The sequence below is a fragment of the Propioniciclava sinopodophylli genome, from assembly GCF_004324755.1.
GTDB lineage: Bacteria > Actinomycetota > Actinomycetes > Propionibacteriales > Propionibacteriaceae > Propioniciclava > Propioniciclava sinopodophylli.
On sequence record NZ_SDMQ01000009.1, the window covers coordinates 56625 to 113714 of the forward strand.

51 protein-coding genes, 1 tRNA gene and 1 riboswitch (2 of these 53 running past the window's edge) are annotated in these 57090 nt (G+C 71.4%); of the genes, 36 read left to right on the forward strand and 16 right to left on the reverse strand.

Features of this window, described 5'->3' with window-relative positions:
* Positions 1 to 706 carry the 3' portion of an SLC5/6 family protein gene (locus tag ET989_RS09835; RefSeq protein ID WP_241656300.1) on the forward strand. The gene continues 569 nt to the left of window position 1, outside the view, so the window shows 706 of its 1275 coding nt (coding positions 570-1275); the start codon falls outside the window, past its left edge; the stop codon is at positions 704 to 706.
* A gap of 122 nt (positions 707 to 828) precedes the next feature.
* On the opposite strand, the gene ET989_RS09840 is transcribed toward ET989_RS09835, so the two are convergent.
* Together ET989_RS09840 and ET989_RS09845 are read right to left on the reverse strand one after the other, a co-directional pair.
* The gene (locus ET989_RS09840; protein ID WP_165490114.1) at positions 829 to 2136 is read right to left on the reverse strand and encodes an SH3 domain-containing protein; all 1308 of its coding nucleotides are present in this window, start codon (positions 2134 to 2136) and stop codon (positions 829 to 831) included.
* A 366-nt stretch (positions 2137 to 2502) separates the two neighbouring features.
* Positions 2503 to 2575 (reverse strand) — tRNA-Lys (locus ET989_RS09845).
* A 157-nt stretch (positions 2576 to 2732) separates the two neighbouring features.
* On the opposite strand from ET989_RS09845, the gene ET989_RS15800 reads away from it, so the two are divergent.
* The gene (locus ET989_RS15800) at positions 2733 to 2867 is read left to right on the forward strand and encodes a hypothetical protein (protein WP_277751362.1); all 135 of its coding nucleotides are present in this window, start codon (positions 2733 to 2735) and stop codon (positions 2865 to 2867) included.
* 31 nt (positions 2868 to 2898) lie between these two features.
* Here ET989_RS15800 and ET989_RS09850 read toward each other — a convergent pair whose 3' ends face one another.
* Positions 2899 to 3858 carry an L-lactate dehydrogenase gene (locus tag ET989_RS09850; protein WP_131168428.1) on the reverse strand — a complete coding sequence of 320 codons (960 nt, stop codon included), beginning with the start codon at positions 3856 to 3858 and terminating at the stop codon, positions 2899 to 2901.
* A 326-nt stretch (positions 3859 to 4184) separates the two neighbouring features.
* Here ET989_RS09850 and ET989_RS09855 point away from each other — a divergent pair, with 326 nt between their 5' ends.
* Positions 4185 to 4658, forward strand: a complete 474-nt coding sequence (locus ET989_RS09855; protein ID WP_131168431.1) for a heme-binding beta-barrel domain-containing protein — start codon at positions 4185 to 4187, stop codon at positions 4656 to 4658.
* Here ET989_RS09855 and ET989_RS09860 read toward each other — a convergent pair whose 3' ends face one another.
* From ET989_RS09860 to ET989_RS09890, 7 genes are read right to left on the reverse strand one after another with little or no spacing between them, the layout of a single operon-like run.
* Positions 4659 to 7484: an FAD/NAD(P)-binding protein gene (locus ET989_RS09860; RefSeq protein WP_131168433.1), complete on the reverse strand. Its 2826-nt coding sequence runs from the start codon at positions 7482 to 7484 to the stop codon at positions 4659 to 4661.
* Positions 7481 to 8497: a pyridoxal-phosphate dependent enzyme gene (locus tag ET989_RS09865; RefSeq protein WP_131168435.1), complete on the reverse strand. Its 1017-nt coding sequence runs from the start codon at positions 8495 to 8497 to the stop codon at positions 7481 to 7483. The genes ET989_RS09860 and ET989_RS09865 overlap by 4 nt, the downstream gene beginning before the upstream one ends.
* A gap of 43 nt (positions 8498 to 8540) precedes the next feature.
* A complete protein-coding gene (locus ET989_RS15805; RefSeq protein WP_277751363.1) occupies positions 8541 to 8744 on the reverse strand; it encodes an SDR family NAD(P)-dependent oxidoreductase in 204 nt (67 codons plus the stop codon).
* A gap of 50 nt (positions 8745 to 8794) precedes the next feature.
* Positions 8795 to 10786 (reverse strand): efflux RND transporter periplasmic adaptor subunit, encoded by a 1992-nt coding sequence (locus ET989_RS09875; RefSeq protein ID WP_131168440.1) that lies wholly within the window; start codon positions 10784 to 10786, stop codon positions 8795 to 8797.
* 13 nt (positions 10787 to 10799) lie between these two features.
* Complete coding sequence (locus ET989_RS09880) at positions 10800 to 12026, reverse strand: ABC transporter permease (RefSeq protein WP_206662301.1); 1227 nt, start codon at positions 12024 to 12026, stop codon at positions 10800 to 10802.
* Positions 12023 to 12766 (reverse strand): ABC transporter ATP-binding protein, encoded by a 744-nt coding sequence (locus ET989_RS09885; RefSeq protein ID WP_131168442.1) that lies wholly within the window; start codon positions 12764 to 12766, stop codon positions 12023 to 12025. Before ET989_RS09885 ends, ET989_RS09880 begins: the two co-directional genes overlap by 4 nt.
* The gene (locus ET989_RS09890; protein ID WP_131168444.1) at positions 12763 to 13968 is read right to left on the reverse strand and encodes an efflux RND transporter periplasmic adaptor subunit; all 1206 of its coding nucleotides are present in this window, start codon (positions 13966 to 13968) and stop codon (positions 12763 to 12765) included. The genes ET989_RS09885 and ET989_RS09890 overlap by 4 nt, the downstream gene beginning before the upstream one ends.
* A 232-nt stretch (positions 13969 to 14200) precedes the next feature.
* On the opposite strand from ET989_RS09890, the gene glpX reads away from it, so the two are divergent.
* The 8 genes from glpX (at position 14201) to ET989_RS09930 (ending at position 22924) form a co-directional block, all read left to right on the forward strand.
* Entirely contained in the window at positions 14201 to 15196 is a 996-nt protein-coding gene (gene glpX / locus ET989_RS09895) for a class II fructose-bisphosphatase (protein ID WP_206662302.1), read from the forward strand.
* A 92-nt stretch (positions 15197 to 15288) separates the two neighbouring features.
* The gene (gene lat, locus ET989_RS09900; protein WP_131168449.1) at positions 15289 to 16617 is read left to right on the forward strand and encodes an L-lysine 6-transaminase; all 1329 of its coding nucleotides are present in this window, start codon (positions 15289 to 15291) and stop codon (positions 16615 to 16617) included.
* Between the two features lies 1 nt (position 16618).
* Complete coding sequence (hglS, locus tag ET989_RS09905; RefSeq protein ID WP_131168451.1) at positions 16619 to 17920, forward strand: 2-oxoadipate dioxygenase/decarboxylase; 1302 nt, start codon at positions 16619 to 16621, stop codon at positions 17918 to 17920.
* The gene (gene amaB, locus ET989_RS09910; RefSeq protein WP_131168453.1) at positions 17917 to 19437 is read left to right on the forward strand and encodes an L-piperidine-6-carboxylate dehydrogenase; all 1521 of its coding nucleotides are present in this window, start codon (positions 17917 to 17919) and stop codon (positions 19435 to 19437) included. The genes hglS and amaB overlap by 4 nt, the downstream gene beginning before the upstream one ends.
* Positions 19438 to 19478: 41 nt before the next feature.
* Positions 19479 to 20384 (forward strand): GH25 family lysozyme, encoded by a 906-nt coding sequence (locus ET989_RS09915; RefSeq protein WP_131168455.1) that lies wholly within the window; start codon positions 19479 to 19481, stop codon positions 20382 to 20384.
* Positions 20385 to 20402: 18 nt separating this feature from the next.
* A riboswitch (FMN riboswitch) is annotated at positions 20403 to 20530 on the forward strand.
* A gap of 95 nt (positions 20531 to 20625) precedes the next feature.
* Complete coding sequence (locus ET989_RS09920) at positions 20626 to 21420, forward strand: ABC transporter permease (protein WP_131168457.1); 795 nt, start codon at positions 20626 to 20628, stop codon at positions 21418 to 21420.
* A gap of 22 nt (positions 21421 to 21442) precedes the next feature.
* On the forward strand, positions 21443 to 22462 hold the full coding sequence (locus tag ET989_RS09925) for an ABC transporter substrate-binding protein (protein WP_131168459.1): 1020 nt from the start codon (positions 21443 to 21445) through the stop codon (positions 22460 to 22462).
* Between the two features lie 12 nt (positions 22463 to 22474).
* A complete protein-coding gene (locus ET989_RS09930) occupies positions 22475 to 22924 on the forward strand; it encodes a deoxycytidylate deaminase (RefSeq protein ID WP_421958222.1) in 450 nt (149 codons plus the stop codon).
* A gap of 4 nt (positions 22925 to 22928) precedes the next feature.
* Here ET989_RS09930 and ET989_RS09935 read toward each other — a convergent pair whose 3' ends face one another.
* On the reverse strand, positions 22929 to 23168 hold the full coding sequence (locus ET989_RS09935; protein WP_131168463.1) for a PLDc N-terminal domain-containing protein: 240 nt from the start codon (positions 23166 to 23168) through the stop codon (positions 22929 to 22931).
* A gap of 98 nt (positions 23169 to 23266) precedes the next feature.
* On the opposite strand from ET989_RS09935, the gene ET989_RS09940 reads away from it, so the two are divergent.
* Both ET989_RS09940 and ET989_RS09945 read left to right on the forward strand, forming a co-directional pair.
* Positions 23267 to 24151 carry a 1,4-dihydroxy-2-naphthoate polyprenyltransferase gene (locus tag ET989_RS09940; protein WP_131168465.1) on the forward strand — a complete coding sequence of 295 codons (885 nt, stop codon included), beginning with the start codon at positions 23267 to 23269 and terminating at the stop codon, positions 24149 to 24151.
* Positions 24151 to 24615 (forward strand): hypothetical protein, encoded by a 465-nt coding sequence (locus ET989_RS09945; protein ID WP_131168467.1) that lies wholly within the window; start codon positions 24151 to 24153, stop codon positions 24613 to 24615. Before ET989_RS09940 ends, ET989_RS09945 begins: the two co-directional genes overlap by 1 nt.
* On the opposite strand, the gene ET989_RS09950 is transcribed toward ET989_RS09945, so the two are convergent.
* Entirely contained in the window at positions 24616 to 26307 is a 1692-nt protein-coding gene (locus tag ET989_RS09950; RefSeq protein WP_165490115.1) for a TM0106 family RecB-like putative nuclease, read from the reverse strand.
* Between the two features lie 10 nt (positions 26308 to 26317).
* Complete coding sequence (locus ET989_RS09955) at positions 26318 to 27019, reverse strand: demethylmenaquinone methyltransferase (protein ID WP_277751364.1); 702 nt, start codon at positions 27017 to 27019, stop codon at positions 26318 to 26320.
* Between the two features lie 26 nt (positions 27020 to 27045).
* On the opposite strand from ET989_RS09955, the gene ET989_RS09960 reads away from it, so the two are divergent.
* From ET989_RS09960 to ET989_RS10050, 19 genes are all read left to right on the forward strand, one after another.
* On the forward strand, positions 27046 to 27732 hold the full coding sequence (locus ET989_RS09960; RefSeq protein ID WP_131168470.1) for an ABC transporter ATP-binding protein: 687 nt from the start codon (positions 27046 to 27048) through the stop codon (positions 27730 to 27732).
* Entirely contained in the window at positions 27732 to 29435 is a 1704-nt protein-coding gene (locus ET989_RS09965; RefSeq protein ID WP_131168472.1) for a DUF6297 family protein, read from the forward strand. Before ET989_RS09960 ends, ET989_RS09965 begins: the two co-directional genes overlap by 1 nt.
* A 195-nt stretch (positions 29436 to 29630) precedes the next feature.
* Positions 29631 to 30917: a geranylgeranyl reductase family protein gene (locus ET989_RS09970; RefSeq protein ID WP_131168474.1), complete on the forward strand. Its 1287-nt coding sequence runs from the start codon at positions 29631 to 29633 to the stop codon at positions 30915 to 30917.
* A 25-nt stretch (positions 30918 to 30942) separates the two neighbouring features.
* A complete protein-coding gene (locus ET989_RS09975; protein WP_131168477.1) occupies positions 30943 to 31302 on the forward strand; it encodes an NADH-quinone oxidoreductase subunit A in 360 nt (119 codons plus the stop codon).
* Positions 31303 to 31325: 23 nt separating this feature from the next.
* Positions 31326 to 31883 (forward strand): NADH-quinone oxidoreductase subunit B, encoded by a 558-nt coding sequence (locus ET989_RS09980; protein WP_131168479.1) that lies wholly within the window; start codon positions 31326 to 31328, stop codon positions 31881 to 31883.
* A complete protein-coding gene (locus tag ET989_RS09985) occupies positions 31880 to 32620 on the forward strand; it encodes an NADH-quinone oxidoreductase subunit C (protein ID WP_131168481.1) in 741 nt (246 codons plus the stop codon). The genes ET989_RS09980 and ET989_RS09985 overlap by 4 nt, the downstream gene beginning before the upstream one ends.
* Positions 32621 to 32676: 56 nt before the next feature.
* Positions 32677 to 33957, forward strand: coding sequence for an NADH-quinone oxidoreductase subunit D (locus ET989_RS09990; RefSeq protein ID WP_131168613.1), 1281 nt, complete (start codon positions 32677 to 32679; stop codon positions 33955 to 33957).
* A 47-nt stretch (positions 33958 to 34004) separates the two neighbouring features.
* Complete coding sequence (gene nuoE / locus ET989_RS09995) at positions 34005 to 34694, forward strand: NADH-quinone oxidoreductase subunit NuoE (RefSeq protein ID WP_131168615.1); 690 nt, start codon at positions 34005 to 34007, stop codon at positions 34692 to 34694.
* On the forward strand, positions 34691 to 36010 hold the full coding sequence (gene nuoF, locus ET989_RS10000) for an NADH-quinone oxidoreductase subunit NuoF (RefSeq protein ID WP_131168483.1): 1320 nt from the start codon (positions 34691 to 34693) through the stop codon (positions 36008 to 36010). Before nuoE ends, nuoF begins: the two co-directional genes overlap by 4 nt.
* Positions 36007 to 38403, forward strand: a complete 2397-nt coding sequence (locus ET989_RS10005) for an NADH-quinone oxidoreductase subunit G (RefSeq protein WP_131168485.1) — start codon at positions 36007 to 36009, stop codon at positions 38401 to 38403. Before nuoF ends, ET989_RS10005 begins: the two co-directional genes overlap by 4 nt.
* Positions 38400 to 39731 carry an NADH-quinone oxidoreductase subunit NuoH gene (nuoH, locus tag ET989_RS10010; RefSeq protein ID WP_241656301.1) on the forward strand — a complete coding sequence of 444 codons (1332 nt, stop codon included), beginning with the start codon at positions 38400 to 38402 and terminating at the stop codon, positions 39729 to 39731. Before ET989_RS10005 ends, nuoH begins: the two co-directional genes overlap by 4 nt.
* A gap of 11 nt (positions 39732 to 39742) precedes the next feature.
* Positions 39743 to 40294, forward strand: coding sequence for an NADH-quinone oxidoreductase subunit NuoI (nuoI, locus tag ET989_RS10015; protein ID WP_131168619.1), 552 nt, complete (start codon positions 39743 to 39745; stop codon positions 40292 to 40294).
* Positions 40291 to 41103, forward strand: a complete 813-nt coding sequence (locus ET989_RS10020; RefSeq protein ID WP_206662303.1) for an NADH-quinone oxidoreductase subunit J — start codon at positions 40291 to 40293, stop codon at positions 41101 to 41103. The genes nuoI and ET989_RS10020 overlap by 4 nt, the downstream gene beginning before the upstream one ends.
* An 8-nt stretch (positions 41104 to 41111) precedes the next feature.
* Complete coding sequence (gene nuoK / locus ET989_RS10025) at positions 41112 to 41411, forward strand: NADH-quinone oxidoreductase subunit NuoK (protein WP_131168623.1); 300 nt, start codon at positions 41112 to 41114, stop codon at positions 41409 to 41411.
* A gap of 55 nt (positions 41412 to 41466) precedes the next feature.
* Complete coding sequence (gene nuoL / locus ET989_RS10030) at positions 41467 to 43332, forward strand: NADH-quinone oxidoreductase subunit L (RefSeq protein ID WP_131168625.1); 1866 nt, start codon at positions 41467 to 41469, stop codon at positions 43330 to 43332.
* A 13-nt stretch (positions 43333 to 43345) separates the two neighbouring features.
* The gene (locus ET989_RS10035; RefSeq protein WP_131168487.1) at positions 43346 to 44854 is read left to right on the forward strand and encodes an NADH-quinone oxidoreductase subunit M; all 1509 of its coding nucleotides are present in this window, start codon (positions 43346 to 43348) and stop codon (positions 44852 to 44854) included.
* Positions 44854 to 46440, forward strand: a complete 1587-nt coding sequence (gene nuoN, locus ET989_RS10040; RefSeq protein WP_131168489.1) for an NADH-quinone oxidoreductase subunit NuoN — start codon at positions 44854 to 44856, stop codon at positions 46438 to 46440. Before ET989_RS10035 ends, nuoN begins: the two co-directional genes overlap by 1 nt.
* Positions 46437 to 47423: a polyprenyl synthetase family protein gene (locus tag ET989_RS10045; RefSeq protein WP_241656302.1), complete on the forward strand. Its 987-nt coding sequence runs from the start codon at positions 46437 to 46439 to the stop codon at positions 47421 to 47423. Before nuoN ends, ET989_RS10045 begins: the two co-directional genes overlap by 4 nt.
* A gap of 26 nt (positions 47424 to 47449) precedes the next feature.
* On the forward strand, positions 47450 to 48856 hold the full coding sequence (locus tag ET989_RS10050; RefSeq protein WP_131168494.1) for an amidase: 1407 nt from the start codon (positions 47450 to 47452) through the stop codon (positions 48854 to 48856).
* Here the strand turns inward: ET989_RS10050 and aceB are convergent.
* Both aceB and aceA read right to left on the reverse strand, forming a co-directional pair.
* The gene (gene aceB / locus ET989_RS10055) at positions 48844 to 50442 is read right to left on the reverse strand and encodes a malate synthase A (RefSeq protein WP_131168496.1); all 1599 of its coding nucleotides are present in this window, start codon (positions 50440 to 50442) and stop codon (positions 48844 to 48846) included. The genes ET989_RS10050 and aceB overlap by 13 nt on opposite strands.
* 28 nt (positions 50443 to 50470) lie before the next feature.
* Positions 50471 to 51751: an isocitrate lyase gene (aceA, locus tag ET989_RS10060; protein ID WP_131168499.1), complete on the reverse strand. Its 1281-nt coding sequence runs from the start codon at positions 51749 to 51751 to the stop codon at positions 50471 to 50473.
* A gap of 134 nt (positions 51752 to 51885) precedes the next feature.
* On the opposite strand from aceA, the gene ET989_RS10065 reads away from it, so the two are divergent.
* The 3 genes from ET989_RS10065 (at position 51886) to ET989_RS10075 (ending at position 55930) form a co-directional block, all read left to right on the forward strand.
* The gene (locus tag ET989_RS10065) at positions 51886 to 53367 is read left to right on the forward strand and encodes a helix-turn-helix transcriptional regulator (protein WP_241656303.1); all 1482 of its coding nucleotides are present in this window, start codon (positions 51886 to 51888) and stop codon (positions 53365 to 53367) included.
* Positions 53368 to 53440: 73 nt separating this feature from the next.
* The gene (thrC, locus tag ET989_RS10070) at positions 53441 to 54874 is read left to right on the forward strand and encodes a threonine synthase (protein WP_131168503.1); all 1434 of its coding nucleotides are present in this window, start codon (positions 53441 to 53443) and stop codon (positions 54872 to 54874) included.
* 111 nt (positions 54875 to 54985) lie between these two features.
* Positions 54986 to 55930 (forward strand): GNAT family N-acetyltransferase, encoded by a 945-nt coding sequence (locus ET989_RS10075; RefSeq protein ID WP_165490117.1) that lies wholly within the window; start codon positions 54986 to 54988, stop codon positions 55928 to 55930.
* Between the two features lie 3 nt (positions 55931 to 55933).
* On the opposite strand, the gene ET989_RS10080 is transcribed toward ET989_RS10075, so the two are convergent.
* A complete protein-coding gene (locus tag ET989_RS10080; RefSeq protein ID WP_206662304.1) occupies positions 55934 to 56419 on the reverse strand; it encodes a VOC family protein in 486 nt (161 codons plus the stop codon).
* Positions 56420 to 56515: 96 nt separating this feature from the next.
* On the opposite strand from ET989_RS10080, the gene ET989_RS15810 reads away from it, so the two are divergent.
* On the forward strand, positions 56516 to 57090 hold the 5' portion of the coding sequence (locus ET989_RS15810; protein ID WP_131168507.1) for a glycoside hydrolase family 15 protein. The gene runs 1396 nt beyond the window's last position; 575 of the gene's 1971 nt are visible here — the first part of the coding sequence; its start codon is at positions 56516 to 56518; the stop codon falls past the right edge of the window.

The window sequence follows — 57090 nt, forward strand, 5'->3', positions numbered from 1 at the left end:
CGACGCCGCCCTGCTCGCCGTGCCCGCCGCACCCGAGCTGGCCATGTCGGTGTGGATGGTCATCCCCGTGCTGGTGTTCGCGTTCAACCACTCCCCGGCCATCTCGCAGTTCTCGCTGGCGATGAAGCGCGAGTACGGTGCCATCGCGCCGGACAAGGCGTCCCAGATCCTCAAGCGCACCACGATGCTGCTGGTGATCTTCGCGATGGGCTTCGTCTGGTCCAGCGTCCTGAGCCTCGGCCCCGCCGGCCTGGACGCCGCCCGCGAGGCGAACCTGCCCGTGCTGTCGTACGTGGCCAACGTGATGGACAACCCGTTCATCAGCTACCTGGGCCCGGCCGTGGCCATCACCGCCATCGCGTCGTCGTTCTTCGGCCACTACCTGGGGGCCGCCGAGGGCCTGGCCGGCATCGTGCGCGGCTTCTTCGACCGCGAGGGACGCATCGGCAACCGCACGCTGACCATCGCGATCGCCGGGTTCATGTTCCTCACCACGTGGGCGGCCGCCATCGCCAACCCCAGCATCCTGTCGCTCATCGAGTCGCTGGCCGGCCCGGTCATCGCCGCGGTGCTTTACCTGATGCCGATGTACGCGATCCGCAAGGTGCCCGCCCTGGAGCAGTACCGCGGCCGGATCTCCAACGTGTTCGTCACCATCGCCGGCATCGTGGCGGTGGGCGGCATCCTGATCAGCTTCTTCCGCTGATCCCCGGTATCGGGACCCACCTCCGGCTCGACACCCAGTCGCTGCCCGGAGGGCCCAGACGCTGACCGTCGCCGGTCAGTGCCTGGGCCCTCCGGGCAGCGTCGAGTTTGCGGGACGGTGCCTCAGTCGCGCACCGAGATGTGGACGTGGTCGTAGTGGTTCGCGGTCGCGGACCCACGGTCCTCCATCCAGCGCCAACCGCGCTCGGGGTAGGAGGCGTTCCAGATCTGCTGGCGCCAGATGATGTACGTGATCTCGTACTTGGCGGCGTTGGCCTGGAAGTCGCGGGCGATCGTCCAGCCATAGTCGATGCTCGACTGCTGCGACCAGTTCGACACCATGACGTCGATGGCGCGCCCGTTGGGGTGGTCGGAGGAGTAGCTGCTCGAGGCCCGGTAGCCGCCGATGGTGCGGATCAGCGGGTAGGTGTCCAGGACGTGCCCGACGGCGCGCTTGGCGTTGGCGTTCAGGCGGTCGTAGCCGGGCAGTGACACCGAGGTGCTGGGCGCCGGGGTGCTGCTGGGGGGCGTGGTGCTCGTGTAGGGCTTGTAGACCCAGCGGGCCACGCCGTTGTGGATGATCTGGATGCGCGAGTTCTGCTCGACGCCGGTGGTCTGCAGCGCGTTGCCGCGGTGGACCGTGCCCACGATCACGCCGTCGGACGCCGACGTGGCGCGCACGTTGAGGGTGCTCACGGTCACGTACGCCGTCCCCGTGGCCCCGGGGGCCGGGGCGGGCGCGGGGGCGGTGCTCGTGAGGGCCGAGGTGTAGCGCGTGGCGATCCAACGGTTCTGGCCCGCGTGGAGGATCTCGGTGTACTCCGACGTGGTCCGGCCCGTGGTGTCGACCACCGAGTTGGCCGGCAGGACGCCGGTGTACGAGTAGGCGGTGCTGCCGCCGGTGCGCAGGTACAGGTTCGCCGTGGTGCGCACCTGGCCGGCCGGCCGGCTGGTCGATGGCGTCCCGGTGGTCAGGTAGTTGGTGGAGATCCAGCGGGCCTGCCCGGAGAAGACCACCTCGGTCCACCCGCCCGACGTCTTCCCCGTCGTCGGGAGGGTGGACCCCTTGGCGGCCACGCCGACCACGGCGTAGCTCGTCCCGGGACCCGACCGCACGTTCACGGCGGCCGTGGTGGTGGCCTGGCTGGTCGTCACCGGCGCGGATTCGGTGGGGGCCGACGGCGCGGGGGCGGACTCGGAGGCCTTGAGGTAGTTCTGGTAGACCCAGCCGGTGAGGCCCTTGGCGGTGGTGACCTGGTACCAGCCGCCGCTCACCGTGCCGGAAGCGGTCACGGACTCCGACGGCGACAGCACGGCCACGACCCCGTTGGACGTGCTGGGGCCCGAACGCATGTTCACCCACGTCGTGGCCGTCATGGTGGTCGTGGCGTTGGCGACGCCTGCGACGACCAGCCCTGTGGTGCCCAGCATCGCCAAGGCGATGCAACCGCCCACGACTGCGTTCGTCAACCTGCCTGCACGCTTCACGGTGTCCCCCATGTCTTCGGTGTGCTGCACGGCGCCAACGCGTCCGGTGCCGGGGACAGTAGACGCCTGCGAACCGGCTTGTCGCAAGCGGTTTCTGTGGTTTTACTCAGGGATGTCCAGCCGACACGCCGGTGAGCTGTTGGACATTGCAGCGGTGTGATTCAGGCCGCCCTCGCGGGTGAATGCCCTTGTCGGCGCCGATTGCGCGCGGCGGGGGTGGCCGACCGGGGGAGGTCTGCACCCGGTCAAGGCAGCCCCTGAGCCATCCCTGAGAAACCTGAAGGAAAGGTTGAGACTCCTGACGAAGGGTGGGCCCACAGGGGATCGAACCCTGAACCCGCGGATTAAAAGTCCGCTGCTCTGCCAGTTGAGCTATAGGCCCGCGACGGACCACTCTACCGCCGCCTGGGGTGAGGACATGAACCCTCCGTCGTGGGGCATCCCCGTGCTGCTCGTGGCCCGCGTGCTCGTCATGACGGCCCTGCTCGGGGCGCGCGGCCCGGAGCCCACGATCCCCGGCGGGGTCGATCCCGACGGTGGTGGCGCCGTCGTCGCTCGTCGAGACGGTGCGGGCGCTCGCCCCGAAGGGCGCGAGGGTGATCTCGGACAACCAGGAGCCCCAGTGGACCGACCACGAGGGACAACGGCTCGACGCGCTGGCCACCCTGCACTGAACCGGCCCGTGGACCCCGCAGGGGGTAGGCGCTAGAAGCCGAGGCCCTCGGACATGGCCCGGATGTGCTCCGCGCTGGCGCGCAGCTGCGCCAGCTCGTCGTCCGAGACCGGCAGCTCGAGCTGCGTGCCCGCCCCGTCGCGGCCCACCACGGTCGGCACCGCCATGCACACGCCGGAGATGCCGTGCCAGCCCGCCAGCATCCGCGACACCGGCAGCACCCGCCGCTCGTCCCGCAGCACCGACTCGATGATCCGGGTGGCCGCCAACCCGATGGCGTAGTTGGTGGCTCCCTTGCCCTCGATCACCTCGTAGGCGGCGTTCACCACCCGGTGCGCGATGGCGTCGCGCTCCGCCTGGCCCAGCCGCCCCGTCGTGCGCTCCCACTCCGTCAGCGGCACGCCGCCGATGGTGGCGGTGCTCCACAGCGGGGTCTCCGTGTCACCGTGCTCCCCGCACACGTAGGCGTGCACGTTCCCCACGGCCACGTCGCAGGTGGTGGCGATCAGCTGCCGCAGCCGCGACGAGTCAAGCACCGTGCCGGAGCCGAACAGTCGGTTCGACGGCAGCCCGCTGATCTTCAGGGCGGCCTGCGTGGTGACGTCGACGGGGTTGGTCACCATGATGAACGTGGCGTCCGGCGAGTGCTCCACCAGCGGAGGGATCACCTTCTGCATGAGCGCCACCGTCGAGCCGGCGAGGTCCATCCGCGTCTGCCCCGGCTTCTGCTTTGCGCCGGCGGTGACGACGACGACGTCGGAGCCGCGCGTGATGGCCACGTCGTCGGAGCCCTCGATCACCGCCTCGGGGAGGAATTGGCCGCCGTGGGCGAGGTCGAGCGCCTCGGCGCGCACCTTGGGGCCGTTGACGTCGTACAGGACGACGCGGCGTGCGACTCCGCGGATGAGGGCCGCGTAGGCCAGCGAGGATCCGACGGCGCCGGCGCCGACGATGGCCAGCTTGGCGCCTTCGCGGTATTGGGTTGTTGACATGGGGCCAGTCTCTCAGTCTCGGACGATCCTGGCGAGGCCGCGGAGGCAGGCAACTCGACGGTGAACCCGCCCAGGTCGTCCCCCCCACCTTGCACCTCCGCAGCGACGCCCAGGATGTAATAGGCGCCGCGCTCGATCCAGCGGGTGTCGCCGCTGCTGATCAGGCCCGTGACCGCGTCGCGCTCGAGTGGCAGGGCGCCGACGAGGTCCCAGCCGGACAGTGCCAACACCCCCTGGCTGCCGGACTCCGCGCGCGGCTCCGCCCGATCGTGGGTGAGTGACCTGGACGACTCGTGGATCGACGCCCCGGGCGCGACAATGGGCGCATGAGCCTGCACCCGAACCTCGAGCCCCTGGCGCCCCTGGTCGGTACGTGGCGAGGATCGGCGCGGGGCGAGTACCCGACGATCACGTCGTTCACCTACACCGACGCGTGGCAGTTCATCGACGTCGGCAAGCCGTTCCTGTTGTTCGTCGAGCGCACCTGGAACGCCGAGGGCGCGCCGATGCACACCGAGACCGGCTACGTTCGCTCCCCGGGCGGCGGGGTGGTGGAGATCGTCGCGGCAATCCCGACCGGACAGTCCGAGCTTGGCGTCGGCACCGTCGCCACCGAGGGCGCGGTCACCACGGTCGCCACGGACGCCGAGGTGCGCTGCACCCCGAGCGCCAAGCAGGTCGACCGCATCGTCCGCCGCTTCGTGGTCGAGGGCGACGCGCTGGCCTACACCATGGAGATGGCGGCCGTCGGGCAGGGCGTCACCCTGCACCTCACCTCCGCCCTCACGCGGCAGGGCTAGTCAGCCGTCGATCCGGTCGGCGACCCAGCCGGACGGCGTCCGCACCACGTTGCGCGCCAGCGGGATCTGGTGCGACGCGCTCTCCAGGATGTGCATGAGGTAGCCGGCGGTGTTCGGCAGCGCGATGACGTCGCCGGCCCGCACCCCGCGCGGAAACCGCATGCGCCTGAGCAGGATGAGCTCGTCCTCGATGCAGTAGGCGCCCACGAGGAACGCCTCGACCGGACGCCCCGGCTCGCCCCGGCGCACCAGCAGCGGGTCGACGAGGAAGTCGTCGGAGGTCGAGCGGCACTGCGTCCGGTTCATCTCCAGCCCGACCAGGTCGACGCCGTCGCTGCGCTGCTTGGTGAACGCCACCCGCGCCAGCGTGGCGCCGCAGCCGTCCAGCAGCGAGCGCCCGGGCTCCAGGTGCAGCCGCAGCCCGCGGCGGCTCAGCCCGTCCGCGGCCGTCCCGCCGTCGGGGAGTTCGCCCCCCAGCACGTCGGCCAGCCAGCCGCCCCGCACCGGCGCCTGGTGGTACGGGTAGGTATTCGCCAGCGGGTGCGCCTTCCACGTGAACGGGTCGCTGTCGCCCCGCACCATCGCCTCGCGCGCCGACTGGAACGCGGCCCACTGCTCGCCGTCGTCCAGGTAGCTCATCGGGACGCCGCCGCCCAGGTCCACGAAGGCGGGCGCGTGGCCGGCCCCGACCAGGGCGTCGACCAGCTCCAGCGCCTCGCCCAACGCCGTGCGCCGGTCGGCCGCGGCGTACCCGTGCAGGTGCACGTGGACGCCCGCGTACTCCACCCGGGGACGCGTCGTGCGCAGCGCCGCCCGCCACGTCGCGAGCCGCTCGCCGAAGCGGGTCGGCGGCAGGGTCGCGGGGTCGGGCGCCAGCCGCGGCGCCACCCGGACGCCGTCGGTGCCGGCCAGCGCGGCCAGCCGGTCGAGCTCGGCCACCGAGTCCACCGAGACGGTCACGCCGGCCTCGACGGCGAGGCGCAGGAGGGCGTCCGGCTTCACCGCGGCGCTCAGGATGACCCGCTCGCCCGGGACGCCGGCGTCCAGCACCTGGCGCAGCTCGCGCTCGCTGGCGACGTCGACCCCGTGGCCTGCCGCGGCGAGGGCGTCCACGAACGCGAGGGCCTTGTTGGCCTTGCGGGCGAAGAACACCCGGACGTCCACGCCCGCAGCGCGGCCGGCGTCGACCAGCTCGGCGGCGTTGCGCAGGGCAGGCGTCGGGTCGAGAACGTTGACCGGCGACCCGTGCTCGACCAGGAGGCGGTCGCAGGCGTCCGGGTCGGCGAGCAGCCCGGTGAGCCACGGCTCGAGGCGGGCGGTGAGCGGGGGCGTCCCGTGCACGTCGGGCTCGTCGTCGGCCGGGCGGGCACGGGCGATGACCCGCTGCGCCCAGCGTTCCACCACGTCGTGCAGGGTGCGCGAGAGAGTGTCGTTGCCGAGGGTGACGTCCTCGGTGTCGCGCCCGACCACGGCCAGGTGGGGCGCGCCCACGGCCGACCCGTCGCGGGCGATGCGGACGCCGCGCCCCGCCGTGCCGGTCTGCAGGACGCCGTCGGCGACCAGGTCGCCGACGAGGGTGCCCGGCACGACGCCCGGCGGCGCGATGACGGCGTCCACGACCACGTCGGCCTCGGCGAGTTCCGATCCCGCGCGCGGGGCGTCCACGACGCCGGCGTCCAGCAGCGCGAGCAGCTTGGCGGCGTTCACGGGCGGCGGGCCGAACGCGACGCGTTCGAGCGTGTGCGCGAGGTCGCCGAAGCCGGGCAGCGTGGCGCGCCCCTCGAAGGAGGCCCGCGCCACGATGGCGGGGTACAGCTTCCGCCACGCCTCGCCGACCGCCCACGCGGCCGACGGGGGCCGGACGCCGACCGCGACCTCCCACGACTCCCGCAGCTCGGCCACCGGGTCGCCCGTGGCGTCCGCGCCGCTGAGCACTCCGCGGATCGCCGCGTCCTCGAGTTCCCGTCCGGCCGCGCGCCCGAAGGCGGACGCGGTGTCGGCGAGGGCCTCGGTGAGGGCCGCGAGGTCGGACGCCGCCGCCACCTGGGCGGAGCCATCGGCAATCGCGTCCGCCAGGTCGACCGAGGCCAGGGCCCCGCCCGGCTCGGGCTTGACCGCCATGAAGCGCCCCGACCGGCTGGTGGGCCGGATCACGGTGGGTTCCTGACCGGACCGCACGTAGCGGACGCCGGCGCCGTCAGGTTCGAACCGCCCGTCGCGCCCCTCGGTGAGGGCGAGCGCGACGTCGATGAAGGTGAGGGCCGCCCCGCGGCAGGCCACGGTGGCGCCCGGGGGCACGGCCTCGGCCGAGAGCCCCTCCGGGGTGGTGGGGGTGAGTCGGCCCGGGCCGGACCAGTCGCTGGCGAGGGCACCGGGCCAGGCGGCTGCGTGGCCGGTGGCCAGCAGCACCTCGTCGTAGGGGGCGCCGTCCACGAGCCAGGCGCCGCCCTCGCGGTGCACATCGCCGGCGCGCCGGGGCACGTGCACCAGGCAGCCGCCCGCGGGCACGCGGGCCACGAGCCCCGCCCACGACTCGGCCAGGAAGGTACCCACGAGCGCCCGGGGCGGGAAGGCGTCCAGCGGCTCGGACTCGCCGCGGGCGCGGCGCCAGTCGTCCAGCGACCCGAGGGCTGAGCCGACGATCGCGGAGGTGACGTTCAGACGCCAGGACTGTGGCTGGTCGCGCCGGTAGCCGGACCCCTCGCCGAGGGGCCGGTCGTCCCACACGTCGACGTCGACCCGGGCGCCGGTGGCGGCCGCCAGATCCAGCAGCCGCTCGGCCGCCCACAGCCCCCGCGGGCCACCCCCGATGATCGCGACCCTCATGGCGTCCCTTCCCCCAGATCGAGTGCGGCGTCGGCGTCCTCGCCGAGCGTTTCGCGCACCCAGTCGTCGTCGTAGACCGTGTCCAGGTAGGCCTGGCCGGTGTCGTGCAGCACCAGCACCACGTCCGAGCCCGGCGGCAGCGCGTCGGCGCGCTCCAGCAGGGCGGCCACCACCGCTCCGCCGGACGCCCCGGCGAGAATGCCCTCGCGGCGGGCCATCAGCCGGCAGCCGCGGATGGAGGCGGCGTCCCGCACGCGGGCGACCTCGGTGGGGGAGGCGCCCAGCGCCAGGTCGGGGACGATGCCCGCACCGAACCCCGTCAGCGTGCGCGGGCCGACCTCGCCGCCGAACAGGACCGAGCCGAGGGCGTCCACCGCGACGGTGTGGGTGGGGGCACCGAGCCGGTCGAGGTGGCGCAGGCAGCCGCCGATCGTCCCGGTGGTGCTGACCGCGACGAACAGCCAGTCGGGCGGCGCGCCGAGTTCCTCGACGATCTCGGCCATCGTGCCGTGGTCGTGGGCGTCGAGGGCCGCCGGGTTGCCGTACTGGTCCAGCGAGATCGCGCCGGGCAGCTCGGCCAGCAGCTCGCCCACGCGTGCGATGCGGGCAGGCAGCCACTCGCCGGTGTCGGCGTCCGGATCGGTGACGGGGTGGATGATGCCGCCCAGCGCCTTGATGGCAGCGACGGTGAGTCGGTTGGCTCGTGGGTCGGTGACGCAGTGGAAGGTCCAGCCGTGCCAGGCGGCGAGGCGGGCCAGCCCGATGCCGAGGTTGCCCGAGCTCGACTCCACCAGCGTGCCGTGCCCGGGGCGCAGGAGACCGCCGCGGAGCGCGGCGTCGACCAGGGCGGACGCCGTGCGGTCCTTGGCGCTGCCGCCCGGGTTGGCCCCCTCGAGCTTGGCCCACACCGACACGTTGGCGCGGCCGAGGAGCCGCTCGAGTCGCACCAGCGGGGTGTGGCCCACCGTTCCGAGCAGCCCGGAGATCCGCGCGCGCGGTGACCCAGGTGGCATGAAGCCGACTTTACTCCTCGCTGACAAGGGGTGGAGCCGTTCGTCAGCTCTGCATGGAGGAGGCGTTCACCAGCGCGGCGACGGGCCGCTTGAGCAGGTGCGGCAGGAACGCCTGGTAGGTGTCCATCACACCCCAGAAGTTCACGTCCATCACGCGCTCGGCGTCGGCCACGTTCACCTCGTGCGTGCGCCGGTGACGACGAACGTCCTGTTGCTGGTGTCCATCACGCGCCCCCGATCTGTCCACTTCAGACCACTGCAATCGCGGCGGGGGCGCCCCGGTGGGGGAATGGTGGGTCAGCCCGGCCCCTGCATCTCGAACGGGTTCGGCAGCGGCTTGGTGGCGTCCGCGACGATCAGCCGGTCTCCCACCCCGACGCCGTCCAGCACCTCGGCGGCGGCGTCCCCGACGCTGCCGAGCTTGACCGGCGTCTCGACGACGTCGTTGCCGGCCAGCACCCGCACCGTGCCGTCGGTGCCGACCCGGGTCACCGCCGACAGCGGCACCACCACGACGTCGGTCGCGCTGCTGACCTCGATCTCGACGGTGGCCTTGGTGCCTGCCGCGAACTGCTCGGCGTTGGAGCCGCTGGCCACCAGCGTCACCGGGTAGGAGCCGCTGTCCCCGGGCACGAGCGCCTTGGTCAGCACCTCCGCGGACGCCTCGATGCCGCCCGACCCGCGCAGGGTCGCCACCTGGCCGGGGCGGACCGACAGGAACGAGGAGGCCGGGATGCTCATGGTCACCCGCACCGCGCCGGTGGGGGAGACCACGACGGCGCTCTCCGACGCGGTGGTCGCCTCGCCGGCCTTGAACGGCAGCGCGGAGAGGACGCCGTCCATCGGCGCGGTCAGGGTGGCGGCGTCGAGGTCGTCCTCGGCGGACGCCAGGGCGCGGCGGGCCTTGGCGAGGGCCACCTCGGCCGACACGATGCCGGACCGGTTCGCGTCCATACCGGGCTGACCGCCGGGCATGTCCGGCATGTCGCCGGGGTCGGGCATCCCGGGCATCCCGCCTGGCGGCATGGTGGGCGGTTGCGCAGGCGGGGCCTGCAGCAGCGACTGCACGAATGCCATCACGTCCTGCGCCCAGGCCTTCAGCTGCGCAACCGACTGCTCGAGGCCCGCCCTGCCCTGCCGCAGCAGGGACAGCCCCGCGTGGTTGGCCGCGGACAGCTCAGCCTGCACATCGGCCAGCGCCCTCTGGGCGTCGACCACGGCCCGGAGCGCGTCGGTACAGGCCTTCGGGTCGACCGGCTCGGGCTTCACCGTCGGCTCGGGATCCGCCGAGGGCTTGGGTTCGGGCGTGGCGGACGCCGTGGGCTCCGGCTCCGGGGTCGGGTCCGGTGTGGCGGACGCCGAGGGCTCCGGCTCGGGGGTCGGTTCCGGTGTGGCGGACGCCGAGGGCTCCGGGGTCGCGGAAGCGGTCGGCTCCGGCGTGGCCGGCGGCGTCGGGTCCGCCGAGGGCTCGGGTTCGGGGGTCGGGGTGGGCGTCGGGTCCGCCGAGGGCTTGGGCTCGGGCTTCGAGGGCGCCGGGCAGGCCTGCCCGATACGGGCCATGGCCGCATCGAGGGACGCTTGGAGCTCGGCCACCCGGGCGGCCGCGGCGTCCGCCTCGGCGAGGGCCGCGTCGATTGGCTCGAGATCGATCGCGACGGGCGGCATCGCGGGCAGTTCGGTCGCGAGGGAGGGCGCCGGGGGAGCCGTGTGCGTGGCGCCCTGGACGGCACCGCCGCCGGACGCGGCGCCCGCCGTCGCGGATGCACCAGAACCAGTCGCGCCCAGCGACGAGGCCGAGCCCATCCCGGATGCGGCCGACCCCGACCTCGCCTGCACCAACGCCAGGTTGGCGGCGTCCGCCTCGGCGCGGGCCTGCAGCACCTTGGCCCGCAGGCCGGTGTCGTCGAGGACCGCCAGCACGTCGCCGCGCTTGACGGTGTCGCCGACGGCCGCGTGCACCTCGGTCACGGTGCCGGCGGCCGGGAAGCGCACCGCCATCTGGTCGACCTTCGTGACGTTGCCGCTGCCGGTGAGCCGCTGGGTGACGTCGCCCCGGCTGGCCTGGACGGTCGTGTAGCGATTCGCACCGGCAGCCGGGTTCTGGGACATCGCGACGGCCCAGCCGCTCGCGCCGATGAGGGCGAGGACGAGGCCGGCGACGACGACGTTGCGGCGGCGGTGGTCGCGCTTCTGGCGCGCGCCCTCGGGGGCGCGCGGCGCCAGCCGGGCGGGCGGCAGCGGCGGCATCGCGGGCTGGGCGGGCGGGACGGGGGGAACGGGATCGGTCATGGCTGACTCCTCCTCACTCGCGCCGGAGCGCGTCGATGGGGGCGAGACGGGAGGCCCGGGAGGCGGGGTAGCTGCCCGCGACCAGGCCGATGGCGGCTGAGACGCCGAGGGCGAGCAGGACGGTCGGCAGCGACACCGGCACCGGGAACTCCGCCAGCGTGGTCACGAGCCAGGCCACACCGGCGCTGAGCGCCAGCCCGAGCGCGCCGCCGACGAGGGCGAGCATCGCAGCCTCGGTGAGGAACTGGGCCAGGATCGTCCGGCGCCGGGCCCCCAGGGCCTTGCGCAGCCCGATCTCGCGGACGCGCTCCTGCACCGACACGAGCATGATGTTCATGACGCCGATGCCGCCGACGACCAGCGAGATGGCGGCGATGCCGCCCAGCAGCAGGGTGAGCACGTTGGTGACCTGCTCCATCGCCTGCACCAGCGACTGCTGCGACACGATCATGATGCCGGCCTCCTCGGAGGTCGCGGCGCCACGGCGTCCGGCCAGCAGAGCCGCGGCCTCCTGGTGGGCCTGGGTGAGCCGGTCGGCGGAGGTGGCCTGCAGGTAGATCGCGCCGATGGGCTCCTCGCCCCACGACAGGCGGTCGCGGTAGGTGGTCAGCGGGATCACGGCCAGGTCGTCGGTCGACATCATGCCGCCGGACTGCTCGAGCACCCCGATCACCAGCAGGCTGGTGCTGTTCGCGGTGACGGTCTGGCCGACAGCCGCGCCGGGGTCACCGAAGAGCTGGCTGGCGGAGTTGCTGCCCAGGACGACGACCGCCGCGCCGTCGTCGTACTGCTCGGGGGTGAAGAACTCGCCCACCGCCAGGGTCCGCGACTGGACGGCCAGCCACGCCGGCGTGGTCGCCTCCGCCTGCGTGCCGATCGAGGTGTCGCGGGCGGCCAGCTCGAAGCCGGACTGGATGGCTGGCGCCGCAGCCGCGATGTCGGGGGCGATGGTGGGGTCGGAGAGCGCCTCGGCGTCCTCCATCGACAGCGTCGGCATCGTGGACGGGTCCATCGGCTGGCCGCCGTCGTGGGAGAAGTACCCCGCCTGGACGGTCAGCAGGTTCGAGCCCAGGCTGCCGATCTCGGAGCTGATACTCGCGGTGGCGCCCTGGGCCATGCCCACGGACAGGGTGACCGCGGCGATGCCGATCGTGATGCCCAGCGTCGTCAGGATCGACCGGACGCGGTGCGCCACGATCGCGTCCAGCGCCAGCCGGAGGGTCTCCCACCACGTCATCATGGCGTCGCCGCCTTCTCGTCGATGCCGGCGATGCCGCCGTCGAACACGTGCACGACGCGCTGGGCGCGGGCCGCCACCTCCGCCTCGTGGGTGATCAGGACGATGGTGCGCCCGGCGGCGTGCAGCTCGTCCAGCAGGCCGAGCACGTCGGCGGTCGAGATCGAGTCGAGGTTGCCGGTGGGCTCGTCGGCGAGGATGAGTGCCGGGTCGGTCACCAGCGCGCGGGCGATCGCGACGCGCTGCTGCTGGCCGCCGGACAGCTCGCCCGGCTTGTGGTGGGCCCGCTCGGCGAGGCCGACGCGGGCGAGGGCGTCCAGTGCCCGCTGCTTGCGCTCGGACGCCTTCACCCGGGCGTACCACAGGGGCAGCTCGACGTTGCGCCACGCCGACTGGGTCGGCAGCAGGTTGAACTGCTGGAAGACGAAGCCGATCCGCTGGTTGCGGATGTCGGCCAGGGCGTTGTCGGAGAGGTGGGCGACGTCCTCGCCGTCCAGCACGTACTGGCCGGCGGTCGGCACGTCGAGGCAGCCGATGACGTTCATCAGGGTCGACTTGCCCGAGCCGGAGGGGCCCATGATCGCCACGTACTCGCCGGCGTGCACGTCGAGGTCGACGCCGCGCAGGGCGTGCACGTGGACGGTGCCGGTGGAGTAGGTCTTCCAGATGCCGCGCAGCTGCAGCACGGGCAGGGCCTCGGACGCCCCGGGCCCGGCAGCCAGGTCGGGGGTGGTCGCGGTCATCGCTTCGGCTCCTCGGACGGCTGGGCGGCCACGACTCCCGGCCCGACCGCGCCACCGGGCCCGCCGGTCATCGGGAAGAAGACCACGACGTCGCCCTCGTTCAGGCCGGCGGTGACCTCGATCATGCCGTTGGACTCCGACCCGAGCGTGACGTCGGTGGGGGTCGGTTCGGTGCCCCGGCGCACCAGCACCATGCCCTTGGTCTCGGAGTCGCGCATCATCAACGCCTCGACGGGGATCGCGAGGGCCGGCTCGGCACCGGCGTCGGCGAGCACCTCGATGGTGGCCGGGGAGCCGGCGAACACGTCGGTCGGCTGGCCCTCGAGGGTGACGACGAGCGGGAAGGACGCCGCGCTCGGCTTGCCCTCCTCGGCGGTCGCCTCGGCGACGACGCCCAGGGCGGTCACGGTGCCGCGCAGCGGCTCCTTGGCCGAGGACGAGGTCACGACGGCCTCCATGCCCTTGGCCAGCCGCGTCCGTTCGGCCCCACCGACGGACGCCTTCACCTGGAACGCGCGGGAGATCACCACGACGTCGGCCGCGCCCGGGTCCTGGCCCGGCGACGCGCCCGGCTCGCCGGCGAGCTGGCCGCGCTGGACGTTCACGGCGGCCACGACGCCGTCGATGGTGGAGGTCAGCTTCGCCTTCTCGAGCGCCTGCTCGGCGTCCTTCAGGGCTTGAGCCTTGACGGCGTGGGCCGAGCGCATGGCGCTGATGGCGGCCGACTGGCCGGAGCGGCGGGCGTCCTGGTAGTCCTTCCACGCCGCGTCGGTCTCGGCGCGGGCGTCCGTCACGGCCGCACGCAGGTCGGTGTCGTCGATGGTCGCCAGCACGGTGCCGGGGGTGACGTTGTCGCCGACGTTGACGGCGACGAGGGTGACCTCGCCGGGGCTGGCGAACGACAGGTCGAGCCGCTGGGTCGGCTCGATGGTGCCGGGCAGCGTGACGCCCTGGGCGAGGGTGACCCGCTCGACGCGGTACTCGGCCTCGCCGGGCCCGCTGCCCGGGCCGCCGCCCATGAGCGCGTTCATCACCAAGGGCAGGATGAGCACCAGCGCCAGCAGGAGGATGACGGGGATCGCGGCGCCCAGCAGCATCCACTGCCAGGGCCTGATGGGCCGGCGCTGCTTCTTCGGCCGGGGCGGCACCGCCACGGGGTCGCTGGGCGGGGGGTCGTGCGGGGGTGGGACGGACGCGGTCACGTGGCTCTCCTGGGGAATCTCCGGCTTGCACCCTACTCTGCCGGTCGGAGCCGCCCCATGCCTGTGACTCGGGTCGATCCCCGATCATCCTCAGGTATGACCCTGAGCCCTGAGGGCATCCGCGCGGGTCGCCCCCACGTGCGTGAACGGGCCCCGTGCGGGACGATGGGCCCGAACACGGCCCTCGACGCGGCCGACCACGACGGGGAGGTCTTGGGGAGAGATGGAACGGATGGAACGGTTCATGCTGGCCGGGCACAACCTCGGCCTTGACCTGATGCGCGCGACCGAGGCGGCCGCGCTCGCGGCCGGCCGGTGGGCCGGACGCGGCGAGAAGGAACTGGGCGACAAGGCGGCCGTGGACGCCATGCGTGCGATCCTCAACCAGGTGCGGATGGACGGCACGATCGTCATCGGCGAGGGCGAGAAGGACGAGGCCCCGATGCTCGCCAACGGCGAGAAGGTCGGCACCGGCGAGGGCGACAAGATCGACATCGCGGTGGACCCGGTGGACGGCACCCGACTGCTGGCCTGGGGCATGCGCAACTCGATCGCGGTGCTCGCCGCGGCCGAGGGCGGCACGATGTACGACCCGCACATGTGCTTCTACATGGAAAAGCTCGTGGTCAGCCACAACGCCGCCGACGTCATCGACCTCGACGCCCCGATCGCCGACAACATCCGCAAGGCCGCCAAGGCTGAGGGCAAGGACGTCTCCGAGTTCGTGGTCGGCGTCCTGAATCGCGAGCGCCACAACGACTTGGTCAAGGAGATCCGCGCCGCCGGCGCCGCGACCCGCATGTTCACCGACGGCGACGTCGCCGCGGCCGTGGCCGCCGCGACCCCCGGCGTCAAGATCGACATGCTCGCCGGCATCGGCGGCAGCCCCGAGGGTGTCGTCACCGCGTGCGCGATGAAGTGTCTCGGCGGCCGCATCCTGGCCCGCCTGCACCCGACCACCGACGAGGAGCGCCGTCGCACGGCCGAGGCAGGCTTCGACGTGGACCGCGTGCTCGACACCAACGACCTGGTGGGCTCGGACAAGACGCTGTTCGTCGCGACGGGCATCACCGACGGCGACCTGGTCGACGGCGTCCGCTACCTGCCCGGCGGCGACGCTCGCACCCACTCGGTCGTCATGCGGTCCGAGTCCGGCACCGTCCGCTGGGTCGAGGCGCAGCACCACCTCGACAAGGTCAACGCCTGGCGTGAGTCGCACGGCAGCTGATCCCACCCGTACCAGCCGCGAAGTGAAGGATCGAACGGGAATGTGAGGTTCGGGCGTAGATTTTCGCGTGGATTGCTCTGTATCGTCACGGAATGGTTGAAACACTCTCGCCCGCCACGATCGCGCCCGACCAAGTCTTCGCGAGCCTCGGTCGCCACATCCTCGTCGACGGCATGCCCCTGGTCCTGGACCTGCGGAACTCCCGGGGCACCACGTTGGTGGACGAGGCGACCGGGGACGAGTTCCTCGACATGTTCACCTTCTTCGCCTCCAACGCGCTCGGCATGAACCACCCCGGACTCACCGAGGACGACGAGTTCCGCGCCGAGCTGGTCGAGGCGGCGCTCAACAAGCCGTCCAACTCCGACATCTACACCGTCGCCATGGCGCGCTTCGTCGACACCTTCGCCCGCGTCATGGGCGACGACGCGATGCCCCACTACTTCTTCATCGAGGGCGGCAGCCTCGCCGTCGAGAACGCCCTCAAGACCGCGTTCGACTGGAAGTCGCGCCACAACGAGGCGCACGGCCGCAGCCCCGAGCTGGGCACGAAGATCATGCACCTCAAGGAGGCCTTCCACGGCCGCTCGGGCTACACCTTGAGCCTCACCAACACCGACCCCAACAAGGTTGCCCGCTTCCCGAAGTTCGACTGGCCGCGCCTGTCCACCCCGTACTGGGCCGCCGAGCGCGACATGGACGCCGTCGAGGCGGCCACCCTCGCCGAGGCGGAGGCGGCCTTCGCCGCGAACCCGCACGACATCGCGGCGTTCATCATGGAGCCGATCCAGGGCGAGGGCGGCGACCACCGCTTCCGGCAGGGCTTCCTGGAGCAGATGAAGACCCTGTGCCACGAGCACGACGCCCTGTTCATCTTCGACGAGGTGCAGACCGGCGGCGGCATGACCGGGACGCCGTGGGCCTGGCAGCACTACGGCGTGGCCCCCGACGTGATGAGCTTCGGCAAGAAGCTCCAGGTCTGCGGCATCACCGCCGGCGGACGCCTCGGCGAGGTCGAGCAGAACGTGTTCAAGGTGTCCAGCCGCATCAACTCCACGTGGGGCGGCAACCTGGCCGACATGGTCCGCTCGCGCCGCATCCTCGAGGTCATCGAGTCCGACAACCTCATGGAGCGCGCCCGCACCGAGGGCGCCCACCTCCTGGAGCGTCTCGAGGACGTCCAGTCCCGCCACGGCATCGTCACCAACGCCCGCGGCCTCGGCCTCATGTGCGCCATCTCCCTGCCGGACACCGCGACCCGCAACGAGGCCATCCGCCGCCTGCAGGACGACGAGAAGGTGCTCATGCTGGGCTGCGGCCAGCGCTCGCTGCGCGTCCGCCCGCCCCTGACCGTCGAGCGCGCCGCGATCGACAAGGCCGTGGACGCCATCGACCGCGTGCTCACCGCGATGGAGGGCTGACATGCAGGACACCCACGCCCTGCGCGCGGCGTTCGCGCGCTCGTTGTCGGCGATGTACGGCAGCGAGGTGCCGGCCTACAACACGCTCGTGGACGTCTCCACGGCCGTGAACGCCGACCACCTGGCCGCCCACCCCGACACGGCCGAACGCCTCGGCCGCATCGACCGCGTGACGGCCGAGCGGCACGGCGCCATCCGCGTCGGCACCGCCCGCGAGCTCGCCCGCGTCGCGCAGGTCTTCGCCGCGCTCGGCATGGAGCCCGTCGGCTTCTACGACCTGCGGGGGGACGCCGCCACGTCGCTCCCGATCGTGTCGACGGCCTTCCGACCGACGACCAAGGAGGCGCTGGCGATCAACCCGTTCCGGGTGTTCTGCTCGGTGCTGGTCACCGACGACCGCCGCTACTTCGACGAGGCCCTGCAGGCCGAGCTGGACGCCTTCCTCGCCGACCGCGAGCTGTTCGGCGACGACGTCGTGGCCCTGGCCGAGAAGGCCGAGCGCGAGGGTGGGCTGGAGGACGCCGAAGCCACGGAGTTTCTCGCCCTCGCCACCGCCTGCTTCGAGCTCTCCGACGAGCCCGTCGACCGGGCGTGGTACGAGCGCCTCTCCACGATCTCCGGCGTCGCGGCCGACATCGGCGGCGTCCGGGCCACGCACATCAACCACCTGACCCCGCGCGTGCTCGACATCGACGACCTCTACCGCCGGATGACGGATCGGGGCATCGCCATGATCGACGAGATCCAGGGCCCGCCAGCGTGGGAGGGCCCGGACGTCCTGCTCCGCCAGACGTCGTTCAAGGCGCTGGCCGAGCGTCGCCGGTTCCGCGAGGTGGACGGCTCGGTCGTCGACGGCACCCTGTCGGTGCGCTTCGGCGAGGTGGAGCAGCGTGGCATCGCGCTGACCCCGAAGGGACGCGACCTGTACGACCGCCTCATCGTCGAGATCGACGAGCGCTCGGCCGGGATGACGGCCGACGAGCGCAACCAGGTCAAGCTCGACGTCTGGCGCGCGAACTGGCCCGTCGACGAGGATGGCCTGGCCGAGGCCGGCCTGGCGTTCTTCGAGTGGGTCGACGGCGTCCGGACGCCCATCGTCTACGAGGACTTCCTGCCGCGCTCGGCGGCGGGCATCTTCGCCTCGAACCTCGCTCATGCGGGCAGCCGCGATGTCACGCTGGAGGGGTCGCACCGCGACGAGGCGTGGCTGGCCGAGGCGATGGGCCGCACGGTCCACGACCCGATGGAGTTGTACGCGGCACAGGAGAAGGCGTCGCGCGACGCCATGGAGGAGACCCGATGAAGACCACCGCCGAATTCCGCGCGCGCGCCGAGGCCGCCCTCGCCGCACTCGGCGTCGACCATGACGCCTGGTGCGTCGACGATGGCGCCGTCCGCGCCCGCTCGCCGCTGACCGGCGAGGAGCTGTGCGGCGTCCGCACGCACACCGCGGCCGAGGTGGCGGACGCCGTGGCGGCGGCGTCCGAGGCCTTCCTCACCTGGCGGGAGGTGCCCGCCCCCGTGCGCGGCGCGCTGGTGAAGCGCCTCGGCGAGCTGATCGGCGAGCACAAGGAGGACCTCGCCGCCCTCGTCACCATCGAGGCCGGCAAGATCCACACCGAGGCCTTGGGCGAGGTCCAGGAGATGATCGACATCTGCGACTTCGCCGTCGGCCTCTCCCGCCAGCTGTACGGGCGGACCATGCCCAGCGAGCGCGTCGGGCACCGCCTGCAGGAGACCTGGCAGCCGCTCGGCGTCGTCGGGGTCATCTCGGCGTTCAACTTCCCGGTCGCCGTCTGGTCGTGGAACACCGCGATCGCGCTGGTGTGCGGCGACCCCGTGGTGTGGAAGCCGTCCGAGCTCACCCCGCTGTGCGCGCTGGGCTGCGACGCCCTGCTGCGCCGAGCGATGGCAGAGGTCGGCGCCCCCGAGGGCCTGCACGCGGTCGTCATCGGCGACCGGGCCATCGGAGAGGCGCTCGTCGACGACCCGCGCGTGGCGCTGGTGTCGGCGACCGGTTCCACCCGGATGGGCCGCGAGGTCGGGCCGCGCGTGGCTGCCCGCTTCGGCCGCTCGCTGCTCGAGCTCGGCGGCAACAACGCCGTGATCGTCACCCCGAGCGCGAACCTCGACCAGGCCGTCAGCTCGATCGTGTTCGGCGCGGCCGGCACGGCGGGGCAGCGGTGCACCTCGACCCGGCGACTGCTGGTGCACGAGTCCGTCGCCGACGAGGTCGTCGGGCGCGTCGCCCGGGCCTTCGAGTCGCTGCAGGCCGGTGACCCGTTCGCCGACGGCGTCCTGCTCGGCCCGCTGGTGAACGAGGCTGCGTTCGACGCGATGCAGGCCTCGCTGGAGAAGGCGCGGGCCCAAGGCGGCGAGGTCGTCTCCGGCGGCGAGCGAGCCGACGTGGATGCCGACGGCTTCTGGGTGCGCCCCGCCCTGGTGCGGATGCCCGCCCAGGAGGGCGTGGTGCTCACCGAGACCTTCGCGCCGATCCTGTACGTGCTCACCTGGTCGGACTTCGACGAGGCGATCGCCCTGCACAACGCGGTCCCGCAGGGCCTGTCCAGCGGTCTGTTCAGCAACGACGTGCTGGAGGCCGAGCGCTACCTCGGGGCGTCCGGCGCCGACACCGGCATCGCCAACGTCAACGCCGGCACCTCCGGTGCCGAGATCGGCGGGGCGTTCGGCGGCGAGAAGGAGACCGGCGGCGGCCGCGAGTCCGGCTCGGACGCCTGGCGCGCCTACATGCGGCGGGCGACCAACACGATCAACTACTCGGGGTCGGTCCAACTCGCCCAGGGCGTGGACTTCGGCTGACCGGGGCTGTGTGACATCGGACGTCCGGCTAGGCTGGCCGGATGGGGGAGTGGGGACGCCTGCGCGGCCGTTGGGCCGTCCTGGCCGTGGCTGCGGCCATGGCCGGCTGCGTCGCCCCCTCCGCCTTCCAGAAGGGATCGGCCCCCGCGCCCTCCGACGTGGCGCCCATGGCGTCCGCCGCCGTCGAGTCGACGGCGGTCGAGGTGGCGGGTGCGCCCAGCCCGGCCGCGACCCCGACCCCCGCCGCGCCCGCGCCGCAGGGCGCGACGCTGCCCACGCCGTCCGCCTCGCCGGTCGAGCTGGCCGAGTGGCGCGACGGGGAGGGTCTGCCCGGGTTCGACGTGTCCCGCTACCAGCAGACCGTCGACTGGGCCGGACTGGCCTCCGCCGGCCACGCCTTCGTCTACGTGAAGGCCACCGAGGGCACCGCCCACCGCAGCCCCACCCACGACGAGCAGAGCAAGGCGGCCCGCGACGCCGGGCTCATCCAGGGCGCCTACCACTACGCGCGCCCCAACCAGTCCTCGGGCACGCTGCAGGCACGCTTCTTCAACAGCAGCGGCGGGTCGTGGACGGCCGACGGCCACACGCTGCCGGGCGCCCTCGACCTCGAGTTCGCCGAGGACGGACCCGAGTGTCACGGCCTCAGCCAGGCCGAGATGCGCACCTGGGTGCGCGAGTTCTCCGACGAGTACCGTCGGTTGTCCGGGCGCATCCCGGTGATCTACACCAAGACCGAGGTGTGGGACCAGTGCACTGGCGGCGACACCTCCTTCGCGGACCACCCGCTCTGGCTGTACGACCACGCGGACGCCCCGGGCCGGCTCCCAGCGGGTTGGGACAGGCCCACGCTGTGGCAGCGCGCGATCGTGAACGACCTCGACCGGAGCGTCTTCTTCGGCTCACGCGACCAGCTCGTGGCGTGGGCGTCCGCGCCGCTGCGCTAGGATTCGCACAGAACACACACGTGCTCCGGGGTCGGTGAAACTCCGAACCGGCGGTTACAGTCCGCGACCCAGCGGCCCTCGGGCCCCTGGCTGACCCGGTGGAAGTCCGGGACCGACGGTCAAAGTCCGGATGGGAGGAAGCACGGGCGGTCTTCGGCGTACGCGCGCATCCCGTCGCGCGGCAGGGAGGTCGCCGCCGTCCTCCCGACCCATGCCCCGGCGCCCAGGCGAGGGGAGGACGATGACCAGCAGCGAACCGCGCGAGCGCCGCGTGCGGCCCACCGGGCTGCTCGCCGCCGCGCCGTGGCTGTTCGCCGTCCTCCTGCTGGCCGGCTGGGCGTTCACCGTGCTGCTGGCTGCACCGCCGCCGTACATGCTGCCCTCCCCGCTGGCCGTGCTCGACCGGCTGGTCACGGCGTTTTTCAGCCCCCGCTTCTGGTCGGCCGTGCAGGAGACCTTCACCGAGGCGGTCGGCGGCAGCGCCCTCGGCGCCGCCGTGGCGCTGCCCCTGTCGATCGGCATCCACCGCAGCCGGCTGCTGAACGCCGCAGTGGCCCCCTTCCTCGGGGCGACCCAGGCGATCCCCGCCATCGCCGTGGCGCCCCTGCTGGCGATCTGGGTCGGCTACGGGCTGGGCCCCATCGTCCTGCTTTGCGCGCTGATGGTGTTCTTTCCGATCCTGATCTCCTCAGTCGTCGGCCTGCGCCACATCGATCACCATGTCGTGGACGCCGCCCGGATGGACGGCGCCGACAGCTTCGCCCTGCTGCGGCACATCGAGCTGCCGCTGGCGCTGCCGAACATCCTGGCCGGGCTCCGCAACGGCTTCGCCCTGTCCGTCACCGGCGCCGTCGTCGGCGAGATGGTCATGGGCGGCTCGGGGCTCGGCCAGCTGCTCACCGCCCAGCGCGACTCGGTCGACACCGCCGGCATGTTCGCCACGATCCTCGTCCTGTGCGCCATGGCGTCCGGGCTCTACGGACTCATCCACCTCGTCGAGCGGCGCTCACACACCGTTGCGTCGCTGCTCCCCTGATCCCCGCGAAAGGAACCACACCATGGCACGCCTGACCCGCGTCGCGCTGGCTCTGCTGGCCGCGCTCGCCCTCGTGCTGACCGGCTGCGCCCGGACGCCCACGCCCACGCCCACCGCCCCGTCGGCCCCCTCCGGCCCGGCGAAGGTCACCATCGGGCTGACCTACATCCCCGACATCCAGTTCGCGCCCTTCTACGTTGCGGCCGAGGACGGCATCTTCACCGAGAACGGGCTGGACGCCACCCTGCGCCACCACGGCGCCCAGGAAGGGCTGTTCACCGCGCTCGTGGCCGGCCAGGAGCAGTACGTGATCGCGGGCGGCGACGAGCTCGTCCAGGCGCGCGCCGAGGGCATGGACCTGGTGGCGATCGGCCAGTACTACCACGCCTATCCGGTCGTCCTGATCGTCCCGGATGCCTCGGCCGTGCAGTCGGCGGCCGACCTGGCCGGGCTGCGCGTCGGCATCCCCGGCCGCTTCGGCGAGAGCTGGTTCGGCCTCAAGGCCGCGCTCCACGAGGCGGGGCTCACCGAGTCCGACGTCGAGGTCGTCGAGATCGGCTACACCGCCCAGGCCGCGCTGACCACGTCCCAGGTGGACGCCGTCGTCGGCTTTGCCAACAACGACCTGGTGCAGTTCGGCCTGGCCGGCATCCCGACGCGTGCCGTGCCGCTGGCCGCCGGTGACGTGCCGCTGGTTTCCATCGTGCTGGCCACCACGAAGGCCAACCTGGATGCCAACCCCGAGACCGCCCGCAAGGTCGCCCGCTCGATGGTCGCCGGCATCGAGAAGGTCGTCGCCGAGCCGGCGAGCGCCATCGAGGCGGGCCGCGACCACATCCCGACCCTCGACGAGGCCGGGGCGGCGGCGTCCGCGAAGGCCACCCTGGAGGCCACCTTGCCGCTGTGGCGGGCGTCCGGCCGGCCCACCGGAGAGATGGACGAGCAGGCTTGGGCGGACATGGTCGCGTTCATGCGCTCGGCCGGGCTGATCACCGCCGACGTCGCCGCCGGCGATGCGATGACCAACGACGCCGTGGGGTGAGGGATGCGTGACGTGAGCGAAGGCGTCCCCGCCGTGCCCGGCTGGGACGACTACTTCCTGGGGATAGCCGAAGCGGTCGCGCGCCGGGCCAAGTGCACGCGGCGCAGGGTCGGTGCGGTGCTCGTCCACGAGAGGCGCATCATCGCGACCGGCTACAACGGGGCAGCACCCGGGCGTCCGGACTGCCTGGAGGGCGCCTGCCCCCGCGGACGCCTCGGCTACCACGAGGTGCCGGGGCTGGGCGACTACGACCGGCCCGGGACGCCGGGATTCTGCATCGCCATCCACGCCGAGGTGAACGCCCTGCTCTTCGCCACCCGCGACACCAAGGGCGCGACGGCCTACATCACAGACCCGCCCTGCCCGGGGTGCCGCAAGGCGCTCGCGGCGGCCGGCATCGTCCGGGCCGTGTGGCCCGAGGGCAGCCACGACGTCGACGGGCTCGTCGACTGGGAGGCCTGAGCGCCTACAGGCCGCGCAGGAAGTCGGGGTCGTCGTCGGGCGCGATCGGAGGGTGACGCGTCGGCGTGGGTGGGCGCCCGATGGCGAACCACCCCACAGGGCCGAGCACCGGCAGCGCGACGATCGCGACGAACCACAGCCAGCGCGGCATCGCACGGACGCGGGACGGGTGCGCCTGGGCGGCCTCGACCAGCGCGTACACCGTGACGGCGATAATGGCGATGATCAGCAGGACGCGAGGCATACGCTCCAATCTACCCGTCGGCCCGCGTGCGAGGATGGTCGGGGCCGAGCGGCGGCCGCGACGGTGGCCGGGCTGACCGGCGGGAGGAGGCAGTGGGCGTGGCGACAGTGGCCGAGTGGGTCGAGGGGGCGCGCGTCCGCACCCTCCCGGCGGCGGTGGCGCCCGTCCTCGTCGGCACGGCGGTGTCCCTGCACGTGGGCCGGCCGGACGCCGTGCGTGCGGTCCTCGCCGCGGTGGTCGCCCTGGCGCTCCAGCTCGCGGTCAACTTCGCCAACGACTACTCCGACGGCATCCGCGGCACCGACGACGACCGGGTCGGGCCCATGCGCCTCGTGGGCTCGGGCGCCGCCACACCCGCCCAGGTCAAGGGAGCCGCGTTCGCCTGCTTCGCGCTCGCCGCGCTGGCCGGGCTGGCGCTGGTCGTGCTGACCGGCCAGTGGTGGCTCATCGCGGTCGGCGTCGCCTGCATCCTCGCCGGCTGGTACTACACCGGCGGCGACCGCCCCTACGGGTACGTCGGGCTGGGGGAGCTGTTCGTCTTCGTGTTCTTCGGGCTGGTCGCCACGGTGGGCACCACCTACGTCCAGACCCTCGACGTCGCGTGGCCCGCCGTCGCCGGTGGCGTGGCGACCGGCGCGCTGGCGTCCGCCATCCTCGTGGCCAACAACCTGCGCGACCGGGCCGGCGACGCCACTTCCGGCAAACGCACGCTCGCCGTCCGGCTCGGTGACCGCGGGACGCGCCTGTTCTACCTCGCCCTCGTCGTCCTCGCCGCCCTGGCCGTCGTGGCGCTGGCCGCCGCCACCACGTGGTGGGCGCTGCTGGGCCTGCTGGGCTTTGCCGCCCTGGTCGGCCCCGTCGGCCGCGTGCTCGGCGGCGCCACCGGACCGGCGCTGATCCGGGTGCTGAAGCTGACCGGCATCGCCGAGGTCCTCGTGGCCCTCGGCGTCCTGGCCGGCGTGGTCGTGGGGGCGCTGACCTGATGGACCCGGTCTCCGCCCGCTCCTTCTCCGGGCCCATGACGGTGGTGACCTGGCTGGTCGCCGTCGGCTGGTTCGTGCTCGGCCTGCTGTCGCTCCTCGGTCTGCCGTTCCCGGCCGGCATCGTGCTCGGCGTCCTGGGCATCGCGGGCGGCCTCGTCACGGCGTGGCTGGCGCTGTCGCTGCGCATCGCCCACGACGAGCGTGGCATCGAGCTGCCCAAGGTCGGCCACGTTCCGTGGGAGCGGGTGCACGCCGTCGAGATCCAGCCCGGCCTCGTGTCGGTGCCCTACGTCGTCATCCGGCACGGGAGGGCGCTCACCGACGTGCCGCTGGACGGGCTGGCGTGGTTCGGCGGGCCGGACGGGTACGCCCGCGGGCTGGCCGAGCAGGTCGCCCGGGCCGCCGACGTCGAGACCGTCACTGTCCGCGGCCAGCGCGGGGGACGTGGGCGCCGGGTCGCGTAGTCAACCCTGGTCGCGCAGCCACCGGCGCAGGTGCCAGGTGGCGCGTACGTCGTCCTCGTTGTACTCCAGCACCCGCCCGCGGGCCCGCTCGCGGACGCCCTCGTCCGGGTCACCCACCGCGTCCGCGAACCAGGTCTGGGAGTTGAGACCGCCCGGGTCCTCGTCGCGCCACGCAAAGCCGGTGACGGCGGCGGTGACGACCTTGAGTCCCAGCCCGTTGGCCCCGAAGAAGTTCTCCCGCACGACCCCGAACAGGTCGACGAAGTGGTCGGACGCCCACTCCTGCGCCCAGCCGCCCACAGCGCCGAGCCGGGGCGCCAGCTTGTGCAGCCGGATCACCTCGTAGTCGGAGTAGTGGTAGACGGCCGCGTCGCGCCCGGCCACCACCTGCTGCAGCCAGCCCAGCGCGCGGGCGGCGAGGTCGGCCTCGGCAGCGTCGTCCAGGTCGGTGAACGCGGCGAACTGGCGGCCGTAGGGCTCCCCGCGGGCGGGGTCGTCCACCCAGAAGCCCCACAGGTAGACGCGGTCGTCGGCCGACGTCTCGATGTCGACGTCGATCTCGAGGTCGTGCCGGGGCAGGTCCAGCGGACCCTGGGTCTGCCGCTCCAGCTCGACGCCGGAGTGCATCAGCTGGGCGCGCCGGTGGGCGCGGCGCAGCCGCTGCTCGCCGCCGATGCGGTGGCTGGCCCGTGGCAGGTAGGCCGCCAGCAGCTCGTCGAGGTCGGCTCGCGCGAGCTCGGCCACCGTGCTGATGCCGAGGTGCCGCAGCGTCCGCACCTCGTGGACGTCCAGGGGGGTTTTGGTGATGCGCAGGCTCAGGTCGTCGGCGTCCAGCTGCGCCTGGCAGTGCTCCTGCCACACGCACCCCCGGCACTCGCTGGACATGATCGGTGTCAGCAGCGTGTCCTGGCCCGCGGAGGCCAGCGCCGCCTCGGCGAGCTCGATGCGGTAGCGGTGCTCGGCGTCGTAGCGGGCCAGCGTGGAGAGGGGGTCGGCGTCCCCGGGGCGCTCCAGGGTGCGGGGGTTGGGGGCGACGACCTCCTCGGACAGGTCGAGCCAGGTGATCACCTGCTCCACCTTGGCCGGCCGCGCCTCGGGGTCGAGGTTGAGCTGGTCGACCCCGACCAGCCCCGCCCACGGCTCCTGCGCCGCGTAGCCGGTGGCCTCCAGCAGCCGCCAGTAGTGCGCGACCTGGAGGGCGGCGTTCAGTCGGGTCCCCCAGCGGAAGCGGCGGCCAGGCAGGCCCACCACGCTCGCGGGGGCGTCCAGGCGGGAGACGAGCAGCGGCGGCGCGTCGGGGCTCGCCGACTCCAGCACGCGGTGGAACTTCACGTGGACGGGGTGGTAGCCGCCCTCCGGCGAGCGCACCAGCAGGCTCGGACGCCCCGTGCGGTGGTTCTCCTCGTCCAGCGGCAGCAGGCCGCCGATCACGACGTCGGCGCCGGACGCCAGCGCCGCGAGGCAGGCCTGCTCGGCGCTGGCGCGCGGGGCGTGCCGGAGCGGGCGGAGGTCCTCGATGCGGCCCGGTCCGGCGAGGAGCGCGCCGAACACGGCCGCCTCGATTGCGGCGGAGTCGCGGAAGAAGGGCGGGTCGGGGCGCTCCAGGCTGGGAGTGACCAGGTGGGGGGTGAAGGAGTTGACCGTCTTCAGCGGGCAACTCCGGGCCGCGTAGGCGTCGAGGACGAAGGTCATGGCGCTGCCGCTACGCCACCGCCCGGTGCAGGGCCACGATGCCGCCCGAGAGGTTCTTCCACTCGACATCGCGCCAGCCCGCCTCGCGGATGAGGCCAGCCAGCGTCTCCTGGTCTGGCCACGCGTTGATCGACTCGGCCAGGTAGCTGTAGGCCGGGTTGTTGGTGGACAGCACGCGGGCGAGCGCCGGTAGCACGCGCGGGATGTACTCGCGGTAGAGGGTGCGGAACGGCCCCCACGTCGGCGTGGAGAACTCGGCCACCACGAGGGTGCCGCCGGGCGCGGTCACGCGGTGCATCTCGACCAGGGCGGCCAGGGTGTCCTCGATGTTGCGCAGACCGTAGCTGATGGTGACCGCGTCGAAGGTGGCGTCGGCGAACGGCAGTTCGAGCGCGTCGGCGTTGACGAAGCCGAGGTCGGGCTGGCGCTTCTTGCCCTCGGTCACCATGCCCAGGCTGAGGTCGGCGGGCACGACGAGGGCGCCCGCGTCGGCGAAGGTGCGCGAGGAGGTGCCGGTACCGGCTGCGAGGTCGAGAATGCGCTGGCCGGGGCGCGGGTCGACGGCCCGCAGCGTCTCGGCTCGCCACGCGCGCACCAGCCCGCCGGTCATCGCGTCGTTCATCAGGTCATAGCGCCCGGCCACGCCGTCGAACATGGCGGCCACGTCGGCGCGGCGCTTGGCGAGGGAGGCGCGGGCATCGAACTTCTGCACCTGATGATCCTGCCATGCTTGGGGACATGGCGTCCCGTGCTCCCGTCCTCACCGCGACCGACCTCACCAAGTCGTACGGCCCTTCCCGCATCGTCGAGGGGTTCTCGCTGACGGTGTCACCCGGCGAGGCCGTGGCGCTCACCGGACGCAACGGCGCGGGCAAGTCGACGATCCTCCGCATGCTCGTGGGTGCGGTGCGCCCCGACGAAGGCCGCGTCGAGTTCGAGGGCCTGCGGATGAGCGAGACGAACCCCGAGATCCGCAAGGGGATGGCCTCTGTCATCGACGACCTCGACTTCTTCCCCGACCTGTCCGTGGTGGAGCACCTCGACCTGCTCGCACGCGCCCACGGCGTCCCCGACCCGGAGGCGATCGTCGACGAGGTGCTCGCCGAGGTCCAGCTCGTGCCGCAGTCGGGCCAACTGCCCGGCACCCTGTCCTCGGGCCAGCGGCGCCGCCTCGCGCTGGGCACGGCGTTCGTCCGCCCTCGCCGCCTGCTGGTGCTGGACGAGCCCGAGCAGCGCCTCGACGTCGAGGGCGTCGCCTGGCTCGCTGCCCGCCTGAAGGCCGAGCGTGCCCGCGGGCTGGCGATCGTGCTCGCCTCCCACGAGCCCTATCTGGTCAAGGAGGTCGCCACGCGGATCGTGGCGGTCCACCCGCCCGCCGGCGCCGAGGCGGTCGCCGACGCGGTCGCCGACGGGGGAGCGGCCTGATGGCGCGCGCCCGACGCAAGCGCGGTAACCAGCACGCGGAACCGAAGCAGATTTCCCCGGAGCAGTTCGTCGTCGAGGTCCCGGACGACCCCTACGCCGAGTACGAGGGCCGGGAGTGGGACTTCGCCTGGCTCCCCGAGGACGAGACCGAGGTGGTCGACGAGGGCGCGCTGCACGCGCTGGTGAAGTCGTGGCGGCACGGCCGCGCCACCCGCAGCATCGGCGACGTGCTGTCGGACGCCTACATCGCGCTGTTCAGCGTGCTGATGATCGGCGCGATGATCGTGAACGTCATCATCGGCAGCCAGGCCAGCTCCGCGGCGTGCGACACCGCGGCCTGCCTCAACGGTCGGCTGCTGGTGCCCTGGGGCATGTTCTTCGCCCTCGGGGCCCTGACCCTCTCCTTCGCGCGGCTGTTCGGGCCCGTGCTGGCCTCGGCGGCCGAGGGGTTCTGGCTGATGGAGGCGCCGATCGGGCGCGGCCGGATCCTGCGCGGGCGCCTGTGGGCGATCATCGTGGGCGCCGCCGTGGTATCGGCCGCCGTCTCCGCCGCGGTGGCGGCGGTCGCCGGCGAGCCCTTCGGGGTCGTGGGTGCGTGGGCCGCGGCGTCCGGCCTGGTGGCGTCCGGGCTGGTGGCCTGGGCCGCCTGGGAGCAGAGCTACGGGCGCGTCCGGCCCCTGCGTGCGGTGCAGGCACTGTTCACCACCCTGGCCGCCGTCGTCCTCACCACGATGGTCGCGGTGGCCGCCGGGTGGCTGCACGTGGAGCCCCCGGCCTGGCTGGGGCAGGTGCCCTGGTTCTTCGCGGCCGTCGGGGGAGCGGCGTCCGTCGCCTTCGGCGCGTGGGCACACCGCCGCTTGGAACACTTCGCCCGCGGGCGCCTCACCAGCGGCGGTTCGCTGGTCTCCGGGCTGCAGGGGGCCATGTTCGGCCTCGACCTGGGCCTGGCCCGCGACATCCTCGTCGACCGCGAGGCGATCGAGCGCGGGCACGTCCGGCCCACCGCCGGGCGCTGGACGGGTGCCGGCGCGCTGGTGTGGCGCGACCTGCAGCGGCTCGCCCGGTTCCCCCGTCCCCTGCTCGGGCTGGCGGGGGCGATCCTCGTGCCCTACGCGAGCGACGCGATCGGGCTGTCGCTGCTGACCCCGCTCCTGTCCGCCGTCGCGCTCATGTTCGCGCTCGTCCCCACGCTGGGGGCGCTCCGCGTGCTGTCCCGCTCGACCGGCCTGGCCCGGATGATGCCCTTCTCGACCGCCGAGTTGCGCACCGCCAGCTTCGTGGTGCCCGCCCTGCTGGCGCTGGTGTGGGGGAGCGCAACGCTGCCGGCGTTCCTCGGGGTGACCGGTGGCGTCCCCCGCGACCCAGCCGTCGCGCCCGTGGTCGCCGTGGCGTGCGCGCTCGGCGGCCTGCTGGCCGCCGTCCGGTGGCAGACCGCCAAGCCGGTGAACTTCGCGGTGCCGATGATGGCCACCACCGCCGGCGCCGTGCCGCCCACGCTGGTCTTCAACCTCGTCCGCGGCTTCGACGTGGCCGCCCTGGTCACCGCACCGATCCTGCTGAACGTCTCCCCGCTGTGGTCGCTGGGCATCGCGGGGGTGCTGCTGATGATCCTGCGCGTGGGGTTCAACATGGAGGAGATGCAGGAGCAGGCCAAGGAGCAGCAGAAGCTGCTGGACGCCGAGCGCGCCCGCTCCGGCCGCTGAGACGCCGCGACCGGGGTCACTCTGCCGCCGGCGCAGCACCCAATTACGCTATGCAGGCGTTGCCGAATCCCAGCGCCCAAAAGGCGTGTGGCAAGGGAGTTCACGTGCGTGGGACCAAAATGGCGCTTGTCGGGATGGTTCCCTAGACTGACCCGGTGATGGGCGCCGCCTGGTGCCGGTGAGGGGTGTGATTCGATGGCCGAGGAGCGCGCGGCGCAGCCGGTGGTCGAATCGGACGTCATCGTCGTCGGCGCGGGCCCGGGCGGTTCGACCACCGCCAAGTGGCTGGCTGACAAGGGCCTGACGGTCACCCTGCTCGAGAAGTCCACGTTCCCCCGCGACAAGGTGTGCGGTGACGGCCTCACCCCGCGCGCCACCAAGCAGCTGATCCGCCTCGGCGTCGACGTCAGCGAGGAGGCGGGCTGGATCCACAACCGCGGCCTGCGCACCTACGGTGGCCGCAAGGAGCCCTTCGAGTTCCTCTGGCCCGAGCTCGCCCAGTTCCCCAACTACGGCCTCACCCGCCCGCGCTCCGAGTTCGACCACATGCTCGCCCAGCTGGCCCAGGCGGCGGGCGCCGAGTTGGTGCAGGGCGCGAACGTGTCCGAGCCGATCATCGACGCCTCGACCGACCGCATCGTCGGCGTCCGCACCAAGGACGGGGGCGAGTACCGCGCCCCGATCACCGTTGCCGCCGACGGCAACTCCAGCCGCCTCGCTCTCGCGATGGGCCTGGAGAAGAACCGGAAGCGGCCCATGGGCGTCGCCGCCCGCGCGTACTTCAACAGCCCCGCCCGCACCCACGACCCGCTCATGGAGAGCTGGCTGGAGCTGTGGGACGGGAAGCCGGGGGAGTCCAACCTCCTGCCCGGCTACGGCTGGATCTTCGCGATGGGCGACGGCACGGTCAACGTCGGCCTCGGAACCGTCAGCAGCTCCGCGTCGTCGCAGAAGATGAACTTCCGCGACCTGATGTGGAAGTGGCTGGCGAACACGCCCGCCGAATGGGGCCTGACCCGCGAGAACATGGTCGGCACCATCGGCTCGGCCGCCCTGCCCATGAGCTTCAACCGCAAGCCCGCCTATCACCGGGGCCTGGTGCTGGTCGGGGACGCCGCCGGCATGGTCAGCCCCTTCAACGGCGAGGGCATCCCGTACGCGATGGAGGCCGCCGACATGGCCGCCGACGCGATCGCGGACGCCCGGGCCCGCGGCTTCGGCACGCCGGCGGCCGAGAAGGCGCTCGCCGGGTACCGCACGCGGCTGGAGGCGGAGTGGGGCGGCTACTTCCGCCTCGGCCAGGTCTTCGTGTCCCTCATCGAGCGTCCCGAGGTGATGCGCCTGTGCACGCGCTACGGTTTGCCGAGACCCACCCTGATGAAGTTCACGATGAAGCTCCTCGCCCACCTGTACGACACCACGGACGGTGATTGGATGGACAGGACCATCACGTCGTTGACGAAGGTGGTGCCGTCCGCATGACGCTCCACCAGAAGGGAAGGGTGCGATGAGCCCCTACGTTCCGATCCTCGGGGTGCTGTTCTTCTCAGCCATCCTGTTGGCGGTCATGATCGTGGCCTCACTGGTCATCGGCCCGAAGAAGTACAACCGGGTGAAGTACATGCCCTACGAGTGCGGCATCGACCCGACCCCCAAGGCCACCGGCGGCGGGCGGTTCCCGGTGAAGTACTACATCACCGCGATGATGTTCCTCGTCTTCGACATCGAGATCGCTTTCCTCTACCCCTGGGTGGTGGCGTTCGACCAACTGAGCATGTTCGCCGTGCTCTCCATGATCGTGTTCCTCCTGCTGCTGTGCATCGCGTACTTCTACGAGTACAAGCGCGGCGGCATGGAGTGGGACTGAGCCGGTAGGAAAGGGAATCTGAAATGGGTATCGAAGACGCACTCCCCGAGTCGGGAATCCTGACCACCACGATCGAGGGCATCGCCGGTTGGATGCGCCGCGCCTCGATCATGCCGGCCACCTTCGGCCTGGCCTGCTGCGCCATCGAGATGATGGCGTTCGGCTGCGCCCGCTACGACGCCGACCGCTGGGGCCAGGTCGCCTTCCGCGCCTCGCCCCGCCACGCCGACCTGCTGATCATCTCCGGCCGCGTGAGCCAGAAGATGGCCCCGGTCATGCGCCAGGTCTACGACCAGATGCCCGGCCCGAAGTGGGTCATGGCGATGGGCGTGTGCGCCAGCTCGGGCGGCATGTTCAACAACTACGCCATCGTCCAGGGTGGTGACCACATCGTCCCCGTCGACGTGTACGTGCCCGGCTGCCCGCCGCGCCCGGACATGTTCATCGACGGCATGTTCAAGCTGCGCGAGATCGTGCTCCGTGACCCGATGGGCGCCCACCGCGCCAAGGTCCTGGAGGACCTGGAGGAGCTCCAGCTCGCCGCGACCCCCACGCTCGAGATGAAGGGCCTCATGCGATGAGCGACGAGAAGCTCCCCGGCGAGGAGAAGACGATCGACGGCGACGTCGTCCCCAACACCGCCTCCGCCCCCGCGGCGGGCCTGGAGCGCGAGGACGTCGAGCCAAGCCCGCCGGTGACCCGCTCGGGCATGTGGTCCGAGGGATCGCCCGACACCTCCGGCTACGGCGGCATCGTGCGCGAGTACCTGCCCGTGCAGTCGTCCGCGCGCCCGCTGGACGACGCGAACGAGCGCGTCCTGGCCCGCCTGGAGAGCCTGGTCGACGGCGCGATCGCCCGCGTCCTGTACGACCGCAACGAGCTGACGATCTTCGTGCCGCGCGAGAAGCTGGCCGAGGTCGTCCGCGCGCTGCGCGACGACGCGCACCTGCGCTTCGAGGGCTGCATGAGCGTCTCCGGCGTGCACTACCCGACGGACGCCGGCGCCGAGCTGCACGTCGTCTACCACCTGCTCTCCTACACGCACAACCGCCGCGTGCGCCTCGAGGTGACCGCGCCGGACGCCGACCCGCACATCCCCAGCGTCGTCCCGACCTACCCGGCCGCGGACTGGCACGAGCGCGAGACGTGGGACATGTTCGGCGTCATCTTCGACGGGCACCCGGCCCTCACCCGCATCCTCATGCCGGATGACTGGGTCGGCCACCCGCAGCGGAAGGACTACCCCCTCGGCGGCATCCCCGTCGAGTACAAGGGCGCCGTTGTGCCGCCCCCGGACCAGCGGAGGGAATACCGGTGAGCCAGGACCACGACTACTACGCCCAGGGGTCCGAGCCGACCACGGGCACGGTCTACATGCCCATGGGCGGCGACTGGGTCGACATCGAGCAGGAGCAGGCCGAGCGCGGTGACGAGACCCTCGTCATCAACATGGGCCCGCAGCACCCGGCGACCCATGGCGTCCTCCGCCTGATCCTGGAGACCGAGGGCGAGACGGTGAAGAGCGTTCGCCCGGGCATCGGCTTCCTGCACACGGGCATCGAGAAGAACATGGAGTTTCGCAACTGGGCCCAGGGTTCGACGTTCGTGACCCGCATGGACTACGTCGCGCCGCTCTTCAACGAGGTGGCCTACTGTCTCTCGGTCGAGCGCCTGCTGGGCATCGAGGACCAGATCCCCGAGCGCGCCACGCAGATCCGCGTGCTCATGATGGAGCTCAACCGCATCAGCAACCACCTCGTCGCCATCGGCACCACCGGCAACGAGCTGGGTGCCACGTCGGTGATGATGGCGGGCTTCCGCGAGCGCGAGATGATCCTCGACTTCTTCGAGGCCGTCAGCGGCCTCCGCATGAACCACGCCTACGTCCGCCCCGGCGGCGTGGCCGTCGACCTCCCGGAGAACGGCATCAGCCAGCTGCGCGACCTCATCGCGTGGCTCGAGAAGCACCTGCCGGAGCTGGCGCTGCTCATCAAGGAGAACCCGATCTTCAAGGGCCGCACCGTCAACGTGGGCGTCCAGGACCTGTCGGCCTGCATGGCGATGGGTGTCACCGGGCCGATCCTGCGCTCGGCCGGCTACGCCTGGGACCTGCGCAAGACGCAGCCCTACTGCGGTTATGACACCTACGACTTCGACGTCCCGGTCGAGAACACAGCCGACTGCTACGGCCGCTACCTCGTGCGCTACAACGAGATGTGGGAGTCGCTGAAGATCGTCAAGCAGGTCGCCGACCGCCTCGAGCAGTCCATCGGCCAGCCCGTCATGTACACCGACGCCAAGATCAGCTCCCCGGCAGACCTCCGGGTGGGCCCCGATGGCCAGGGCAACAGCCACGAGCACATCAAGCACATCATGGGCGAGTCCATGGAGGCGCTGATCCACCACTTCAAGGTCGTCACCGAGGGCTTCCGCGTGCCGGTCGGCCAGGCGTACGTGCCCATCGAGAGCCCCAAGGGCGAGCTCGGCTGCCACGTCGTCTCCGACGGCGGCACCCGGCCCTACCGTGCCCACATGCGTGACCCAGGCTTCAACCACCTGCAGTCCGTGCCGTTGCAGTGCGAGGGCGGCATGATCTCCGACGTGATCATGGCGCTGGCTTCGATCGACCCCGTCATGGGAGGTGTTGACCGGTGAGCGGTCACGAGTTCCAGAGCTGGTTCCCCGACTCAGGGTCGGTCGACATGGCCGACCAGTCGAGCAACATCGACGAGCAGACCATCGCCGAGCTGCGCGAGCTCGCGGGCCGCTACCCGCAGGCCCGCTCGGCGCTGCTGCCGATGCTGCACCTCGTGCAGTCGGTGGACGGACGCGTGTCCCCGCGCGGTATCGAGGCGTGCGCGGACGTCCTGGGCATCACCACCGCCCAGGTCACCGGCGTCGCGACCTTCTACACGATGTACAAGCGGCGTCCGGCCGGCCGGCACCACGTCGGTGTCTGCACCACGGCCCTGTGCGCGGTCATGGGCGGTGACGCCCTGATCGAGCACGTCTCCGACAAGCTCGGCATCGCCGAGGGCGAGACGACCGCGGACGGCACGTTCAGCCTGGAGCGCATCGAGTGCAACGCGGCCTGCGACTTCGCGCCGGTCATGATGGTCAACTGGGAGTTCATGGACAACATGAGCCCCGAGAAGGCCGACCAGCTGCTCGACGACCTGGCCGCCGGCAAGCCGGTCTCCTCGACCCGCGGCGCCACGCTGACCAGCTGGAAGGAGGCCGAGCGCGTCCTCGCCGGCTTCCCCGACGGTCGCGCCGACGAGGGCCCCGCTGCTGCGGGTGCCTCGCTCGTGGGACTGAACATCGCGCGCGAGCGCGGCTGGGCGGCCCCCGACTCCGCCCCTGCCCCGGCGACACAGGAGGAGCAGAAGTGACCGACATGCTCACCCCGGTGCTCTCGGCCAACTGGGCCGACGACCGCCCCTGGAAGCTGACCAACTACGAGCGCCTCGGCGGCTACCAGGGCCTGCGCAAGGCCCTGACCATGGAACCGGACGCGATCATCGGGGAGGTCAAGGACTCCGGCCTTCGCGGACGCGGCGGCGCCGGCTTCCCGACCGGCATGAAGTGGAGCTTCGTCCCGCAGGACAACCCCAACCCCAAGTACCTCGTCGTCAACGCCGACGAGTCGGAGCCGGGCACCTGCAAGGACATCCCGCTCATGATGGCCAACCCCCACGTCCTGGTGGAGGGCGTGGCGATCAGCTCGTTCGCCATCCGCTCGAACTTCGCGTTCATCTACGTGCGCGGCGAGGTCCTGCACGTCATCCGCCGCCTCCAGCAGGCCGTGCGCGAGGCGTACTCGGCCGGTTACCTGGGCAAGAACATCCTCGGCACCGGCTACGACCTGGAGGTCGTCGTCCACGCCGGCGCCGGCGCCTACATCTGTGGCGAGGAGACCGCGCTGCTCGACTCGCTCGAGGGGCGCCGTGGCCAGCCCCGCCTGCGCCCGCCGTTCCCGGCCGTCGCGGGCCTGTACGCCAGCCCAACCGTCGTCAACAACGTCGAGTCGATCGCGTCGGTCCCCGGGATCATCGCCAAGGGCGCCAGCTGGTTCGCCTCGATGGGCACCGAGAAGAGCAAGGGCCACGGCATCTTCTCCCTCTCGGGCCACGTCGCGAACCCGGGCCAGTTCGAGGCCCCGATGGGCATCACGCTGCGCCAACTGATCGAGCTGGCCGGCGGTATGCGCGACGGCCACGAGCTCAAGTTCTTCACCCCGGGCGGCTCATCGACGCAGATCCTCACCAAGGACTCCCTCGACATGCCGCTCGACTTCGACTCGGTCGCCGCCGCGGGCTCGCTGCTGGGCACCCGCGCGCTGCAGATCTTCGACGAGACGACCTCGGTGGTCCGCACGACGCTGCGCTGGGTCGAGTTCTACAAGCACGAGTCGTGTGGCAAGTGCACCCCCTGCCGCGAGGGCAACTGGTGGCTGGTGCAGATGCTGCGCAAGTTCGAGGCGGGACAGGCCCAGGAGGGCGACATCGAGAAGATGCTCGACGTCGCCGACAACATCGGCGGACGGTCTTTCTGCGCGCTGGCCGACGGCGCGGTCGCCTGCGTCACCTCGGCGGTCAAGGAGTTCCGTTCCGAGTTCGAGGCCGGCTACCACACGCCGGCGTGGGAGCTGTTCCCCTACGGAAAGAGCGCCCTGTTCGGGGCCAAGCAGGCAGGAGGCCACGCATGAGCGTCGACGCCAAGGCCGGCGCCGTCGAGAAGTCGGACCTGATCTCGGTCTTCATCGACGGCACCGAGGTGCAGGTGCCCAAGGGCACCCTGGCCATCCGCGCTGCCGAGATGATCGGCATCAACATCCCGCGGTTCTGCGACCACCCGCTGCTCGACCCGGTCGGCGCCTGCCGCCAGTGCATGGTCGAGGTGCCGGACATGGGCAACGGGCGCGGCATGCCCAAGCCCCAGGCGTCCTGCACCCTCGAGGTGGCGCCGAACATGCAGATCACCACGCAGGTCAGTTCGCCCGTCGCCGACAAGGCGCAGAAGGGCATGCTCGAGTTCCTGCTCATCAACCACCCTCTCGACTGCCCGATCTGCGACAAGGGGGGCGAGTGCCCCCTGCAGAACCAGGCGATGAGCCACGGCTACGCGGAGTCCCGCTACGACGGCGTGAAGCGCACCTTCCCCAAGCCGGTGTCGGTGTCGGCCCAGATCCTGCTCGACCGTGAGCGCTGTGTGCTGTGTGCGCGCTGCACCCGCTTCTCCGAGCAGATCTCCGGTGACCCGTTCATCGCCCTGGTCGAGCGCGGTGCGCTGCAGCAGGTCGGCATCTACGCCGACGACCCGTACGACAGCTACTTCTCCGGCAACGTCGTCCAGATCTGCCCGGTGGGCGCGCTGACCAGCGCCGACTACCGCTTCCAGGCCCGTCCGTTCGACCTCGTGTCGACGCCGGTCACCTGTGAGATCTGCGCCGCCGGCTGCCAGCTGCGCTCCGACCACCGCCACTTCCAGGTCAAGCGTCGCCTCGCCGGCAACGCCCCCGAGGTGAACGAGGAGTGGAACTGCGACCGCGGTCGCTTCGCCTTCCGCTCCGGCCGCCAGGCCGACCGGGTCACGACCCCGCTGGTCCGCGACGGCGACGTCCTGCGCCCCGCGTCCTGGCCCGAGGCCATCGACGCCGCGGTGGCGGGCCTCAAGGCCGCCGGCAGCAGCGTCGGCGTCCTGACCGGTGGACGCCTCACGCTCGAGAACGCCTACGGTTACGCCAAGTTCGCCCGCGCCGTGCTCGGGACGAACAACGTGGACTTCCGGGCCCGCGAGCACTCCGTGGAGGAGGGCCAGTTCCTCGCCCACGCCGTGGCCGGCAAGCACCTCGGCGACGGCGTGACCTACGACGACCTGCAGAATGCCTCCCAGGTCATCTGCGTCTCCTTCGAGCCCGAGGAGGAGAGCCCGATCGTCTTCCTGCGGCTCCGCAAGGCCGTCCGCAAGAACAAGACCAAGGTCGTCACGGTGGCCCCGTACCTGTCCAACGGTGCCGCCAAGTTGGGTGCCCACCTCGTCGGAACCGTGCCCGGCACGGAGGCCGAGGTCGTCGCCAGGCTCGAGGCCGACGCCGACACGATCATCCTCGTCGGTGAGCGTGCCGCCGGCGCGCTGGGCACCCTGACCTCGGCCGCCAACCTCGCCGCCCGCACCGGTGCCCGCCTCGCGTGGGTCCCGCGCCGCGCCGGAGACCGCGGCGCCGTCGAGGCCGGCTGCCTGCCGAACCTGCTGCCCGGCGGCCGTCCCGTGTCGGACGCCACCGCGCGCGTCGACATGCAGGCCGCCTGGGGCGTCGCCAAGCTGCCCGCGCAGCCGGGGCTCGACACCGGTGCGATGCTGCACGCGGCGACCACCGGTGACCTGGCCGCCCTCGTGGTGGCCGGCGTCCAGCCGACCGACCTGCCCGATGCGGTGCTCGCCCGCGAGGCGTTCGAGAAGGTGGGCTTCCTGCTCAGCCTCGAGACCCGCATCAGCGAGGTGACCGAGCGCGCCGACGTGGTGCTCCCGGTCGACCTGATCGAGGACCAGGCCGGCACCTTCCTCAACTGGGAGCACCGCGAGGGGCGCGTGAACCGCGTCAACAGGCAGACCCCCAGCCCGATGACCGACCTCCGCGTGCTCGCGATGCTGGCGGACGCCCTGGGTTCCGACCTGGGCATCCGCACGGCCAAGAGCGCCAAGGCCGAGCTCGACGGGGTCGGCGTCTGGGAGGGTGGCCGATCCGGCGCGCCGAGCGAGGACATCCCGATGGCCCCGCGCGGCGAGGGCCTGCTGCTCGCCTCCTGGCGTCAGCTGATCGACGGCTCCGCAGGCAACGACGGCGCCCCGGCCCTGCTGGCCACCGCGAAGCCGGTCGTCGCCCGGGTGAGCCCGGCCACGGCGTCCGGCCTCGGCCTGACCGAGGGCGACACCGTGACCGTCGCGAGCGCCGGCGGTTCGGCCGAGCTCACGCTGTTCGTCGAGGATTCCATGGTCGACGGGGTCGTCTGGGTCCCCGGCAACCGGGGTGGTGAGGGGCTCGGCGAGCTCCGCGTCACCGCGGGCGAGTATGTCACTGTCACCGGAGGTGCGGCATGACCCCTGAACCCTTCGTCATGAACGATCCGTGGTGGATCGTTGCGATCAAGGCCATCGGCATCGTGCTGTTGGTGCTGACCTGGCAGATCATCAACGTGTGGTTCGAGCGCCGCGTGCTGGGCAAGATGCAGCAGCGCAAGGGCCCGATCATGAACGGCCCGTTCGGCCTGGGCCAGACCCTCGGTGACGGCCTGAAGTTCCTCCTCAAGGAGGACTTCGCCCCCGGCATGGTGGACAAGGTGCTCTACACCCTGGCCCCGCTCATCGCCGGCGTCTCGGCCTTCACCGCCTGGTCGGTGATCCCGCTGGGTGGCCAGGTGAACATGTTCGGGGTGGAGACCCGCCTGCAGGTCGCCGACCTGCCGGTCTCGGCGCTCGTGCTGCTCGCCGCGGCCTCCACCGCCGTCTACGGCTTCGTGCTGGCCGGCTACTCGTCGCAGTCGCCCTACTCGCTGCTCGGCTCGATGCGCTCCAGCGCGCAGATGATCAGCTACGAGATCTCGATGGGCCTGTCCTACGTGGCGGTCTTCCTCTACGCCGGCTCCATGTCGACCGGCCAGATCGTCGAGGCCCAAGGCCTGCCGCTGTTCGGCGCCAACCCACTCGGCCTGCAGCAGTGGTACTGGCTGCTCCTGCTGCCGTCCTTCGTGATCTACGTGATCTCGATGCTGGGCGAGTCCAACCGCGTGCCGTTCGACCTGCCCGAGTGCGAGTCCGAGCTGGTCTCGGGCCACATCACGGAGTACACCGGCTTCCGCTACGCGATCTTCTACCTCACCGAGTACATCAACATGACGACGCTGTCGGCGATCGTCACGACGCTGTTCCTCGGTGGCTACAAGGCCATCTGGCCGCTGGGCTTCATCTTCCCCGACACCGGGTACTGGGGCCTGCTCTGGTTCGTCATCAAGGTCCAGCTGTTCATCTTCTTCTTCGTCTGGGTGCGCGCCTCGCTGCCGCGCTTCCGGTACGACCAGTTCATGGGCCTGGGCTGGAAGTGGCTCATCCCGATCTCGCTCGGCTGGGTCATGGTCATCGCCCTCCTGCGCGCCCTGACCAACCACGGCCTGCTGCAGGGCCCGCTCCTGTGGATCCTCATCGGCGTGGTCGTCCTCGGCCTGATCGCGGTGACCTTCCTCGGCGGCGAGGAGGTGAAGGACGAACCGGTCGTCGACGACGGGCCGTTCGACGCCTTCGCCGGCGGTTACCCCGTCCCGCCGATGCCCGGGCAGACCCTGCCGGAGCTCGCCGACGTGGTCGCCGGCTCCAGCATCGACACCGACCATGCCGCAGCCGCGGCGTCCGACGACCACAGGAAGGACGCGTAACCATGGGACTCTTGGATCCCTGGGCCGGCTTCGGCGTCACCTTCCGGACGATGTTCCGGAGGACCTTCACGCAGGGCTACCCCGAGAAGGGGCAGGAGAAGATCACGGCTCCGCGCTTCCACGGCCGCCACCAGCTGAACCGCTGGCCGGACGGGCTGGAGAAGTGCGTGGGCTGTGAGTTGTGCGCCTGGGCGTGCCCGGCCGACGCGATCTACGTGGAGGGCGCCTCCAACACGGAGGAGGCCCGCTACTCGCCGGGCGAGCGGTACGGCTCGGTGTACCAGATCAACTACCTGCGGTGCATCCTCTGCGGCATGTGCATCGAGGCGTGCCCCACGCGCGCCCTGACCATGACCAACGACTTCAAGCTCGCCGACACGTCCCGCGAGAAGATGATCTACACCAAGGACCGCCTGCTGGCCCCGCTGCTGCCGGGCATGGAGGAGCCGCCCCACCCGCGGCGCCTGGGCAACGACGAGAAGGACTACTTCCTCGGCCTGCCGCCCACCGGCGTCCCGGACACCCGCACCGGTCCCGCCGAGACCGAGGAGGTCGCCTCGTGAACACCCTGCTCCTTCCCCTCGTCACCGGGGCGGAGGTGACGTTCTGGGTGGTGGCCCCGCTCACCATCCTGGGTGCCCTCGGTCTCGTGCTGAGCAAGCGGGCCGTGTACGCCGCGCTGTCGGTGGCGGTCACGATGGTCGGCCTCGCAGCCCTCTACGCCTCGCTCGATGCGCCCTTCCTGGCGATGGTGCAGATCATCGTCTACACCGGCGCGGTGCTGATGATGTTCCTGTTCGTCCTCATGATGGTCGGCATCATCACCCCCGACTCCACGGTGGAGAGCCTCAAGGGCCAGCGCGTGATGGCGATCCTCGGTGGCATCGGCATCCTGGCCTTCCTCTTCTTCGCGATCGGCGGCTCGCTCTACAACGAGCCTGCGACGGTCACCGCGGCGAACGAGCAGTTCGGCGGCAACGTCGAGGGCCTGGCGAACCTGATGTTCGGCCGCTACGTCTTCGTGTTCGAGCTGTCCGCGGCCCTGCTGATCGTCGCCGCCGTCGGCGCGATGCTGCTGGCGCACAACGAGCGCGTCCGCGAGCGCAAGGGCCAGCCCGAGCTCGCGGCCGACCGCATGTACGCCTACAAGACCAAGGGCGAGCACCCCGGTTCCCTGCCGAACTCCGGCGTGTACGCGGGCAGCAACGCCATCGGCGTCGGTGCCCTGCTGCCGGACGGCACGGTGTCGGAGAAGTCGATCAGCCAGACGCTCGCCCTGCGCGGCGCCACGATCGACCCCGCCCCGCTGACGCAGGTCACCGGCAGCACCTTCGCGGCCATCGAGGCCGTGCGCGACGAGGACGAGGACTGATCACCGTGATGAACCCGGAGAACTACCTCATCCTGGCCGCCATCCTGTTCGTCATCGGCGCCCTCGGCGTGATGCTGCGCCGCAACGCGCTCATCGCGTTCCTCTGCGTGGAGCTGATGCTGAACGCCTGCAACCTGGCGTTCGTGGCGGGCTCCCACATCACCGGAACCCTCGACGGGCAGACCACGGCGTTCTTCGTCATGGTGGTCGCCGCCGCCGAGGTCGTGGTGGGCCTGGCCATCATCGTCTCGATCTACAAGACGCGCCGCTCGACCTCGGTCGACGACGCCAACCTGCTGAAGCTCTGAGGTGGGCGACGTGATCCTTCTCGAAACCATCGCCGAACCGGTCGCCGCGACCGGGATGTTCACGTGGGCGTGGACGATGATCGCCGTCCCGGCGGTCGTGGCGGGCCTGCTCCTGGTGGCCGGCAAGCTGTCGGACGCCTGGGGCCACCTGCTGGCCACCGCCGCGGTCTTCTGGTCGTTCGCGATCGCCGTCTGCCTCTTCGCCGAGCAACTCCTGGCCCCGGCCACCGAGCGCGCCGTGTCGGCGAACCTCTACACCTGGTTCACCGTGGGGCAGTGGGACTTCCAGGTCGGCCTGCTGGTTGACCAGCTGTCGATCCTCTTCGCGATGCTGATCACCGGCGTGGGTGGCCTCATCCACGTCTACTCGATCGGCTACATGAGCCACGACCCGCGCCGCCGCCGCTTCTTCGCGTACCTGAACCTGTTCATCGCCGCGATGCTGCTGCTGGTGCTGGCCGACAACTACCTCGTGCTGTTCGTCGGCTGGGAGGGCGTGGGCCTCGCCTCGTACCTGTTGATCTCCTTCTGGCAACACCGCCCCGCCGCGGCCGCCGCCGGCACCAAGGCGTTCGTCATGAACCGCGTCGGTGACCTCGGCATGCTGATGGCGATCTCGACCATGCTGGCCATGTTCGGCAGCTCCAAGTTCACCGAGGTGAACGCGGGCGCCGCCGGCACCGAGCCGATGTGGGCGACCCTGATCGGCCTGTTCCTCCTGCTCGGCGCGTGCGGCAAGTCCGCGCAGGTCCCGCTGCAGGCCTGGCTGCTGGACGCCATGGAGGGCCCGACCCCGGTGTCGGCGCTCATCCACGCCGCGACCATGGTCACCGCGGGCGTCTACCTGGTCGTGCGCAGCCACGCCCTGTTCGAGGCCGCCCCGATAGCCCAGCTCGCCGTGGTGATCGTCGCCACCGTGACGCTGCTCGCCGGCGCCTGGATCGGCACGAGCCAGGACGACATCAAGAAGGTCCTCGCGGGCTCGACGATGTCGCAGATCGGCTACATGATGCTCGCCGCGGGCATCGGCCCGGCCGGCTACGCGTTCGCGATCTTCCACCTCATCACGCACGGCTTCTTCAAGGCCAACATGTTCCTCGGCGCCGGTTCGGTCATGCACGGCATGAACGACGACGTGAACATGCGCCACTACGGCGGCCTGAGCAAGGCCATGAAGGTGACGTTCCTGACGTTCGCAATGGGCTACCTCGCGATCATCGGCTTCCCGTTCTTCTCGGGCTACTTCTCCAAGGACCACATCATCGAGGCCGCCTTCGCCGACAACACGTTCATCGGCATCTGCGCGCTCATCGGTGCCGGCATCACCGCGTTCTACATGACGCGCCTGATGCTCATGACGTTCTTCGGCGAGGAGCGCTGGCTGCCGGGCGTCCACCCGCACGAGTCCCCGAAGGTGATGACGATCCCGCTCATCGTCCTCGCCGTGTTCTCGGTCGGCATCGGCGCCGTGATGAACTTCTGGATCCAGACGTGGCTCGAGCCGGCCCTGGGCATCCACGCGCACGAGCTCAGCCTGGTCCCGACCCCGGTCGGCTGGATGACGATGGCCGTCGTGGCCCTCGGCGTCGTGGCCGCGTGGCTCGTGTTCGGTCGCTCGTCCATCCCGGTCGTGGCCCCGGCCACCAACAACCCGGTCACGCTGGCGGGCCGCAACGTCCTGTTCGGCGACCAGGTCAACGACTTCCTGTTCGTGACCCCGGCCGTTGCGCTGGCGAGCGCCGTCGACACCACCGACGCCAAGGGCATCGACACGGCCGTCGACGGATTGGGCCGGGCCTTCCTGGGCCTGTCCACCCAGCTGCGCCGCCTGCAAACCGGGTACGCCCGCAGCTACGCCCTCACCATGGTGGTCGGCGTGCTGCTCGTGGGTGCCGTTCTGATCCTCAACCTGGTGGGTTGAGGGAGGAGTTGACATGACATTCCCCTGGTTGACCTTCCTCGGCCTCCTGCCGTTGGTCGGCGGCTTGCTGCTCCTGTTGCCGATGGGCAAGGGTGCGGCGCGCACGCTCGGCCTCGTGTTCTCGATCGCGACGCTGGCCGTCGCCGCGGGCGTCACCGTCCTGCACGTCACCGGCGCGGACCTCGCCGTGCAAGTGCCGTGGATCCGGGCCTTCGGTGCCTGGTGGGCGCTCGACGTCGACGGCATGGGCCTTGCCATGGTCCTCATGACCGCGATCCTGACCCCGCTCGTCCTGCTGGCCGAGTGGGAGCCCCCCGCCAACCGCTGGGGCGCGCAGGCGTTCTTCGCGCTCGTGCTGATCCTCGAGGGCCTGTCGCTGTTCGTCTTCATGGCGAACGACGTCCTGCTGTTCTACCTCTTCTTCGAGGCGACGCTGATCCCGACGTACTTCCTGATCGTCGGCTTCGGCGGCGCGCGTCGCGGGTACGCAGCGGTCAAGTTCCTGCTGTTCAGCCTCGCGGGCGGCCTCATCATGCTGGCCTCGGTCGTCGGCGTGTACGTCGTCGGTGCCTCGCAGGGGGCGCCTTCCTACCTCCTGCAGGACCTCGCCTCGGTGCGCTTCGACGGCGACCTCGGCCGCTGGTTGATGCTCGGCTTCCTGATCGCCTTCATCGTGAAGGCGCCCATGGTGCCGTTGCACACCTGGCTGCCGGACGCCGCCGAGAACTCGACCCCCGGCACCGCGACCCTCCTCGTCGGCGTGCTGGACAAGATCGGCACCTTCGGCATGATCAAGTTCTGCCTCGGCCTGTTTCCCGAGGCGTCCCTGTGGATCACGCCGTTCATGGTGTGGTTCGCCGTCGTCTCGATCATCTGGGGTGCGCTGGGTGCCATCGGCAGCCGCAACCTGATGCGCCTGGTCTCCTACACCTCGGTGAGCCACTTCGGCTTCATGGTGCTGGGCATCTACGCGTTCACCACCACATCGATGACCGGGTCGATCTTCTACATGCTGAACCACGGCTTCTCGACCGCCGCCATGTTCCTCGTCGTCGGCTACCTCGCCAAGCGCACCGGCAGCTACGACATCGAGGCCTACGGGGGCGTCCAGAAGGTGGCCCCGGTCGCCGCGGGCGTCCTGCTGGTCTCCGGCCTGGCGACCCTGTCGCTGCCGGGCCTGGCGCCGTTCGTCAGCGAGTTCATGGTCATCGCGGGCACGTGGAGCCGCTACCCGATCGTGACCGCGGTCTCGCTGCTCGGCGTGGTGCTGGCCGCCGTCTACATCCTGCGGATGTACCAGCGGACGATGACCGGCCCGGTCACCGACCACACCGCGGCCCACTTCACGGGTCGCGACCTCACCGGCCTGGAGAAGGCGATCATGGTGCCGATCATCGGGGTCCTGCTGTTCCTCGGTTTCGTCCCGCAGCCCGCAGTCCAGCTTGTTGAGCCCACCGCACAGGCGACCCTGGCCTACGTCGGCACCACCGACCCGGCCCCGGTCGTGAAGGGAGCCAAGTGATGTCGTCCATCCTCCTGCCGGCCCTGGAGATGGCGGCGCCCACGCTCGAATGGCGCGCCCTGGCCCCGGTCCTGCTCGTGTTCGCGGCTGCCTGCCTGGGCATCCTGCTGGACGCGGTGTTGCCCCGGGCCTACCGCTTCCTTGCACAGATGACGCTGGTCTTCGCGAGCGTCGCGCTGTCCTTCGGCTTCCTGGTGATGAACTGGCGCGCCATGCGCCAGGGCCGCCTCGCCATGGGGTCGATCATGCTGGACGGGCCCACGTACTTCATGTGGGCCTCCCTGCTGGTGTTCGGCACGCTCGCCTTCATGATCTTCTCCGAGCGCCAGCTCAACGGGGGAGCGAGCGCCTTCGCCGCGTCCGCCGCCTCCGTGCCGGGCTCGCTCGAGGAGGCTGACGCGTCGGCCGCCCGACGCGAGCACACCGAGGTCTTCCCCCTCGGCCTGTTCGCCCTCGGCGGCATGATGGTCTTCCTGGCCAGCGCCGACCTGATCGTGATGTTCGTGGCCCTCGAGGTCTTCTCGCTGCCGCTGTACCTGCTCTCGGGCATGGCGCGCCGCCGCCGCCTGCTGAGCCAGGAGGCCGCGTTGAAGTACTTCCTGCTCGGCGCGTTCAGCTCCGGCTTCTTCCTCTTCGGCGTCGCCATGCTGTACGTGTTCAGCGGCTCGTTCGACCTGCATGCGATCCACGAGGCCGTCGCCGGCAACGCGTTCAGCAGCAGCAACGGCCTGCTCTACGTCGGCCTGGGCTTCCTCGCGATCGGCCTGCTGTTCAAGGTCGGCGTCGTGCCGTTCCACAGCTGGACGCCGGACGTCTACATGGGCGCCCCGACCCCGGTCACCGCGTTCATGGCCATCTGCACCAAGCTGGCAGCCGTCGGCGCCCTGCTGCGCGTGTTCTACGTCGCTCTCGACGGCGAGCGCTGGAACTGGCAGCCCCTGTTCGCGGTGCTGGCCGTCATCACGATGGTCGTCGGCATCATCGGAGCCCTCACCCAGACCGACGTCAAGCGCCTGCTGGCCTACTCGTCGATCGCCCACGCGGGCTTCCTGATGACCGCCGTCGTCGGCGCCACCCAGGTCGTCCCCGCCGGGCAGGGCACCTCGGCGTCCGCCATCATGTTCTACCTCGCCGCCTACGGCTTCGCGACCATCGGGGCCTTCGGCCTCGTCACGCTGGTGCGCAACGCTGCCGGTGAGGACAACACGATCGCGAGCTGGGCGGGCCTGGCGCGCAAGAGCCCGTGGGTGGCCGGCCTGATGTCGCTGTTCATGCTGAGCTTCGCCGGCATCCCGCTGACCGCCGGGTTCATCGGCAAGTGGGCCGTGTTCACCGCCGCGTGGCGAGGCGGCTACGGCTGGCTCGTCGTGGTGGCCGTGCTGGCCAGCCTCGTGGCGGTCTACCTCTACCTGCGCCTCATCGTGGTCATGTTCGCCGGGGAGCCCGCCAAGGGCACCTACGTCGGCAACGCCAGCGGATGGACGTGGATCCCGGTCGTCATCGGCGCCGTGGCCACCCTGTGGCTCGGCATCATCCCCGACCAGGTGATGCAGTTGGCGACGTTCGCGGGTGGCTTCCTTCGGTGACCTCCCTCGCTCAGCCCGCCGCTGACCCGGCTTTCGAGGCGCTCGTTCGCGAGCGTCTCGATGCCGTCGAGGCGCGACTCAAGACCACCGCGGCCGCCCAGACCGCCTTCACCACCGACGCCGCGCAGCACCTCCTGTCGGCCGGCGGCAAGCGGTTCCGGCCGCTGCTCGTCGTGCTGGCGTCCCAGCTCTACCCGGGGGCCGACCCGTCCCTGGTCGACCGTGCCGCCGTCGTCATGGAGCTCACCCACGTGGCGAGCCTCTACCACGACGACGTCATGGACGAGGCCGAGGTGCGCCGCGGCGTCCCCTCGGCCAACAGCCGCTGGGACAACACGGTCGCCATCATGGTCGGCGACTTCCTGTTCGCCCGGGCGTCCTCCACGGTGGCCACCATGGGCACCGACTACGTCCTCCTGCAGGCCGAGACGTTCGCGCGTCTCGTGCAGGGCCAGATCGCCGAGACCCGCGGCCCGGACGCCGAGGCTGACCCGCTCGACCACTACCTCGACGTGGTGGGCGACAAGACCGGGTCGCTGATCGCCGCCTCGACGGTGTTCGGCGGCATGGTCTGCGGGGCGCCCCAGGAGGTGCTCGACTCGCTCGCCCAGTACGGCGAGGAGATCGGGGTGGTGTTCCAGCTGTCCGACGACCTGATCGACATCGCCTCCGACACCTCGGGCAAGACCCCCGGCACGGACCTGCGCGAGGGCGTGGCGACGCTGCCCGTCCTCATGCTGCGCGCCAGCGCCGGCCCCGAGGACACGCGCCTGCTCGACCTCACCTCCCGACCGCTGACGGACGAGGCCGAGGTCGCCGAGGCGCTGGCCAGGCTGCGCGCCCACCCGGTGCTGGAGCAGGCCCGCGCCGAGGTCGTCCGCCGGGCCGAGGTGGCCCGCAGCTACCTCTCCCGCCTGCCCGAGGGCCCGGCCCGCGACGCGCTGTCGGCCCTCTGCGACCAGGTGGTCTCCCGCTCCAGCTAGGGGAGGGGTCGCGCTACCGTGACCCCATGAGCATCGACCCGCTGGCGTCCGCCCTCGAGATCGCGCGACGCGTGCGCGCGGGGGAGTGGTCCGCCGTCGAGGTGGCCCGCGCGTCCCTCGAAGCGGCCGCCCGGGTGGATCCCGTCCTCGGCGCCTTCGCAGCCCTCACTCCCGAGCGGGCGCTCGCGCAGGCGTCCGCCGTGGACGCCGCGGTGGCGCGCGGGGAGGACCCGGGCCCGCTCGCCGGCGTCCCCCTGCCGATCAAGGAGCTCACCGAGGTCGAAGGCCTGCCCTTCGAGGCCGGCAGCGCGGCGCTCGTCGGCAACGTCGGGGTCCGGACCGCGGCCGTCGCCCAGCGCCTGTTCGACGCCGGCAGCGTCACCATCGGCATGACGTCCGCGCCCGAGTTCGGCTTCCCCGCCTACACCGAGCCGGCGGGGCGCCTGCCCGCCGTCACCCCCTGGGACACCCGCCGCGGCGCGGGCGGCTCCTCGGGCGGCGCGGCCGCGGCCGTGGCGTCCGGGGTGGTGGCGATCGCCCACGCCTCCGACGGCGGCGGGTCGATCCGCATCCCCGCCTCGGCGTGCGGGGTGGTGGGGCACAAGGCCTCGCGCGGACTGGTGTCGGTGCTGCCCACGGGCGTCCCCGGGCCGGGCCTGGTCAGCGAGGGGGTCATTACCCGCACCGTCGCCGACACCGCGCTCGGGCTGGACGTGCTGGCGCCGGGGAACGGGTTCGGTGACGCGCTGGCGTCCGGGCCGGGACGCCTGCGCATCGGCGTGTCCACGACGCCGGTCATCTCCGACACCGCCGCGGTCCACCCTGCCTGCACGGACGCCGTGGCCACGGTCGCCGGCTGGCTCGCCGAGCTGGGGCACGAGATGGTCGAGGCGCCGCGCGCTTTCGCTGCCGAGCGATGGGCGGCGTTCGACGCCGTCTGGACGACCGGGGCGGCGTCCATCCCGCTGCCGCCCGAAGTGGAGGACGAGCTCACCCCCATGACGTCCTGGCTGCGCGTGCGGGGACGCCAGGTGAGCGGGGTGGCGTACGCGCGGGCGCTGGCGGCGATTCAGTTGCTGGAATGGGAGGTCGCCCAGGCGTGGGCCGGCCTCGACGCCGTGCTGACGCCGACACTGGCCTCACCACCGGCCTTCGTCGGGGCGATCCGCAACGACTCCGACCCGGCGGCCGACTTCGCCGCCCAGATCGACCACACGCCTTGGACGTCAGTGGCGAACCTCACCGGACGCCCGTCGATCAGCCTCCCGCTCGTGCGGGCCGGGCTCGAAGGTGTGGAACTGCCCATCGGCGTCATGCTGACCGGACGCCTCGGCCACGACGCGGTGCTGCTGCAGGTGGCCGGACAAGTCGAAGCCGCCCACCCGTGGCCGTTGGTGGCCCCGGGTGGACGGCTCGATGCTCAGGCGACGTAGCGCTCGTACGCCGGCAGGGTGAGGAAGTCCGGGTACTCGTCGGCGAGCGCGACCTGCTGGAACAGCTCGCGTGCGTCGTCGTACCGGTCGCCGTCGAAGCGCTCCAGGGAACCGAAGACCTCGTCGAACACTTCGCCCAGCCACTCCGTGGTGACCTCGTTGCCCTCGACCGTCGTGACGCAGGCGTTGCGCCACTGCCAGATCTGCGAGCGCGAGATCTCCGCCGTCGCGGCGTCCTCCATCAGGTCGTGGATGGCCACCGCGCCGTTGCCCCGCAACCAGGCCTCGATGTAGCGGATGCCCACGTCGATGTTGGTGCGGACGCCGGCATCCGTGACGGTCGAACCCGGGATCTCCAGCGAGATCAGGGCCTTGTCGTCGGGCACGACGTCCTCGCGGAGGCGGTCGATCTGGTTCGGCCGGTCGCCCAGCGCCGCGTCGAACACCTCACGGCAGAGCGGGACGAGGTCCGGGTGCGCCACCCAGGATCCGTCGAAGCCGTCGCCGGCCTCGCGCGTCTTGTCCTCGCGCACCTTGGCCAGCGCGTTCTCCGTGACCTCCGGCTTGCGCCGGTTCGGGATGAACGCCGCCATGCCGCCCATCGCGCTGACTCCACGGCGGTGGCAGGCGCGGACGAGCTGCAGGGCGTAGGACCGCATGAACGGCACCGCCATCGTGACCTGCGCCCGGTCGGGGAGGACGAACTCCGGCCCCCGGTCGCGGTAGTTCTTGATGATGCTGAACAGGTAGTCCCAGCGGCCGGCGTTGAGGCCGGAGCTGTGCGTGCGCAGCTCGTAGAGGATCTCCTCCATCTCGAACGCGGCCGTGATGGTCTCGATGAGCACCGTCGCGCGGATGGTGCCGCGCGGGATGCCCAGGAGGTCCTGGGCGCGGACGAAGATGTCGTTCCAGAGACGTGCCTCCAGGTGGCTCTCGGTCTTCGGCAGGTAGAAGTACGGCCCCACGCCGCGACGCAGCAGGGCGCGAGCGTTGTGGAAGAAGTACAACCCGAAGTCGACGACGCCGGCCACCATCGGCTTGCCGTCCACGAAGAGGTGCTTCTCGTCGTAGTGCCAGCCGCGGGGGCGGACGATGATCGTCGGGGTCTTCTCCGCCGTGACCTTGTACTCCTTGCCCTCGGGGGAGGTGAAGGAGATCGTGCCGCGGATCGCCTCGTACAGGTTGAGCTGGCCCCCGATCACGTTCTCCCAGGCCGGCTGGTTGGCGTCCTCGAGGTCGGCGAGCCAGGTCGCGGCGCCGGAGTTGAGCGCGTTGATGGTCATCTTGCGCTCGGTCGGGCCGGTGATCTCGACCCGACGGTCCTCCAGGCCCGGCGCGAGGGGTGCACCGCGCCAGGTGTCGTCGGCCCGGATGTGGGCCGTCTCCGGCAGGAAGGTCGGGTCCTCACCGCGGGAGATCGCTGCGCGGCGCTCCCGGCGGGCGGCCAGCAGCTCGTCGCGACGCTCGGTTGCGAGGTCGTTGAGCGTGACGATGAAGTCGATGGCCTTGGGGGTGAGGATCAGGTCCTCGCCCGGGGCCGTGCTGGGCGCTTGCTGTGAGAAACGGGGGTTGGTGGTGTCCGTCATGGAATCCTCCAGTTGGTGGGAGCGTCTGTCAGTGGAACTGCGCGGACTCGGTCGAGCCGGCGAGCGCAGTGGTGGAGCTCTCCGGGTTGACGATCGTGGCGACCGCGTCGAAGTAGCCGGTGCCGACCTCGCGCTGGTGCTTGGTGGCGGTGTAGCCGCGGGACTCCGAGGCGAACTCCTCCTCCTGCAGCTTCACGTAGGCGGTCATGCCCTCGCGGGCGTAGCCGTGAGCCAGGTCGAACATCGAGTAGTTGAGCGCGTGGAAGCCGGCCAGCGTGATGAACTGGAAGGCGTAGCCCATGGCGCCCAGCTCGCGCTGGAACTTGGCGATCGTCGCGTCGTCGAGGTGCTTCTTCCAGTTGAACGACGGCGAGCAGTTGTAGGCGAGCAGCTGGTCGGGGTGCTCGGCCTTGACGGCCTCGGCGAACTGGCGGGCGTACTCGAGGTCGGGCGTGCCCGTCTCCATCCAGATCATGTCGGCGTACTCGGCGTAGGCCTTCGCGCGGGCGATCGACGGCTCGATGCCGTTCTTCACCTTGTAGAAGCCCTCGGAGGTGCGCTCGCCGGTGAGGAACTCGCGATCGCGCTCGTCCACGTCGGACGTGATGAGGGTCGCGGCCTCGGCGTCCGTGCGGGCGATGATGACCGACGGGACGCCGGACACGTCGGCCGCGAGGCGGGCGGCGTTCAGGGTGCGCTCATGCTGCTTGGTGGGGATGAGCACCTTGCCGCCGAGGTGGCCGCACTTCTTCTCCGAGGCGAGCTGGTCCTCCCAGTGCACGCCCGCGGCGCCTGCGGCGATCATGCCCTTCATGAGCTCGTAGGCGTTGAGCGGGCCGCCGAAGCCGGCCTCGGCGTCCGCCACGATCGGGACGAGCCAGTTGTCGACCGTCGAGATGCCTTCAAGGTGCTCGATCTGGTCGGCTCGCATGAGCGCGTTGTTGATGCGGCGCACCACGGCGGGCACCGAGTTGGCCGGGTAGAGGCTCTGGTCGGGGTAGGTCTGGCCCGACAGGTTGGCGTCACCGGCGACCTGCCAGCCGGACAGGTAGATGGCGCGCAGCCCGGCTTTGACCTGCTGGACGGCCATGTTGCCGGTGAGGGCGCCCAGGGCGTTGATGTAGTGGCCGTCGCCCTGGGTGATCTCGCCCCACAGGATTTCCGCACCGCGCTTGGCGAGGGTGAACTCCTCCTGAACCTTGCCGCGCAGGCTCATCACGTCGGCGGGCGTGTAGTCGCGACGGACGGTCGCCCAGCGGGGGTTGTCCTGCCAGTCCTGCGCGAGTGTCTCGGCGGTGATCTCAGCCATGTCGTTCCTCCATTGCAACGAGTCTCGGGTACGGGATGTCCGTGCCTCGATGCGTTCATCCTCTCGACGTCGAGATACACCCGAGAAGGGGTTCGTCGTGTCAATTTCTGAAGAACTTCACTAGAGTGAATTTCGTGACCTCGTCCTCTTGGCAGCGTCGTCAGGCCCTCCCGGAGCCCGAACGGGGCGAAGACGCCTTCACCCTCGGGCGGCGCCTCAACGCCCTGCGCAAGGCCCGCCACCTCACGCTCGCCGCGGTGGCGGACGCCGTCGGCGTGGCCCCCTCGCAGCTGTCCCTGATCGAGAACGGCAAGCGCGAGGCCAAGCTGGCGACGGTGCAGGCGCTGGCCCGCCACTACGGCGTCTCCCTTGAGGAGCTGCTCGCCGGGCCCACCAGCCGGCGCACCCAGCTCGAGATCGAGCTGGAGGCGTACATGCGCTCGCCGCTGGCCACCTCGCGTGGGCTGCCGCCCATCCGGGTGGGCCCGCGGACCCCGACCGAGGTGCTCGAGTCGATGGTGGCGCTGCATCGCGAGGTGCTGCGCCTGTCGGAGCAGCACGTAGCCACGCCGGAGGAGGCGCGGAGGGCCAACACGGTGCTGCGTGGCCAGATGCGCGACCGGGGCAACTACTACGGCGAACTGGAGGCCAAGGCGTCCGAGCTGCTGGCCGGGATCCGGCACGACGGCGGCCCGGCCGGCACCAAGGAGGTCAACGCGCTGGTCCGCCACCTTGGCTTCACCATCCGCCACGTCGACGACCTGCCGCACTCGACCCGTTCGGTCATCGACCTGCGCAACCGCCGGATCTACCTTGCGCGCCAGGCGTCCACCGTCGGCCACGACCAGCGCTCGGTCCTGCTGCAGGCGCTCGGCCACCATGTGCTGGGGCACACGCCGCCCGCCGACTACGCCGAGTTCCTCGCCCAGCGCGTCGAGACCAACTACCTGGCCGGCGCTATCACGCTGCCTGAGTCCGGCGTGGTCGACCTGCTGCGGGCCGGTGCCGCCGAGCGCGACCTTGCTGTGGACACGATCAAGGAGGCCTACCACGTCTCGTGGGAGACGGCGGCCCACCGGGTCACCAACCTGGCCACGAAGCACCTGGGCATCCCGGTGCACTTCGCGAAGGTGCACGACACCGGCACCGTCTACAAGGCCTACGAGAACGACGGAACGCTGTTCCCCATGGACCCCACCGGCGCCATCGAGGGCCAGCCCGTGTGCCGCCAGTGGGCGTCGCGGCAGGTGTTCGAGCGGGGCGTCCCCGACGAGCCGTTCCACCAGTACACCGACACCCCGGCCGGCACCTACTGGGACACCGTCCGCGTCGAGCGCGCCCCCGGTGGCCGCTACTCGCTGTCGCTGGGCACCGACTTCGTCAACGCGAAGTGGTTCCGGGGCCGCGACACCCGGGTCCGGGCGAAGTCCACCTGCCCTGACGAGGCCTGCTGCCGGCGTCCGCCCGCCGACCTGCTGGCCGCGTGGGGCGGGCACGTCTGGCCCAGCGCCCGCGCGCGCACCCACATGATGGCGGCCCTGCCCCCCGGTGCGTTCCCGGGCGTCGATGAGACGGAGGTCTACACGTTCCTGCAGGCGCACGAGGCCGAGGCGTGAGAGGTCCCGTGATGTGCCGCCCGGGTCCGGACGCCACGGCTGCTGCGCCGCGACGACGGATACGCTGGCCCGCGTGAAGTACGTCTCCACCCGTGACGCCGGCCGGACGGCGCTGCCGTTCTGCGACATCCTCCTTGAGGGGCTCGCGCCCGACGGAGGGCTGTACCTGCCCGAGTCCTACCCGCAGGTGGACGCCGCGACGCTGGCGTCCTGGCGGGAGCTGTTGGGCGCCGAAGGGTACCCCGCCCTGGCCGCGGCCGTGCTGGGGCTGTACATCGACGACATCGGTGCCGATGACCTCCGCGGCATCTGCGAGCGCGCCTACACGGCCGAGAAGTTCTCCTCGGACGGCATCGTCGGGCTCACCGACCTGGGCGACGGCGTCCTGCTCGGACACCTGAGCAACGGCCCGACCGCCGCGTTCAAGGACATGGCGATGCAGCTGCTCGGGGAGCTGTTCGAGTACGAGCTGGAGCGCCGCGACCAGACGCTCACCATCCTCGGGGCCACCTCGGGAGACACGGGTTCGGCGGCCGAGTACGCGATGCTCGGCAAGGACCGCGTCCGCGTGTTCATGCTGACCCCGGCCGGGCGGATGAGCCCGTTCCAGCAGGCGCAGATGTTCAGCATCGACGACCCGGCCATCGTGAACATCGCCCTCGACGGCGTGTTCGACGACTGCCAGGACCTCGTCAAGGAGGTCAACGCCGACCTGGCCTTCAAGGCCGAGCACGCGATAGGCGCGGTCAACTCGATCAACTGGGCCCGGCTCGTCGCGCAGGTCGTGTACTACGTGGCGCTGTACCTGCACGCGACCACGGCGGACGACCAGCGGGTCACCTTCGCGGTCCCGTCCGGCAACTTCGGGAACATCTGCGCCGGCCACATCGCCCGCGAGATGGGGATCCCGATCGACACGCTCGTGCTGGCCACCAACGAGAACGATGTGCTGGCGGAGTTCTTCGACACCGGTGTCTACCGCGTGCGGGGGACCGCTGAGACGCACGAGACGTCCTCGCCGAGCATGGACATCTCCAAGGCGTCCAACTTCGAGCGGTTCATCTTCGACCTGCTGGGCCGGGACGCCGACCAGACCCGTCGCCTGTTCGGGGAGGAGGTGCCGACCACCGGGTCGTTCGTCCTGACCGACACGCCGGAGTTCGCCGGCCTCCGGGAGCGGTTCGGGTTCGTGGCCGGGTCGAGCACGCACGCCGACCGGGTCGCGACGATCGCCGCCGAGGCCGGACGCCATGGCTACGTGGTCGACCCGCACACCGCGGACGGGCTGAAGGTGGCTCGTGAGCTGTTGGAGCGGGAGTCGCTGACCCAGCCGGTCATCGTGCTCGAGACGGCGCTGCCGGTGAAGTTCTCCGCGACGATCGTCGAGGCGCTCGGCCACGACGTACCGCGTCCGGACCGGTTCGCCGGCATCGAGGATCTCCCGCGCCGCGTGCTGGCGCTGCCCAACGACGCGGATGCCCTGAAGCGCCTGATCGCCACGCACTGACGCGCCGCCTCGTTCGCCGCGCGGCTCCCGTGGGTGTGCTGCATCTTGTGTGGACGAAGTTGGTCATCACCGGGGTATTGCGTTGACACAAAATGCAGCACGATGGAGCCCGTGATCCCCGACACCCTCACCTGGACCCACCTCACCCCTGACACGGTGCAGCAGTGGGCAGCGCTGACGAACCTGCTCGCCGAGGTCGACGGAACCGAGGAGTTCTACTCCGTGGAGGAACTCGACGAGCACGGCTTCGACCCCGAGCGTGACTCCTGGGCCGTCTGGGACGGACCGACGATGGTGGCCTTCGGGCAGCTCCGGGTCGGTCTCACGCTGGACCACGAGGGCCGAGTGCGCTGCAACTTGGACGGGGGCGTCCACCCGGAGCACCGCGGACGCGGCATCGGACGCGCGCTCATGGACCGCATGGAGGCGCGCGCGACGGAACTGGCCGGCGAGCGGCACCCAGGGCAGCCGGCGATCTGGCGCGGCCCCGGCGGACTCGAGGGGGCGTTGGCCCGCGCCCTGTTCCTGCACCGGGGCTATGAGGTGGTGCGGTACTTCAACCTGCTGGGTCGCCCCCTGTCGGGCGACATCCCGCGGGTGGACTCCGACGCCCCGCTGCTGTCGCCCGGGCCCGAGCACGAGGAGGCGACCCGCCTCGCGCACAACGCGGCGTTCGCCGACCACTGGGGATCGGCGCCCGCCAGCCCCGAGCGGTGGCGCGACACGTGGACGGCGCGTTCGAACCGGATGGACGTCTCGACGGTGGCCGTCGACCCGGCCGATCCGACCCGCGTCCTCGCGTACGTGCTGGCCGCGCAGTGGGTCCCCCGCGAGCTCTACGTGAACCTCGTCGGCACCGTGCCGGACGCCCGGGGTCGGGGCCTGGCTGCTGCCGCGCTGGCACGCACGATGGCGCTGGCCGCCGAGACCGGCGAGTACGACGTCATCGAACTCGACGTCGACTCCGACAGCCCCACCGGCGCGACGCGCCTCTACGACCGGCTCGGCTTCGCGCACAAGAAGACTTGGGCGACGATGCAGCGCGCCGCGCGCTGAGGGTTACGCCCCGGCGATGGCCCTCTCGATGGTGGCCACGTCGATCTTTTGCATCGGCATCATCGCCGCGAGGGCGCGTTCGGCCACGCCCGGCTCGTCCGACATCATCGCCTCCGACAGCACCCGCGGGGTGATCTGCCAAGAGAGGCCCCAGCGGTCCTTGCACCAGCCGCACTGGCTCTCCTGGCCGCCGTTCCCGACGATGGCGTCCCAGTAGCGGTCGGTCTCGGCCTGGTCCTCGGTCAGGATCTGGAACGAGAACGCCTCGCTGTGCCGGAACTGTGGACCGCCGTTGAGCCCGATGCACGGGATCCCGCACACCGTGAACTCGACCGTCAGCACGTCGCCCTGCTTGCCGTCGGGGAAGTCGGTGGGGGCGGTGCGCACGGCGTCCACCCGGCTGTCGGGGAACACCGAGGCGTAGAACCGTGCCGCGTCCTCGGCGTCCTTGTCGTACCACAGGCAGATCGTGTTCTTGGCCAGTGCCATCGCCGTCTCCTTCGTTCGACCCGTCCACGCCAATCCCGACGATTCCTCCAGAACAAGCATGGTCGCGGCCCATCCTGCGTGGTAGGTATGGGGTGCATGAGCACGCCCATCGAGGACTACGCCCTGCTCGCCGACCTGATGACGGGGCCGCTGGTCTCGCGCGACGGGTCGATCGACTGGCTCTGCTTCCCGCGGTTCGACTCCGGCGCGATCTTCACCGCGATCCTCGGCACCCCGGACGATGGACGCTGGAAGCTCTCCATCGCCGGCGGACAGGTCCTCGAACGCCGCTACCTCGACCACTCGTTCGTCCTGGAGACGCTGTGGCGCTCCGACACCGGGCTGGCGCGGGTCGTCGACTTCCTGCCGCCCAGCAGTGACCACGCCGACATCGTCCGGCACGTGGAGTGCCTCGAGGGCAGCGTCGTCGTCGAGCACGACCTCATCATCCGCTTCGAGTACGGCGCCCGGACGCCGTGGGTCCGGCAGGTCGACTCGTTCGGTGGGAAGGCCCTCTACGCGGTGGCGGGACCCAACGCCGTCCAGCTGACGGGCCCCGCGCTGTCCCCGGCGGCCGAGGCGGACTCCCACGCCGGGCACCACAGCGGTGCCCCGGCCGACCACCTGGTGGGTCGCTTCCCCCTCCAGGAGGGGGACAAGGCCGACTGGGT

Coding starts and splice junctions, on each gene's coding strand:
- ET989_RS09840 (WP_165490114.1), bottom strand. CDS start 2,136: ATGCTGGGCACCACAGGGCTGGTCGTCGCAGGCGTCGCCAACGCCACG.
- ET989_RS09850 (WP_131168428.1), bottom strand. CDS start 3,858: ATGTCAACAACCCAATACCGCGAAGGCGCCAAGCTGGCCATCGTCGGC.
- ET989_RS09855 (WP_131168431.1), top strand. CDS start 4,185: ATGAGCCTGCACCCGAACCTCGAGCCCCTGGCGCCCCTGGTCGGTACG.
- ET989_RS09860 (WP_131168433.1), bottom strand. CDS start 7,484: ATGAGGGTCGCGATCATCGGGGGTGGCCCGCGGGGGCTGTGGGCGGCC.
- ET989_RS09865 (WP_131168435.1), bottom strand. CDS start 8,497: ATGCCACCTGGGTCACCGCGCGCGCGGATCTCCGGGCTGCTCGGAACG.
- ET989_RS09875 (WP_131168440.1), bottom strand. CDS start 10,786: ATGACCGATCCCGTTCCCCCCGTCCCGCCCGCCCAGCCCGCGATGCCG.
- ET989_RS09880 (WP_206662301.1), bottom strand. CDS start 12,026: ATGATGACGTGGTGGGAGACCCTCCGGCTGGCGCTGGACGCGATCGTG.
- ET989_RS09885 (WP_131168442.1), bottom strand. CDS start 12,766: ATGACCGCGACCACCCCCGACCTGGCTGCCGGGCCCGGGGCGTCCGAG.
- glpX (WP_206662302.1), top strand. CDS start 14,201: ATGGAACGGTTCATGCTGGCCGGGCACAACCTCGGCCTTGACCTGATG.
- lat (WP_131168449.1), top strand. CDS start 15,289: ATGGTTGAAACACTCTCGCCCGCCACGATCGCGCCCGACCAAGTCTTC.
- hglS (WP_131168451.1), top strand. CDS start 16,619: ATGCAGGACACCCACGCCCTGCGCGCGGCGTTCGCGCGCTCGTTGTCG.
- amaB (WP_131168453.1), top strand. CDS start 17,917: ATGAAGACCACCGCCGAATTCCGCGCGCGCGCCGAGGCCGCCCTCGCC.
- ET989_RS09915 (WP_131168455.1), top strand. CDS start 19,479: ATGGGGGAGTGGGGACGCCTGCGCGGCCGTTGGGCCGTCCTGGCCGTG.
- ET989_RS09920 (WP_131168457.1), top strand. CDS start 20,626: ATGACCAGCAGCGAACCGCGCGAGCGCCGCGTGCGGCCCACCGGGCTG.
- ET989_RS09925 (WP_131168459.1), top strand. CDS start 21,443: ATGGCACGCCTGACCCGCGTCGCGCTGGCTCTGCTGGCCGCGCTCGCC.
- ET989_RS09935 (WP_131168463.1), bottom strand. CDS start 23,168: ATGCCTCGCGTCCTGCTGATCATCGCCATTATCGCCGTCACGGTGTAC.
- ET989_RS09945 (WP_131168467.1), top strand. CDS start 24,151: ATGGACCCGGTCTCCGCCCGCTCCTTCTCCGGGCCCATGACGGTGGTG.
- ET989_RS09950 (WP_165490115.1), bottom strand. CDS start 26,307: ATGACCTTCGTCCTCGACGCCTACGCGGCCCGGAGTTGCCCGCTGAAG.
- ET989_RS09960 (WP_131168470.1), top strand. CDS start 27,046: ATGGCGTCCCGTGCTCCCGTCCTCACCGCGACCGACCTCACCAAGTCG.
- ET989_RS09965 (WP_131168472.1), top strand. CDS start 27,732: ATGGCGCGCGCCCGACGCAAGCGCGGTAACCAGCACGCGGAACCGAAG.
- ET989_RS09970 (WP_131168474.1), top strand. CDS start 29,631: ATGGCCGAGGAGCGCGCGGCGCAGCCGGTGGTCGAATCGGACGTCATC.
- ET989_RS09975 (WP_131168477.1), top strand. CDS start 30,943: ATGAGCCCCTACGTTCCGATCCTCGGGGTGCTGTTCTTCTCAGCCATC.
- ET989_RS09980 (WP_131168479.1), top strand. CDS start 31,326: ATGGGTATCGAAGACGCACTCCCCGAGTCGGGAATCCTGACCACCACG.
- ET989_RS09985 (WP_131168481.1), top strand. CDS start 31,880: ATGAGCGACGAGAAGCTCCCCGGCGAGGAGAAGACGATCGACGGCGAC.
- ET989_RS09990 (WP_131168613.1), top strand. CDS start 32,677: ATGCCCATGGGCGGCGACTGGGTCGACATCGAGCAGGAGCAGGCCGAG.
- nuoE (WP_131168615.1), top strand. CDS start 34,005: ATGGCCGACCAGTCGAGCAACATCGACGAGCAGACCATCGCCGAGCTG.
- ET989_RS10005 (WP_131168485.1), top strand. CDS start 36,007: ATGAGCGTCGACGCCAAGGCCGGCGCCGTCGAGAAGTCGGACCTGATC.
- nuoH (WP_241656301.1), top strand. CDS start 38,400: ATGACCCCTGAACCCTTCGTCATGAACGATCCGTGGTGGATCGTTGCG.
- nuoK (WP_131168623.1), top strand. CDS start 41,112: ATGAACCCGGAGAACTACCTCATCCTGGCCGCCATCCTGTTCGTCATC.
- nuoL (WP_131168625.1), top strand. CDS start 41,467: ATGTTCACGTGGGCGTGGACGATGATCGCCGTCCCGGCGGTCGTGGCG.
- ET989_RS10035 (WP_131168487.1), top strand. CDS start 43,346: ATGACATTCCCCTGGTTGACCTTCCTCGGCCTCCTGCCGTTGGTCGGC.
- nuoN (WP_131168489.1), top strand. CDS start 44,854: ATGTCGTCCATCCTCCTGCCGGCCCTGGAGATGGCGGCGCCCACGCTC.
- ET989_RS10050 (WP_131168494.1), top strand. CDS start 47,450: ATGAGCATCGACCCGCTGGCGTCCGCCCTCGAGATCGCGCGACGCGTG.
- aceB (WP_131168496.1), bottom strand. CDS start 50,442: ATGACGGACACCACCAACCCCCGTTTCTCACAGCAAGCGCCCAGCACG.
- aceA (WP_131168499.1), bottom strand. CDS start 51,751: ATGGCTGAGATCACCGCCGAGACACTCGCGCAGGACTGGCAGGACAAC.
- ET989_RS10080 (WP_206662304.1), bottom strand. CDS start 56,419: ATGGCACTGGCCAAGAACACGATCTGCCTGTGGTACGACAAGGACGCC.